General features: G+C 60.0%; 54 protein-coding genes (2 of these 54 running past the window's edge). 26 read left to right on the plus strand and 28 right to left on the minus strand.

The features are described 5' to 3' along the window. Positions 1-831: the 3' portion of an oxygen-dependent coproporphyrinogen oxidase gene (gene hemF, locus AB4N44_RS17510; RefSeq protein WP_127925289.1), read on the plus strand. Its footprint begins 84 nt before the window's first position; only the last 831 of its 915 coding nucleotides appear in the window; its start codon lies beyond the left edge, outside the window; its stop codon occupies positions 829-831. 9 nt (positions 832-840) lie between these two features. Then, positions 841-1,662, plus strand: a complete 822-nt coding sequence (gene aroE, locus AB4N44_RS17515; protein WP_455805985.1) for a shikimate dehydrogenase — start codon at positions 841-843, stop codon at positions 1,660-1,662. A gap of 90 nt (positions 1,663-1,752) precedes the next feature. On the opposite strand, the gene AB4N44_RS17520 is transcribed toward aroE, so the two are convergent. From AB4N44_RS17520 to betC, 3 genes are all read right to left on the minus strand, one after another. Beyond that, positions 1,753-3,321, minus strand: a complete 1,569-nt coding sequence (locus tag AB4N44_RS17520; protein ID WP_460108268.1) for a SulP family inorganic anion transporter — start codon at positions 3,319-3,321, stop codon at positions 1,753-1,755. A 256-nt stretch (positions 3,322-3,577) separates the two neighbouring features. Next, on the minus strand, positions 3,578-4,498 hold the full coding sequence (gene choX / locus AB4N44_RS17525; RefSeq protein WP_460108265.1) for a choline ABC transporter substrate-binding protein: 921 nt from the start codon (positions 4,496-4,498) through the stop codon (positions 3,578-3,580). Positions 4,499-4,514: 16 nt separating this feature from the next. Next, on the minus strand, positions 4,515-6,029 hold the full coding sequence (gene betC / locus AB4N44_RS17530; RefSeq protein WP_127925293.1) for a choline-sulfatase: 1,515 nt from the start codon (positions 6,027-6,029) through the stop codon (positions 4,515-4,517). A gap of 114 nt (positions 6,030-6,143) precedes the next feature. On the opposite strand from betC, the gene AB4N44_RS17535 reads away from it, so the two are divergent. Then, entirely contained in the window at positions 6,144-7,094 is a 951-nt protein-coding gene (locus AB4N44_RS17535; RefSeq protein ID WP_150749935.1) for a choline sulfate utilization transcriptional regulator, read from the plus strand. A gap of 4 nt (positions 7,095-7,098) precedes the next feature. On the opposite strand, the gene AB4N44_RS17540 is transcribed toward AB4N44_RS17535, so the two are convergent. Continuing rightward, the gene (locus AB4N44_RS17540; protein ID WP_127925294.1) at positions 7,099-7,761 is read right to left on the minus strand and encodes an NAD(P)-dependent oxidoreductase; all 663 of its coding nucleotides are present in this window, start codon (positions 7,759-7,761) and stop codon (positions 7,099-7,101) included. Positions 7,762-7,844: 83 nt separating this feature from the next. Here AB4N44_RS17540 and AB4N44_RS17545 point away from each other — a divergent pair, with 83 nt between their 5' ends. Then, positions 7,845-8,171 (plus strand): DOPA 4,5-dioxygenase family protein, encoded by a 327-nt coding sequence (locus tag AB4N44_RS17545; RefSeq protein ID WP_150749936.1) that lies wholly within the window; start codon positions 7,845-7,847, stop codon positions 8,169-8,171. Positions 8,172-8,186: 15 nt separating this feature from the next. Here AB4N44_RS17545 and AB4N44_RS17550 read toward each other — a convergent pair whose 3' ends face one another. Then, the gene (locus tag AB4N44_RS17550; RefSeq protein WP_127925296.1) at positions 8,187-8,588 is read right to left on the minus strand and encodes a GFA family protein; all 402 of its coding nucleotides are present in this window, start codon (positions 8,586-8,588) and stop codon (positions 8,187-8,189) included. A 323-nt stretch (positions 8,589-8,911) separates the two neighbouring features. On the opposite strand from AB4N44_RS17550, the gene AB4N44_RS17555 reads away from it, so the two are divergent. The 9 genes from AB4N44_RS17555 (at position 8,912) to AB4N44_RS17595 (ending at position 19,394) form a co-directional block, all read left to right on the plus strand. Continuing rightward, entirely contained in the window at positions 8,912-10,219 is a 1,308-nt protein-coding gene (locus tag AB4N44_RS17555; RefSeq protein ID WP_007911819.1) for a CitMHS family transporter, read from the plus strand. 85 nt (positions 10,220-10,304) lie between these two features. Then, the gene (locus AB4N44_RS17560) at positions 10,305-11,072 is read left to right on the plus strand and encodes a TerC family protein (protein WP_095119663.1); all 768 of its coding nucleotides are present in this window, start codon (positions 10,305-10,307) and stop codon (positions 11,070-11,072) included. 304 nt (positions 11,073-11,376) lie between these two features. After that, entirely contained in the window at positions 11,377-13,035 is a 1,659-nt protein-coding gene (locus AB4N44_RS17565) for a Na/Pi cotransporter family protein (RefSeq protein WP_150749937.1), read from the plus strand. Between the two features lie 181 nt (positions 13,036-13,216). Beyond that, entirely contained in the window at positions 13,217-14,608 is a 1,392-nt protein-coding gene (locus AB4N44_RS17570; protein WP_150776548.1) for a M16 family metallopeptidase, read from the plus strand. A 191-nt stretch (positions 14,609-14,799) separates the two neighbouring features. After that, on the plus strand, positions 14,800-15,828 hold the full coding sequence (locus tag AB4N44_RS17575; protein ID WP_127925300.1) for a DUF5924 family protein: 1,029 nt from the start codon (positions 14,800-14,802) through the stop codon (positions 15,826-15,828). A 54-nt stretch (positions 15,829-15,882) separates the two neighbouring features. After that, positions 15,883-17,031: an ABC transporter permease gene (locus AB4N44_RS17580; RefSeq protein ID WP_127925301.1), complete on the plus strand. Its 1,149-nt coding sequence runs from the start codon at positions 15,883-15,885 to the stop codon at positions 17,029-17,031. Beyond that, positions 17,028-17,831: an ABC transporter ATP-binding protein gene (locus AB4N44_RS17585; protein WP_460108259.1), complete on the plus strand. Its 804-nt coding sequence runs from the start codon at positions 17,028-17,030 to the stop codon at positions 17,829-17,831. Before AB4N44_RS17580 ends, AB4N44_RS17585 begins: the two co-directional genes overlap by 4 nt. A gap of 1 nt (position 17,832) precedes the next feature. Further along, positions 17,833-18,771, plus strand: a complete 939-nt coding sequence (locus tag AB4N44_RS17590; RefSeq protein ID WP_460108257.1) for an MlaD family protein — start codon at positions 17,833-17,835, stop codon at positions 18,769-18,771. Further along, a complete protein-coding gene (locus tag AB4N44_RS17595; RefSeq protein ID WP_460108255.1) occupies positions 18,768-19,394 on the plus strand; it encodes an ABC-type transport auxiliary lipoprotein family protein in 627 nt (208 codons plus the stop codon). The genes AB4N44_RS17590 and AB4N44_RS17595 overlap by 4 nt, the downstream gene beginning before the upstream one ends. Positions 19,395-19,511: 117 nt before the next feature. On the opposite strand, the gene AB4N44_RS17600 is transcribed toward AB4N44_RS17595, so the two are convergent. From AB4N44_RS17600 to AB4N44_RS17620, 5 genes are all read right to left on the minus strand, one after another. Continuing rightward, positions 19,512-20,741, minus strand: a complete 1,230-nt coding sequence (locus AB4N44_RS17600) for a nucleoside recognition domain-containing protein (protein WP_007911793.1) — start codon at positions 20,739-20,741, stop codon at positions 19,512-19,514. Between the two features lie 198 nt (positions 20,742-20,939). Then, entirely contained in the window at positions 20,940-22,271 is a 1,332-nt protein-coding gene (gltP, locus tag AB4N44_RS17605) for a glutamate/aspartate:proton symporter GltP (RefSeq protein WP_460108252.1), read from the minus strand. Between the two features lie 702 nt (positions 22,272-22,973). After that, positions 22,974-23,438: an inhibitor of vertebrate lysozyme family protein gene (locus AB4N44_RS17610; protein ID WP_150749941.1), complete on the minus strand. Its 465-nt coding sequence runs from the start codon at positions 23,436-23,438 to the stop codon at positions 22,974-22,976. 2 nt (positions 23,439-23,440) lie between these two features. Next, on the minus strand, positions 23,441-23,605 hold the full coding sequence (locus AB4N44_RS17615; protein ID WP_003177151.1) for a DUF1328 domain-containing protein: 165 nt from the start codon (positions 23,603-23,605) through the stop codon (positions 23,441-23,443). Positions 23,606-23,678: 73 nt separating this feature from the next. Then, the gene (locus tag AB4N44_RS17620) at positions 23,679-23,963 is read right to left on the minus strand and encodes a hypothetical protein (protein ID WP_127925304.1); all 285 of its coding nucleotides are present in this window, start codon (positions 23,961-23,963) and stop codon (positions 23,679-23,681) included. A 427-nt stretch (positions 23,964-24,390) separates the two neighbouring features. Here AB4N44_RS17620 and algB point away from each other — a divergent pair, with 427 nt between their 5' ends. After that, positions 24,391-25,737, plus strand: coding sequence for a sigma-54-dependent response regulator transcription factor AlgB (algB, locus tag AB4N44_RS17625; protein WP_025112294.1), 1,347 nt, complete (start codon positions 24,391-24,393; stop codon positions 25,735-25,737). Between the two features lie 10 nt (positions 25,738-25,747). Next, positions 25,748-27,538 carry an ATP-binding protein gene (locus AB4N44_RS17630; protein ID WP_137218428.1) on the plus strand — a complete coding sequence of 597 codons (1,791 nt, stop codon included), beginning with the start codon at positions 25,748-25,750 and terminating at the stop codon, positions 27,536-27,538. On the opposite strand, the gene AB4N44_RS17635 is transcribed toward AB4N44_RS17630, so the two are convergent. The 7 genes from AB4N44_RS17635 to AB4N44_RS17665 all read right to left on the minus strand — a co-directional run bounded on the left by AB4N44_RS17635 (position 27,535) and on the right by AB4N44_RS17665 (position 34,860). Next, positions 27,535-29,148 carry an EAL domain-containing protein gene (locus tag AB4N44_RS17635; protein ID WP_174245092.1) on the minus strand — a complete coding sequence of 538 codons (1,614 nt, stop codon included), beginning with the start codon at positions 29,146-29,148 and terminating at the stop codon, positions 27,535-27,537. The genes AB4N44_RS17630 and AB4N44_RS17635 overlap by 4 nt on opposite strands. A gap of 76 nt (positions 29,149-29,224) precedes the next feature. Continuing rightward, complete coding sequence (locus tag AB4N44_RS17640; RefSeq protein ID WP_127925307.1) at positions 29,225-30,007, minus strand: N-acetylmuramoyl-L-alanine amidase; 783 nt, start codon at positions 30,005-30,007, stop codon at positions 29,225-29,227. Positions 30,008-30,108: 101 nt separating this feature from the next. After that, on the minus strand, positions 30,109-32,181 hold the full coding sequence (locus tag AB4N44_RS17645) for a diguanylate cyclase (RefSeq protein WP_316917382.1): 2,073 nt from the start codon (positions 32,179-32,181) through the stop codon (positions 30,109-30,111). Continuing rightward, positions 32,178-33,056, minus strand: coding sequence for an endonuclease/exonuclease/phosphatase family protein (locus AB4N44_RS17650; RefSeq protein ID WP_007911779.1), 879 nt, complete (start codon positions 33,054-33,056; stop codon positions 32,178-32,180). The genes AB4N44_RS17645 and AB4N44_RS17650 overlap by 4 nt, the downstream gene beginning before the upstream one ends. A 14-nt stretch (positions 33,057-33,070) precedes the next feature. Next, a complete protein-coding gene (locus AB4N44_RS17655) occupies positions 33,071-33,712 on the minus strand; it encodes a thiol:disulfide interchange protein DsbA/DsbL (protein ID WP_460108247.1) in 642 nt (213 codons plus the stop codon). Positions 33,713-33,912: 200 nt separating this feature from the next. Continuing rightward, positions 33,913-34,524, minus strand: coding sequence for a c-type cytochrome (locus tag AB4N44_RS17660; RefSeq protein ID WP_016986443.1), 612 nt, complete (start codon positions 34,522-34,524; stop codon positions 33,913-33,915). Between the two features lie 30 nt (positions 34,525-34,554). After that, the gene (locus AB4N44_RS17665) at positions 34,555-34,860 is read right to left on the minus strand and encodes a c-type cytochrome (protein WP_045123119.1); all 306 of its coding nucleotides are present in this window, start codon (positions 34,858-34,860) and stop codon (positions 34,555-34,557) included. Positions 34,861-35,051: 191 nt separating this feature from the next. Here AB4N44_RS17665 and yihA point away from each other — a divergent pair, with 191 nt between their 5' ends. Next, positions 35,052-35,693, plus strand: a complete 642-nt coding sequence (gene yihA, locus AB4N44_RS17670) for a ribosome biogenesis GTP-binding protein YihA/YsxC (protein ID WP_007911767.1) — start codon at positions 35,052-35,054, stop codon at positions 35,691-35,693. A 410-nt stretch (positions 35,694-36,103) separates the two neighbouring features. On the opposite strand, the gene polA is transcribed toward yihA, so the two are convergent. Next, the gene (gene polA, locus AB4N44_RS17675; protein ID WP_460108244.1) at positions 36,104-38,908 is read right to left on the minus strand and encodes a DNA polymerase I; all 2,805 of its coding nucleotides are present in this window, start codon (positions 38,906-38,908) and stop codon (positions 36,104-36,106) included. A gap of 74 nt (positions 38,909-38,982) precedes the next feature. Here polA and AB4N44_RS17680 point away from each other — a divergent pair, with 74 nt between their 5' ends. Both AB4N44_RS17680 and AB4N44_RS17685 read left to right on the plus strand, forming a co-directional pair. After that, positions 38,983-39,273 (plus strand): DUF2782 domain-containing protein, encoded by a 291-nt coding sequence (locus tag AB4N44_RS17680; RefSeq protein ID WP_127925310.1) that lies wholly within the window; start codon positions 38,983-38,985, stop codon positions 39,271-39,273. Positions 39,274-39,327: 54 nt separating this feature from the next. Next, positions 39,328-40,281, plus strand: coding sequence for a homoserine kinase (locus AB4N44_RS17685; protein WP_129387093.1), 954 nt, complete (start codon positions 39,328-39,330; stop codon positions 40,279-40,281). 91 nt (positions 40,282-40,372) lie between these two features. On the opposite strand, the gene AB4N44_RS17690 is transcribed toward AB4N44_RS17685, so the two are convergent. Beyond that, complete coding sequence (locus tag AB4N44_RS17690) at positions 40,373-41,293, minus strand: zinc ABC transporter substrate-binding protein (protein ID WP_127925312.1); 921 nt, start codon at positions 41,291-41,293, stop codon at positions 40,373-40,375. Positions 41,294-41,359: 66 nt separating this feature from the next. Here AB4N44_RS17690 and AB4N44_RS17695 point away from each other — a divergent pair, with 66 nt between their 5' ends. From AB4N44_RS17695 to AB4N44_RS17710, 4 genes are read left to right on the plus strand one after another with little or no spacing between them, the layout of a single operon-like run. Next, positions 41,360-41,842: a Fur family transcriptional regulator gene (locus tag AB4N44_RS17695; RefSeq protein WP_007911760.1), complete on the plus strand. Its 483-nt coding sequence runs from the start codon at positions 41,360-41,362 to the stop codon at positions 41,840-41,842. Further along, the gene (znuC, locus tag AB4N44_RS17700; protein WP_460108240.1) at positions 41,842-42,627 is read left to right on the plus strand and encodes a zinc ABC transporter ATP-binding protein ZnuC; all 786 of its coding nucleotides are present in this window, start codon (positions 41,842-41,844) and stop codon (positions 42,625-42,627) included. Before AB4N44_RS17695 ends, znuC begins: the two co-directional genes overlap by 1 nt. Further along, positions 42,620-43,408 (plus strand): zinc ABC transporter permease subunit ZnuB, encoded by a 789-nt coding sequence (gene znuB / locus AB4N44_RS17705; protein ID WP_007911758.1) that lies wholly within the window; start codon positions 42,620-42,622, stop codon positions 43,406-43,408. The genes znuC and znuB overlap by 8 nt, the downstream gene beginning before the upstream one ends. Positions 43,409-43,445: 37 nt before the next feature. Then, positions 43,446-44,159, plus strand: a complete 714-nt coding sequence (locus AB4N44_RS17710; RefSeq protein ID WP_127925314.1) for a PA5502 family lipoprotein — start codon at positions 43,446-43,448, stop codon at positions 44,157-44,159. 122 nt (positions 44,160-44,281) lie between these two features. On the opposite strand, the gene katE is transcribed toward AB4N44_RS17710, so the two are convergent. Continuing rightward, complete coding sequence (gene katE, locus AB4N44_RS17715; RefSeq protein WP_460111699.1) at positions 44,282-46,423, minus strand: catalase HPII; 2,142 nt, start codon at positions 46,421-46,423, stop codon at positions 44,282-44,284. A gap of 260 nt (positions 46,424-46,683) precedes the next feature. Here katE and AB4N44_RS17720 point away from each other — a divergent pair, with 260 nt between their 5' ends. From AB4N44_RS17720 to AB4N44_RS17730, 3 genes are all read left to right on the plus strand, one after another. Then, positions 46,684-47,691 (plus strand): methionine ABC transporter ATP-binding protein, encoded by a 1,008-nt coding sequence (locus tag AB4N44_RS17720; RefSeq protein ID WP_150649201.1) that lies wholly within the window; start codon positions 46,684-46,686, stop codon positions 47,689-47,691. After that, positions 47,691-48,365, plus strand: a complete 675-nt coding sequence (locus tag AB4N44_RS17725) for a methionine ABC transporter permease (protein ID WP_127925316.1) — start codon at positions 47,691-47,693, stop codon at positions 48,363-48,365. Before AB4N44_RS17720 ends, AB4N44_RS17725 begins: the two co-directional genes overlap by 1 nt. Positions 48,366-48,441: 76 nt before the next feature. Continuing rightward, on the plus strand, positions 48,442-49,212 hold the full coding sequence (locus tag AB4N44_RS17730) for a MetQ/NlpA family ABC transporter substrate-binding protein (RefSeq protein ID WP_150776244.1): 771 nt from the start codon (positions 48,442-48,444) through the stop codon (positions 49,210-49,212). A gap of 322 nt (positions 49,213-49,534) precedes the next feature. On the opposite strand, the gene AB4N44_RS17735 is transcribed toward AB4N44_RS17730, so the two are convergent. From AB4N44_RS17735 to AB4N44_RS17755, 5 genes are read right to left on the minus strand one after another with little or no spacing between them, the layout of a single operon-like run. Beyond that, positions 49,535-50,170 carry an SCO family protein gene (locus tag AB4N44_RS17735; RefSeq protein WP_007911741.1) on the minus strand — a complete coding sequence of 212 codons (636 nt, stop codon included), beginning with the start codon at positions 50,168-50,170 and terminating at the stop codon, positions 49,535-49,537. Then, positions 50,167-51,066, minus strand: coding sequence for a heme o synthase (cyoE, locus tag AB4N44_RS17740; protein WP_160037665.1), 900 nt, complete (start codon positions 51,064-51,066; stop codon positions 50,167-50,169). The genes AB4N44_RS17735 and cyoE overlap by 4 nt, the downstream gene beginning before the upstream one ends. Then, positions 51,054-52,133, minus strand: coding sequence for a COX15/CtaA family protein (locus tag AB4N44_RS17745; protein WP_460108235.1), 1,080 nt, complete (start codon positions 52,131-52,133; stop codon positions 51,054-51,056). The genes cyoE and AB4N44_RS17745 overlap by 13 nt, the downstream gene beginning before the upstream one ends. A gap of 10 nt (positions 52,134-52,143) precedes the next feature. Beyond that, on the minus strand, positions 52,144-52,737 hold the full coding sequence (locus tag AB4N44_RS17750) for a hypothetical protein (protein ID WP_460108232.1): 594 nt from the start codon (positions 52,735-52,737) through the stop codon (positions 52,144-52,146). After that, positions 52,703-53,443 carry an SURF1 family protein gene (locus AB4N44_RS17755; protein ID WP_150776522.1) on the minus strand — a complete coding sequence of 247 codons (741 nt, stop codon included), beginning with the start codon at positions 53,441-53,443 and terminating at the stop codon, positions 52,703-52,705. The genes AB4N44_RS17750 and AB4N44_RS17755 overlap by 35 nt, the downstream gene beginning before the upstream one ends. A 71-nt stretch (positions 53,444-53,514) precedes the next feature. On the opposite strand from AB4N44_RS17755, the gene AB4N44_RS17760 reads away from it, so the two are divergent. Continuing rightward, the gene (locus AB4N44_RS17760; RefSeq protein ID WP_127925322.1) at positions 53,515-53,718 is read left to right on the plus strand and encodes a twin transmembrane helix small protein; all 204 of its coding nucleotides are present in this window, start codon (positions 53,515-53,517) and stop codon (positions 53,716-53,718) included. A 9-nt stretch (positions 53,719-53,727) separates the two neighbouring features. Here AB4N44_RS17760 and AB4N44_RS17765 read toward each other — a convergent pair whose 3' ends face one another. The 3 genes from AB4N44_RS17765 to ctaD all read right to left on the minus strand — a co-directional run. Continuing rightward, positions 53,728-54,615 carry a cytochrome c oxidase subunit 3 gene (locus AB4N44_RS17765; protein ID WP_460108228.1) on the minus strand — a complete coding sequence of 296 codons (888 nt, stop codon included), beginning with the start codon at positions 54,613-54,615 and terminating at the stop codon, positions 53,728-53,730. Positions 54,616-54,640: 25 nt separating this feature from the next. Continuing rightward, entirely contained in the window at positions 54,641-55,192 is a 552-nt protein-coding gene (locus AB4N44_RS17770) for a cytochrome c oxidase assembly protein (RefSeq protein ID WP_102902574.1), read from the minus strand. 116 nt (positions 55,193-55,308) lie between these two features. Further along, on the minus strand, positions 55,309-55,765 hold the end of the coding sequence (ctaD, locus tag AB4N44_RS17775) for a cytochrome c oxidase subunit I (protein ID WP_095119635.1). Its footprint extends 1,130 nt past the window's final position; only the last 457 of its 1,587 coding nucleotides appear in the window; the start codon falls outside the window, past its right edge; it ends in the stop codon at positions 55,309-55,311.

Raw genomic sequence — 55,765 nt, forward strand, 5'->3', positions numbered from 1 at the left:
GGCACGCGCTTCGTCGAAGACGCCTGGACCCGGCCCGCTGGCGGCGGCGGTCGCACCCGCGTGATCGAGAACGGCACGCTGATCGAAAAGGGCGGCGTCAACTTTTCCCACGTCTTTGGCAGCGGTCTGCCGCCGTCAGCCAGCGCCCACCGTCCTGAACTGGCCGGTCGCGGTTTTGAAGCCCTCGGCGTGTCGCTGGTGATTCACCCACACAACCCGCATGTGCCGACTTCCCATGCCAATGTGCGCTTTTTCATCGCCGAGAAAGAAGGTGAAGAGCCGGTCTGGTGGTTTGGTGGCGGCTTCGACCTGACCCCGTATTACGGCAACGAAGAGGACTGCATTCATTGGCACCGCGTTGCCGAGCAGGCTTGCGCGCCGTTCGGCCCGGACGTCTACCCGCGTTACAAGGCCTGGTGCGACACCTACTTCCATATCAAGCATCGTCACGAGCCGCGCGGCATTGGCGGTTTGTTCTTCGACGACCTGAACGAGTGGGACTTCGATACCAGCTTCGCCTTCATGCGCGCCATCGGCGATGCCTACATTGATGCGTATCTGCCAATCGTGCAGCGCCGCAAAAACGATGCGTTCACCGCTCAACAGCGTGAGTTCCAGGAATTCCGCCGTGGCCGCTACGTCGAGTTCAACCTGGTTTATGACCGTGGCACGCTGTTCGGCCTGCAATCGGGGGGGCGTACCGAGTCGATCCTGATGTCGCTGCCACCGCAAGTGCGCTGGGGTTACGACTGGAAGGCCGAGCCTGGCAGCGAAGAAGCGCGCCTGACCGAGTACTTCCTGCAAGATCGCGACTGGCTGGCCCAGGACTGAGGATTTCTGATGGATCGTTACGTCGTTTTCGGTAACCCGATCGGTCACAGCAAATCGCCGATGATTCACAAGCTGTTTGCCGAACAGACCGGCCAGCACCTCGACTACAGCACCCTGCTGGCGCCGCTTGATGATTTCGCTGGCTGCGCCACGGCGTTTTTCCAGGAAGGTCGCGGCGCCAACGTTACTGTGCCGTTCAAGGAAGACGCTTACCGTTTGGCCAACAGCTTGACGGCGCGGGCGCAACGGGCCGGCGCGGTGAACACCTTGAGCAAACTGGCCGATGGCTCGCTACTCGGTGACAACACCGACGGCGCCGGGCTGGTGCGTGATCTGACGGTGAATGCCGGCTTCAGCCTGAGCGGCAAACGCATCCTGTTGCTGGGGGCTGGCGGTGCAGTGCGTGGGGCGCTCGAACCGTTGCTGGCCGAAAAACCCGCATCGGTGATCATCGCCAATCGCACGGTGGACAAGGCTGAGTTGCTGGCGGAGTTGTTCTGCGACCTGGGGCCGGTGTCGGCCAGTGGTTTCGACTGGCTGCGCGAGCCGGTGGACGTGATCATCAATGCCACGTCGGCGAGCCTGACCGGCGATGTACCGCCGATTGCGCCGAGCCTGATCGAGCCGGGTAAAACCCTGTGCTACGACATGATGTACGGCAAGGAACCGACGGCGTTCTGCCGCTGGGCCACTGAACAGGGCGCAGCGGTGGCGATGGATGGCTTGGGAATGCTCGCCGAGCAGGCCGCCGAGGCGTTCTTTTTGTGGCGCGGTGTGCGCCCAGACACGGCGCCCGTGCTCACAGAGCTGCGTCGACAACTGGCCCTTTAAAAGCTTCGCGAGCAAGCTCGCTCCCACAGTGGAATGCGATCAAATGTGGGAGCGAGCTTGCTCGCGAATGGCCGCACCGCCGGTCTTTGATCAATCCTCAAACCGGATCGGGCATTTCTCCGGCCCCTCAAGCTTCCTCAACTCCTCCACCACCTGCGGCCGCGCCCGGCGCAAGGTCAGGCTGCGATCCTGGCTCAGCAAGCGCCGCGCCTCCTGATGCAGCATCTCCACCCCTGAATAGTCGATGAAGTTGATCTGCTGCGCCTCGATCACCACCCGCGCGCCGTGCATGCGTTGCAATCTCACCTGCAGATAATGGCTGGCGCCGAAAAAGATCGAGCCGCCGACGCGTAAAACATCGTCCTCACCGTCACGCCAATGTTGCACGCGTGGTTGCGAGGTGCGTTTAAGGTAGAAGAATAGCGACGCCAGCACGCCGGCATAAATCGCCGTCTGCAACTCCAGCAGCAACGTAGCAAGGCAGGTCAGGGCCATGACCACGAACTCGGCGCGACTGACCCGCAGCAATGCGCGGATGCCGCGATGATCGACCAGACCCCAGGCGATCAACAGAATGCTGCCGGCCATTGCCGGGATGGGAATGTGTGAAATCAGCCCGGCGCCGAAAATCGCAAACAACGCCACCCAAATCGCTGAAAACACCCCGGCCAGCGGCGAGCATGCGCCCGCCTCGTAACTGAGGCCCGAGCGGGTAAACGAGCCTGCCGACAATGATCCGGAAAAGAACGCCCCGACAATATTCGATAAACCCTGCGCGCGGACTTCCTGATTGGCATCGAGAAACTGTTGCGACCGCGCCGAAATCGAGCGCGCAATCGACAGGCTGGTGACCAACCCGAGCATGCCCACCGCCACGGCACTTGGCAGCAGGCGCAGAATCAGATCCAGGTCCAGCGGCAACGCACTGAACGGCGGCAAACGCCCGACGAATGCGCTGACCAGATGCACATGGCCGAACATCGCCGGCCACAGCCATACCAGCAGACTGGCCAATGCGAGGGTTATCAACAGCGTCGGCCAGCGCGGTAGCAATTGTTTCAACACCACACCGACGACCACCGTTGCCACACCGAGCACCAGCGAAGGTTTATCCACAGCCCGGAAGTGTTGCAGCAGATCCACCAGACTCGCCAGCGCCGTCGCCTTGGCCGGCAGGTCCAGCCCCAGCAGATTCGGCAATTGCCCAATGGCAATCACCACCGCCGCGCCGAGGGTGAACCCCAGCACCACCGAGTGCGAGACGAAATTCACCAAAGCGCCGAAGCGCAGCAAACCGAGCAGCCACTGGAAAATCCCGGCGAGGAAGGTCAGCAGCAGGATCAGCGTGATGTAGTCCTGCGATGCTGGTACGGCCAAAGGGCTGACACTGGCGTACAGCACGATCGAAATGGCTGCCGTAGGGCCGCAGATCAGATGCCACGATGAGCCCCACAGGCAGGCGATCAATACCGGGATAATTGCGGCATAGAGGCCGTATTCAGGTGGGAGCCCGGCGATCAGCGCGTAGGCAATCGACTGGGGTAACGCGAGAATCGCACCGCTGAGGCCGACGATCAGGTCCCGTCCGACGCTGGCGCGGGTTTGCCGCGGCAGCCAGGTGAGGAAGGGCAAGAGAGAGTGGCGGCTGGGGAAGGCCATGGGTCCTCGCGGTTGGGGTTTTGTTCAAGGTTATCAGGGTGCCAGGGGAAAGGCCCCTCACCCTAGCCCTCTCCCGGAGGGAGAGGGGACTGACCGTGGTGTTTGTCAAAGATTCATCAACCTGCGATTTCACCGTTGAACGCAAGTTTTGAATCCAACAAATATCGGCTCCCTTTCCCCCTCGCCCCCTTGGGGGAGAGGGCTGGGGTGAGGGGGCAAAAATCTCAAGCCGAGCAAAATTCAAAAAAACCCACAATCAAAGCTTCGCTTTCACCGCCGCCAACGCATCCTTCCCGTCAGCCGTCTTCACCCCCGCCAGCCACTTATCCAGCACCGCCGGATTCGCCTTGATCCAGGCCTTCGCCGCCTCGGCATTAGTGACCTTCTTGTTCACCACCTCAGCCATGATGCTGTTCTCCATCTCCTGAGTGAACGACAGATTGCTCAGCAACTTACCCACATTCGGACACGCCTCGGCATACCCTTTACGCGTCAACGTAAACACGCTGCCGGTGTCGCCAAAGTACTTCTCGCCACCCTTCAGGTAATGCATCTTCAACTGCACGTTCATCGGGTGCGGGGTCCAGCCGAGGAAGGTGACGAATTTCTGCTTCTTCACCGCTCGCGATACTTCCGCCAGCATCGCCTGTTCACTGGATTCGATGAGCTTCCACTGACCCATGTCGAAGTCATTCTTCTTGATGATTTCCTGCAACGAGATATTCGCCGGCGCGCCCGAACCGATGCCGTAAATTTTGCGATCGAACTTGTCCGCGTATTTGTTCAGGTCGGCAAAGTTATGCACACCCGCGTCCCACACGTAGTCCGGCACAGCGAGGGTGAACTCGGTGCCGTCGAGGTTCTTCGCCAGTTGCGTGACGTCACCGGTAGCGACGAACTTGTCATAGAAGCCCTGCTGCGCCGGCATCCAGTTGCCGAGAAACACATCCACCTGGCCGTCTTTCAAACCGCCAAAGGTGATCGGCACCGCGAGGGTGTCGACCTTGGCCTTGTAGCCCATGCCGTCCAGCAGAAACCCGGTGATGGCGTTGGTCGCGGCGATGTCGCTCCAGCCCGGGTCGGCCATTTTCACCGTGGCGCAACTCTGCTCGGCGAACGCCGAAGCGCTGCTCAACGCGATCAGGCCGACCGTCACTACTGTGGATAACTTACGCATGGACTTCCCCTTAACATTATTGGTTTTGGCAGGGTTGTGGATAACGTGCTTTGCGTTCCAGATCATCGAGGTCGATGTGGTTGCGCATGTACTGCTGACTGGCATCCACCAGCGGCTGGTGATCCCAGCTCTTCAGCTTGCCGATGGTTAACGCGTCGGCAACAAAACGCCGACGGCGCTGGCTGGCAAGGACTTCCCGGTGAATCGCCGGAATGTCCCACTTGGCCCGGGCTTCGGCGATAAAATCGTCGAACAGCTGGCGATGTTGCGGCGATTGACTGAGTTCTTCCAGTTCGCGCGGATCGTTGCTCACATCGAAGAGTAGGCAGGGGTCGCTTTCACTGTAGATAAATTTGTAGGCACCGCGACGGATCATCATCAGTGGGCTGACGGTGCCTTCGGCCATGTATTCGCCGAACACTTCGTCATGACCGCCCTGCCCTTGCAGATGCGCGACCAGTGAGCGGCCATCCAGCGGCAAGCCGGGCTCCAGCGTGCCGCCGGCCAGTTCAACGAAGGTTGGTAACAGGTCAGCGGTCGATACCGCAGCGCTGACACGCCCGGCAGCGAATTGGCCCGGAGCACTTATCAACAGGGGGACTCGGGCCGCCATTTCATACCAGTGCATTTTGTACCAGAGGCCTTTGTCGCCAAGCATGTCGCCGTGGTCACCGGAAAACACGATGATGGTGTCATCGATCAGACCCGTTTCTGCCAGCGTTTGCAGAAGTTTGCCGACGTTGGCGTCGATATAGCTGCACGCACCGAAGTACGCCCGGCGCGCATCGCGAATCTTATCCACAGGCAACGGTTTATCCCACAGGTCATAAACCTTAAGCAGACGCTGCGAGTGTGGATCGAGTTCGTGTTGATCCGGGGGTGTAGGCAACGGGATATCTGCATCGTCGTACAAATCCCAGAACGCCTTGGGAATTGTGTACGGATCGTGTGGGTGAGTCATCGATACAGTCAGGCAGAACGGCTGATCGCCGTCCTCGCGAATATGATCGAACAGATATTGTTGCGCCTTGAACACCACCTCTTCGTCGAAATCGAGTTGGTTGGTGCGCACACACGGACCGGCCTGCAGCACCGACGACATATTGTGATACCAGCTCGGCCGTACATCCGGCTCATCCCAGTTCACCGCCCAGCCATAGTCGGCCGGGTAGATATCGCTGGTGAGGCGCTCTTCGTAGCCGTGCAACTGATCAGGGCCACAGAAATGCATCTTGCCCGACAGCGCCGTGCGGTAGCCGAGGCGGCGCAAGTAATGGGCATAGGTCGGCACATCGGCAGGGAAATCGGCGGCGTTGTCATAGGCGCCGATCTTGCTCGGCAATTGGCCGCTGACCAGGGTGAAACGCGAGGGCGCGCACAACGGGCTGTTGCAGTAAGCGGCATCGAACACCACGCCATGTTCGGCGAGGCGGGAAAGATTCGGCAGTTTGATCGGCGAAGGGCCGTAGAACGGCAACATTGGCGCGGCCATCTGATCGGCCATGATGAAAAGAATATTCTTGCGCTTCATGTGATCGCGGCATTCCATAGTGAATATTTATGCGACATTGCTGCGATCGAGCATGGAGTCCATGCTGTAGTCGGTAAAGCCCGCGCCGGACAATGACTAGGATAAGCACAGCTTATGTATGATGCCTTGGGAAATCTGTCGCTCGACCTGTTGCGCGCCTTCGAAGCGGCAGCCCGCCACCGCAGCTTTACCGCAGCGGCGGTAGAGCTTGGCACCACGCAACCAGCGATCAGTCAGCAGATCAAACGGCTGGAAGAACAACTCGGCACGCGGCTGTTTGATCGCATTTACCGAGGGATTGAGCTGACCGAAGTCGGTGCGATCCTGTTCGAGCAAGTTACCCTCGGTTTGCAGAATATCGACGCCGGATTGAGCGCGATCAGCGCACAGCAGCAACATGAGGTGCTGCAGGTCGCTACCGATTTTGCCTTCGCCGCTTATTGGTTGATGCCCCGTCTGCATCGTTTTCACGAAGCCAATCCGCAGGTCGACGTCAGCCTGGTGACCAGCGAACGCAACCACAACATGCTGCGCACCGACATCGACGTGGCGATCCTGTTTGGCGACGGGCGTTTCAAACAGGGCGAGAGTCACTGGTTGTTCAGCGAAGAAGTGTTCCCGGTGTGCAGTCCGCAATTGCTCAAGGACCGCGCCCTGCCCCTGCCTGCTCAGGCGTTACTGGACTTTCCATTGCTGCACCTGCGCGGGGAAAACAGCAGCAACTGGTTTGACTGGAGTGGTCTGTTTCGCCAGCTCGGCATCACCACGCCGCCCGCCCCGGGGCAATTGCGCTTCGACAATTACACGCTGTTGATTCAAGCGGCGATTGGCGGCCAGGGCGTGGCGATTGGTTGGCGGCACCTTGTGGATAACTTGCTGAGTCAGGGTTTGCTGTGCCGACCCATTGCCGAAACCACCCTGTCGCGCCTCGGTTATTACGTAGTGCTGCCGCAACGCAAACGTCGGGGTGCGTTGATTCAGCAGTTTGTTGATTGGCTGATGGCGGAACAGGCGAGCAGCGCAAAATCCCTCAATGGACTCGCGTTGCCTTCCATCGCCGTATAGCGGCCTATTCGCTGGCCGCCACGAAATTCACATGCTGCCCCACATGCAAATTCAGCCGCAGTTCATCAGCAATCCCTACCGCCACGCGATTCAAACGCTCCAGCGGTTCGGCCAGACCCGGTTCCAGATTGCCGCCGACCTGACTGAAATGCTCAATCGTCAGCCCGGCCACGCCATGGGGCGCATTGACCAGCGTCCAGTGAAGCGGACTGCTTTGCACGGCTTCACGTATTTCCTCGGCGGCGTGACGTTGCAGGCGATCATCGACATCCGGCTCATCCAGCACGGCAAAGTCGCCCACCAGAAACAGCCGCGACACATTGGCCGCTTGCAGCCCATCGACCAGCGCATCGACGGCCAGCACCTGTTCGACCGGGCCGAGCACGACAGCCCGTTCCACCTGATCGCTACTGAACGGCAACCCCGGCGCATCCAATAAACAGATGACCGCCGAACTACCGGCCACGCTCTGATTGATCCGCTCCGAGTCGAACAAATCGCCGGTTTTGGTGCGCAAACCCGGACGCGGTGCGAGTGCGGTCAAATCGTCGAGGATGGCAATGACTTCGTGCTGACGCCGCAGCAACTCAGCCATCAACGCGCTGCCCAGGCTACTCATGGCACCATAGAGCACCACTTTTACCGCCGGGGTTTCGGCATTTTTGATGGCTGATCCCTTTTCTTATCCCTTGTATGGCGTGTGACATACGGGCAACGCCGAGGGTTCGAACCGATTTGCGAGGGCTTCAGATGCAAGCGATCAAGGGCTACCACGCCCACGTCTATTTCGACGCCAGCACCATTGAACAGGCACGGGCCTTGTGCGAGCAGGCCGCGCAATTGTTTGCGCTGAAAATGGGCCGCGTCCACGAACGTCCGGTCGGGCCGCATCCGGACTGGAGTTGCCAATTGGCCTTCGGCCCTGAGTTGATCGGCGAGGTGCTGCCGTGGCTGGCGCTCAATCGCCAAGGTCTGGTGGTGTTTATGCACCCGGACACTGGGGATGATTTGCTCGACCACACCGAACACGCGATCTGGATGGGTGCGGTCCGGCCGCTGAATCTGTCGGTTTTTTAATCAGGCTCTATAAACCTACAGCGTTTCTTCAGCTTCGCCCGGAAGCTGCTCGTCCAGATGCAGCCAGGGCAATTGGCTGTCCGTCCAGATATGTCGCTCGGCTGGTGCCAGTTGCGGCTGATCCAGCGTGGCGATGGTCACGTCGATGCTCTCGGGGCTGAGCGACGTCACCAACGCCAGTTGCGCACCGCAGTTCGGGCAGAAGAAGCGCGCGCAACTGGCCGACGAGTCGTACCGCGATGGCGCCCCGGCCAGCCACTGGAAATTTGCCGCCGGCACGGTAATCCAGGTCGTGACGATTCCACCGCTGACTCGGCGACAAATCGAACAATGGCAATGGGCGATATCCTGCAACGCCCCGCTGAACTGATAACGAATGTGTCCGCAATGGCAGCCGCCGCTGTGCAATTCGCTCATGGCCAAGGTCCTCCTTCCTGTGTTCATTGACTCTGGTTCGCATCCGACGGCCGGTTGACCGTTCATTCAAAGCTTTCTGCAGCGAAAGGTAGCTGAAAGCTTCCGCGATTAGCATCGCCTCCACTTCCGGCAACAGACCGGTTGGCCAACGCGTGTGATACCTCGCACGAACGGCCCAATTAACAACAACAATGGTGATTCTGATGTCCTCTGTAGCCCGCCTTTTCGCTGTCACTCCGCCCGTACGTCTCGTGCTTCCCGTTCTGCGCTGATCCCGTCCGATCTGCTCATTTAACTAGCCGCGCTACGCCTGGAGTATTCCCATGCTGACTTTCCTTGGCTTCGCCATGGTCATCACGTTCATGTTCCTGATCATGACCAAGCGCCTGTCCGCGCTGATCGCTCTGATCATCATCCCGATCGTCTTCGCCCTGTTCGGCGGTTTTGCACCGAAGATCGGCCCGATGATGCTCGAAGGCATCACCAAGCTCGCGCCGACTGGCGTGATGCTGATGTTCGCGATTCTATATTTCGCCCTGATGATTGACTCCGGCCTGTTTGACCCGGCCGTGCGCAAGATTCTCAAACTGGTCAAGGGTGACCCGCTGAAGGTTTCGGTCGGCACCGCCGTACTGGCGCTCGTCGTTTCCCTCGATGGTGACGGCGCGACCACTTATATGATCTGCGTGGCCGCCATGCTGCCGCTGTACAGCCGCATCGGCATGAGCCCGCGGATCATGGCCGGTCTGATCATCCTCGCCGGTGGCGTGATGAACATGACCCCGTGGGGCGGCCCGACTGCACGTGCGGCGAGTGCGCTGCATGTCGATCCGTCGGACATTTTCGTGCCGATGATTCCGGCCATGGCCGCTGGTGTAGTGGCGATTCTGGTTATCGCTTATTTCTACGGTAAACGTGAACGTGCGCGTCTGGGTGAGCTGCATCTGGTTGGCGATGATATCGATCACAGCGAAATCAGCGTGTCGCAGTTCCCGGATGCCCGCCGTCCGAAACTGATCTGGTTCAACGGCGCCTTGACCTTCGGCCTGATGTGCACCCTGATCGCCGGCCTGCTGCCATTGCCGGTGTTGTTCATGGTCGCGTTCAGTATTGCCATGATCGTCAACTACCCTTGCCTGCAGATGCAGAAGGATCGCGTCGCGGCTCACGCCGGTAGCGTGCTGGCAGTGGTCGGGCTGATCTTTGCGGCGGGTATCTTCACCGGTATCCTGTCCGGCACCGGCATGGTCGATGCGATGTCGAAGAGCCTGTTGGCAGTGATTCCGGACTTTCTCGGCCCGTACCTGGCCGTGATCACGGCGCTGGTGAGCATGCCGTTCACCTTCTTCATGTCCAACGATGCGTTCTACTATGGCGTGTTGCCGGTGTTGGCCGAAGCCGCCAGCCACTATGGGATCACCGCAGTGGAAATGGCCCGTGCCTCGATCGTCGGTCAGCCCGTCCACTTGCTGAGCCCGTTGGTGCCATCGACGTATCTGTTGGTAGCCCTGGCCGGCATTGATTTCGGTGACCACCAGCGTTTCACCCTGAAATGGGCGATCCTGGTTTGTATCTGCATCCTGATTGCTGCACTGCTGTTGGGGACTTTCCCGGTGTTCAGCACTCTATAAGCCCAAGACTCACCGTTTCGGGTCCTGGCTTCGCGGTTTGAAGCCCGGACCTTTTTCGGTTTAACAATCGCTCAAAGGAATACACATGGAATGGCTGACCAACCCCGAAATCTGGGTTGCCTTCTTCACCCTGACCGCCCTGGAAATCGTCCTCGGCATCGATAACATCATCATGATTTCGATCCTGGTCAGCCGCATGCCGAAACACATGCAGCAGCGCACCCGGATCTTCGGTCTTGGCCTGGCCATGATCACGCGCATCCTGTTGCTGCTGTCGATCACCTGGGTCATGCGCCTCACCGCCGACCTGTTCGAAGTGTTCGGTCAGGGCATTTCCGGCCGTGACCTGATTCTGTTCTTCGGTGGTCTGTTCCTGCTGTGGAAGAGCTCGCAAGAGATGTACCACGCGCTGGAAGGCGAAGACGAAAGCGACGACACGCCTGGCGGCAAGGGCGGCAACTTCCTCTACACCATCATCCAGATCGCGATCATCGACATCGTCTTCTCGCTGGATTCGGTGATCACTGCCGTGGGTATGGTGTCCCACGTGCCGGTGATGGTCGCGGCGATTGTCGTGGCCGTGCTGGTGATGATGCTGGCGTCGGGCAAGATCAGCGAGTTCATCGACAAGCACCCGTCGTTGAAGATGCTGGCGCTGTCGTTCCTGCTGGTGGTCGGTACCGTGCTGATTGCCGAGTCGTTCGACGTGCATGTGCCGAAAGGCTACGTCTACTTCGCCATGGCGTTCTCGCTGGCGGTGGAAGCGATCAACATCAAGCTGCGCGGCGCAATGGCCAAGAAGAGACAGCAGCAAGACCCGGTGAAACTGCGCAAGGACATCCCGGGCCAGTAACCCGGTAGTCCAGACGCCACACCCCTTGTAGGAGTGAGCCTGCTCGCGATAGCGGTCTGTCAGTCAACATCAATGTTGAGGCTGATGGCCCTATCGCGAGCAGGCTCACTCCTACATTTTTTTGTGTTGGATTCGGGGTACGCGTGAATCCATTTTCATGACACTTTTGTTTCAATCGACACTTTAGCTGTGCAATGCTGGCGCCCAGACCGTTAGCCAACTACAGCTTAAGTATCAAAAACGTAGAAACCGCGCGGTACCGTCAACTTGCCTCTCTGAGGCACTGCTAATACAGGGGGTCTGCATGCTCACCCTGCTCAATCTGCTTTCCGCCGTCGCCCTGCTGATCTGGGGCACGCACATCGTCCGAACCGGCATCCTGCGGGTGTACGGCACCAACCTGCGCCATGTGATTGGCCAGAACATGTCCAAGCGCTGGCTGGCCTTTGTCGCCGGCATCGTCGTCACCGCCATGGTGCAGAGCAGCAACGCCACCGCCATGCTCGTCACCTCCTTCGTCGGCCAGGGCCTGATGGCGCTGACCCCGGCGCTGGCGACCATGCTCGGCGCCGACGTCGGTACCGCGCTGATGGCGCGGGTGCTGACGTTTGATCTGTCATGGCTGTCGCCGCTGCTGATCTTTCTCGGGGTGATTTTCTTTCTGTCGCGCAAACAGACGCGGCTCGGACAGATGGGCCGGGTGTCCATCGGTCTGGGGCTGATCATTCTCGCGCTGCAATTGATCGTCGAGGCCGCCGCGCCGATCACCCATGCCCAAGGTGTGAAGGTGATTTTCGCCTCGTTGACTGGCGACATCCTGCTCGACGCCTTGGTCGGCGCGCTGTTCGCGATGATTTCCTATTCCAGCCTCGCGGCCGTGCTGCTCACCGCGACGCTGGCCGGTGCTGCGGTCATCAGTCTGCCGGTGGCGATCGGTCTGGTGATCGGCGCCAACATCGGCAGCGGCGTGCTGGCGTTCATGAGTACCAGCATGCAGAACGCCGCCGGCCGGCAAGTGGCGTTGGGCAGTCTGTTGTACAAACTCATTGGCCTGCTGCTGATCATCCCGGTGCTCGACCCGCTGGTGCACTGGATCGACAGTCTTGATTTCAGCCCGCAGGAAATGGTCATTGGCTTCCACTTGCTCTACAACACCGTGCGCTGCCTGATTCTGCTGCCAAGCGTCGGGCCAATGGCGCGCCTGTGTGCGTGGTTGCTGCCGGAGCGGCCGGAGGTCAACGGCACCGCCAAACCCCGTCATCTCGACGCCACCGCACTGGTCACGCCGAGTCTGGCGCTGGCCAACGCCGCGCGGGAAACCCTGCGCATGGGTGATCTGCTGGAGAACATGCTCGACGCCACCCTTGATGTACTGCGCGGCAAGCAGACCGCTGTCACCCAGGAAATACGTCGGCTGACCGATGACATCGAATCCTTGTACAGCGCGATCAAGCTCTACCTGGCGCAGATGCCCCGCGAAGACCTCGGCGAGCAGGACAGTCGACGCTGGGCCGAGATCATCGAACTGTCGATCAACCTGAAACTGGCCAGCGACCTGATCGAACGCATGCTGCGCAAGATCCAGCAGCAGAAGACTTCGCAGCGCCGTTCGTTTTCTGAAGAAGGTCTGGAGGATCTTGCTGGGTTGCAGCAGCAATTGATTGCTAACCTGCGTCTGGGTCTCTCGGTATTCCTCAGCGGTGACCGCGAAAGTGCCCGCCAGCTACTGCGCGAGAAACGCCGCTTTCGCGCACAGGAGCGCCGTCTGGCCCATGCGCATGTCAGCCGTTTGCAACGCAAGATCGTCCAGAGTCTGGAAACCAGTTCGTTGCACCTGGAGTTGATTGCCGACATGAAGCGCTTGAATTCACTGTTTTGCGGCAGTGCGTATGTGGTGCTGGAAACGGCCGACACCGGAGCGCTGGCGGCGGATGATATTGCCGACATTACGCATTCGCCTTGAACGACTGGGGCTGGGTTTAGTCAGTTACATTGATTCAGCCTTAAGACCTTCGCGAGCAGGCTCGCTCCCACAGGGGAATGCGTTTCGAATGTGGGAGCGACGGTGCGACGATTCGACCTGCTCGCGAATGGCGGCCTGAATAGCGACACGGATCTCCAAATCAGCCGTATGGAAGCCTGTTATGCGTTGCCTGTTGTTCGCCTGTCTGTTGCTCGGTTCCCTGCCCGCCTTTGCCCTGGATCGTTTTCAGGTCGAAGGCTATGCGCTGCCCAACGGTTTGCAGTTGCTGCTCAAGCCCGGCACCGAGCGCGGGCATGTGGCGATCCGGCTGGTGGTCGGCGTCGGCCTCGATGATTTCGATTGCGATGACAAGGAGCTGCCGCACCTGCTTGAGCACTTGTTGTTCAGCGGCATCGACGCCACCGGCGAAGGCGGTTTAGAGGAGCGCATGCAGGCACTGGGCGGTGACTGGAACGCCTTCACCAGCAACGCCGACACCACGTTTGTCATCGAGGCCCCGGCGAAAAACCAGCGCAAAGTGCTCGACCTGCTGCTGGCTCTGCTTACGCAAACGCGCATCGACGACAACGCGATCAACGCCGCCAAACGGGTGGTCGAGCGCGAGGACGGTGGCCATTACACCCGGCTACAACGTTTTCTCGATCGTCAGGATCTCGGCCACACCGCGGCCAATCAACTCGCCGTCGAACTGGGCCTGAAATGCCCGCAGCGTGCCGAAGTCGGTCACCTGACTCAGGAGCAGTTGGAAAAGGTGCGCAAGGCCTGGTACGCGCCGAACAACATGACCCTGATCGTCGTCGGCGAACTCGACAAACTGCTGCCGGCTTACCTGGAACGCACCTGGGGGGCACTCGAAGCGGTTGAGCCTAGCGAACACCGTGCACTGCCAGACATCAGCACCAGCGCCGCCCATGAGCGCACCCTCACCCGTGGCTTTATCGGCGACAGCGCCAAGCTGCACTGGCTGGTGCCGGAGCCGGTGATCGATGATCAGTACGACCAGACCTTCGACATTCTCAAGGATTATCTGGACTGGGCGCTGTACCGGCAGATCCGCCTCAATCACGGTTTGTCCTATGGACCTTGGGCCGAGCGCGAAGTGTTTGGCGGTGTCGGCTTCATGAGCCTGAATGCCGATCTGGATCGCGATGATGTCGACGAAGCCATCCAGGTGCTGGAAGACCTCAAGGCCGATCTGCTGAAAAACGGCCTCGACCCGGACACCTTCGCGCGGATCAAACAGGCTTCCATCGCCCATCAAGCCTGGGCGGTGCAAGGCAACAGCGCGATGGCGGATTACTACTGGAGTGCGCTGAGTGATTACGAGGATGGCCGTTTCGCCAACCCGGCGCGCGAGCTGCAAGGGGTGACGCTGGAAGCGGCGAACAAGGCTATGCGTGAGTTGCTGCTGCAACCGGGGTATCTGCGGATCGAGAAGCCATTGATCAGTGATGATCAGGTGTTGTGGTTGAGTGCGGGTGGCTTGGGTCTGGTGTTGTTGATCCTGATCGGTTGGCGTTTGCATCACCGCCGAAAATCCGCCGAACACTAACCCCTGTGGGAGCGAGCCTGCTCGCGAAAGCGGTGGGTCATACAACAAATGTGGTGACTGACCCACCGCATTCGCGAGCAGGCTCGCTCCCACAGGGTGAGTGGTGAATTTACTGACCGGCAGCCTCGCCACAGCGCCCGGCGGGCGCTACTCTGTCGAGGTTTTTTCCTATCCAGTCGTGAACCGCCCAAATGCCAAAAATACAGCTCCTGATCCAGCGCCTTCTCGAACTGATGAAGCGCTATCCCGGGGTCATTGCGCTTGGCGGTTTCATCTCCGGAGTCGGCAGTTTCATCATGGTCGATCGTCAGCAAGGGCTGGCGAGCTGGATCACCGTGATCATGCTGCTCAGCTGGATCTGGCTGATGCTGGAAAACACCCTGACCGGCCTCTTCACCCGCATCTTCAAACGCGAGATTCCCCAGCCGCTGCTGCGTTACGCAACGCAGATGATCCATCAGGAAAGCCTGTTTTTCGTCCTGCCATTCTTCTTCATCACCACGACATGGAACAGCGGCCAGTTGTTCTTCACCGGTCTGCTCAGCGTTGCCGCACTGATCTCCATCGTCGATCCGCTCTACTACAAATGGCTGGCGCCCCGGCGCTGGGCGTTTCTCGCGCTGCACACGCTGACCCTGTTCGCCGCCCTGCTCACTGCGTTGCCGGTGATCATGCACCTGACCACCGCGCAGAGCTTCAAATGGGCGCTGGGCATTGCCGTGCTGTTGTCGTTCCCGAGTCTGGCGTCGATCTTCCCGATCCGTACACTGCGCAACGCGCTGGCGATCCTGTGCATCACCGTCGGTATCGGCGGCGTCGGTTGGGCGCTGCGTTCGTGGGTGCCGCCGGCGACGCTGTGGATGACCGACGTGGCGATCAGCACGCAAATGCAGGATCGCACCCCCGGCGCCAGCCTCGACACGGTCAGCGCCGAACAGATTCGTGGTGATGGCCTCTACGCCTACACCGCGATCAATGCGCCGCGCGGGCTCGATGAGCGGATTTATCACGTCTGGCAATTCAACGGCAAAGAGGTCGACCGTATTGCCCTCGACATCCATGGCGGGCGCAAGGAAGGCTACCGGGCGTGGACGCACAAGCAGAACTTCCCCGGCAATCCGGCGGGCAAGTGGCAGGTGCGGGTGCTGACCGAGGATGGCCAGGTGATCGGCGTGCTGCGTTTCGAAGTCACGGACAGCACAGCGATCAAAGAAAAGTAACCGCGTTCGTGCTATTACGTTAGTTCGCCTAATAGCCGAACAAGCACGGAGCTTATGACCAGCAGCTCGATCAGCGGCAATGCCCAACTGGACACGTCGATCAGCCCTGCCCGCCTGCGGGTCACGGGGGACTGGACGCTTGTCCATTACGCCGAGCTCAAGCACCTGAGCGAAAAGCTCCACGGCCAGTACGACGCCAACACGCCGATTGATCTGAATAGCCTCGGCGCCCTCGACACGGCTGGCGCTTCGTTGCTGGTCGAGCTGCTCGGCTCCGAGCGTCTCGGCAAATCCGCCGAACACCCCGATTGCACGCTCTCCTCCGCCGACCGCGCGCTGCTGCAAACCGTGTATCAATCGATGACTGATTTTTGCGTGCCGATCAAGGAGGCGGAAGTCAGCGTCAGCGTGCAACTGCTGACCCGGATCGGTCGCGCCGTGGAAACGGTCTGGCAAGACACCCTGCAAGTGCTGGGTTTCATCGGCCTGATCCTGGAAACCATCGCCCGTGGCCTGTTCCGGCCCAAACGCTGGCGCATCACGCCGATGATCGCGCACATCGAACAGACCGGCCTCGACGCCGCGCCGATCGTGGCGTTGCTGACCTTTCTGGTGGGTGCGGTGGTGGCGTTTCTCGGGGCTACGGTGCTGGCCAGTTTTGGCGCGACGATTTTTACCGTGGACCTGGTGGGCTTCTCGTTTTTGCGTGAATTCGGCGTGCTGCTCACGGCGATCCTGATGGCCGGGCGCACCGCCAGTGCCTTCACCGCGCAGATCGGCTCGATGAAGGCCAATGAAGAAATCGACGCGATCCGCACCCTCGGCCTCGACCCGATGGAGCTGCTGGTGGTGCCGCGTGTGCTGGCGATGCTGGTGGCGCTGCCGATGCTGACGTTTCTTGCGATGCTCTGCGGGATTATTGGCGGCGGCGTGGTCTGCGCGGTGTCGCTGGATATTTCGCCGGCGATGTTCCTGACACTGTTGCAATCGGACATCGGCATCCAGCATTTTCTGGTGGGGTTGGTGAAAGCGCCGATCTTCGCTTTCCTGATCGCCGCGATTGGCTGCCTGGAAGGCTTCAAGGTCAGCGGCAGTGCCGAGTCGGTCGGCGCACACACCACGTCTGCCGTGGTGCAATCGATTTTCGTGGTGATCGTGCTCGACGCGGTGGCCGCGCTGTTCTTCATGGAGATGGGCTGGTGAGTCGTCTACCCCGCGCGCCCTCGGAGGCGGTGATCGAAGTCCGTGGCCTGTGCAATCGTTTCGGCAGCCAGAGCGTGCACGAGAATCTCGATCTGGATTTGTACAAAGGCGAGATTCTCGCCGTGGTTGGCGGCTCCGGCAGCGGCAAATCGGTGTTGCTGCGCAGCATCGTCGGTTTGCGCCGGCCCAGCGAAGGCATGGTCAAAGTGTTTGGCAAGAACCTGCCGAGCCTGTCCGAGCATGAGCGTTCGCTGGTCGAGCGACGCTTCGGCGTGCTGTTTCAGAAAGGCGCGCTGTTCTCCTCGCTGACGGTCACCGAGAACGTCGCCCTGCCCCTTATCGAACATGCGGGCCTCAGCCGCAACGATGCCGAGCACCTGGCGGCAGTGAAACTGGCGTTGGCCGGATTACCGCTGTCGGCGGCGGACAAATACCCGGCGTCGCTGTCCGGCGGCATGATCAAGCGTGCTGCGCTGGCGCGGGCCTTGGCGCTGGATCCGGATATTCTGTTTCTCGACGAGCCGACTGCCGGCCTTGATCCGATAGGCGCTGCGCAGTTCGATCAACTGATTCTGACCCTGCGCGATGCACTCGGCCTCAGCGTGTTTCTGGTGACTCACGACCTCGACACGCTCTACACCATTACCGACCGCGTGGCGGTGCTGGCGCAGAAAAAGGTCTTGGTCGCGGGGCCGATCGATGTCGTTTCGGAAACCGATGACGCATGGATTCACGAATACTTCCACGGCCCGCGCGGCCGCTCGGCGCTGGGCGCCGCCAAATTGCTCAACGAGGTCTGACATGGAAACCCGAGCCCATCATGTGTTGATCGGCCTGTTCACCGTGATCGTGGTGGCAGGCGCCCTGCTCTTCGGTCTGTTCTTGGCCAAGTCCAGCGTCGACACCGAGTTCAAGGATTACGAGATTGTCTTCAGCGAGGCGGTCAGCGGCCTGTCCAAGGGCAGCCCGGTGCAGTACAGCGGGATCAAGGTCGGCGATGTGATCAATCTGCGCCTTGATCCAAAGGATCCGCGGCGGGTGCTGGCGCGGATTCGTCTGGCCGGTGATACGCCGGTCAAGGAAGACACCCAGGCCAAACTGGCGCTGGCCGGGATCACCGGCACTTCGATCATCCAGCTCAGCGGCGGCACGCCCGAGAGCCCGAAACTGCGTGGGCATGACGGTAATCTGCCGACCATCGTTGCATCGCCCTCGCCTATTTCGCGCTTGCTCAATGACTCCAACGATTTGATGACCGGCATCACCGCGCTGCTGCAGAACGCCAACCAGATGTTTTCCCCGGAGAACGTCGAGCGAGTCAGCAAGACCCTCGCCCATCTGGAGCAGACCACCGGGACGATCAACGATCAGCGCGGTGACATCAAGCAAGCCATGCAGCAACTGGCGACGGTCGGCAAACAGGCCGGCAGCATGCTCGAACAGACCTCGCTGCTGATGCGCAACGCCAACGGCTTGATCAACGATCAGGGCAAGCAGGCACTAGGCAGCGCTGAGCAAGCGATGAAGTCGCTGGAACAAAGCACGACCACCATCAGCACTTTGCTGAGCAAAAACGAAAACTCCCTCGACAACGGCATGCAGGGCCTCAATGGCCTGGCCCCGGCGATCCGCGAACTGCGTGAGACGCTGACCTCGCTGCGCGCCATCTCGCAACGCCTTGAGGCCAATCCCAGCGGCTACCTGCTGGGCCGCGACAAGAACAAGGAATTCACGCCATGAAGCTGACTCGACTCGCCCTCTTCGCTGCCGGTCTTTCCTTGATCAGCGCCTGTTCGATTCTGCCCAAGTCCGAGCCGGCGGATGTCTATCGCCTGCCAACCGCACAGACGCCCGCCTCGGCCAGTTCGGCGTCGGCTCAATCGTGGTCGCTGCGGCTGAACAAGTTGCAGGCCAGTGAGGCTTTGAACCGGCCGACAATTGCGGTGATTCCTCAGGGCGATGTGATCAGCAGCTACAAGGGCTCGCGCTGGAGTGATCCGGCGCCGGTGCTGGTGCGTAATCGCTTGCTCGACGGGTTTGCGCGTGATGGTCGGGTGACGTTGCTGAGTACCGATGACAGCAACTTTGCCGCGGATCTGGAATTGGGCGGGAGCTTGCAGGCGTTTCAGACCGAATACCAAGGCTCACAGGCCAGCGTTGTGGTGCGCGTCGATGCGTTGCTGGTGCGCGGTTATGACCAGCGCATCCTGGCCAGTCGCCGCTTTGAAGAGCGCCAGCCGTTGAGCGATGTGCAGGTGCCAGCGGTGGTCGCCGGGTTTGGTCAGGCCAGTGATCGCCTGACCACCAAGGTCGTCGCGTGGGCCGTCGACCAAGGCCAAAAGCTCGCCCCTCAAAGACCTTAAGCCCCAACACCAATCCCTGTGGGAGCGAGCCTGCTCGCGAAGGCGTCGTGTCAGACACATCAACGTGAATGACAAACCGCTTTCGCGAGCAGGCTCGCTCCCACATTGGATATTTGTTCAGCCGAAGAACCAGTAGCAGACGAAAATAGCCCCGACCACACCGGCAAACTCTGCCAACAGTGCACACCCCACCGCATGCCGCGCCCGCTGAATGCCCACCGCACCGAAATACACCGCGAGCACATAGAACGTCGTCTCGGTACTGCCCTGAATCGTCGCTGCGACCAGCGCCGGGAAGCTGTCGACGCCCGAAGTCTTCATCGTCTCGATCAACATCGCCCGCGCTGCACTGCCGGAGAACGGTTTGACCATCGCTGTCGGCAGCGCATCGACAAACCGCGTGTCCCAGCCGGCCCACTCGACCAGATGACGAATACCGTCCAGCCCGAAGTCCAGCGCCCCGGATGCACGCAGTACGCCAACCGCACAAAGCATTGCCACTAGATACGGCAGCAGATTCTTCGCCACGTCGAAGCCTTCTTTGGCGCCTTCGACAAACGCCTCGTAAACCTTCACCTTCTTCAAAGCGCCGATCAGCAAAAACAGCATGATCAACCCGAACAGCGTGAGATTGCCGAGGATCGACGACAATCCCGCCAAAGCCGTCGCCGAAAGCGTGCCGAGCAGCGCCATGAAGCCACCGAGAATCAGCGCGCCGGGAATCAGATAAGCCAACACCACCGGATCCCAGATCCGCAGCCGCTGCATGAACGCCACCGAGAGGAAGCCGACAATCGTCGAGCAACTGGTCGCCAGCAGGATCGGCAGGAACACCAGCGTCGGATCCGGCGCGCCTTGCTGGGCGCGGTACATGAAGATCGTTACCGGCAGCAGGGTCAGGGAAGAGGCGTTGAGCACCAGGAAGAGGATTTGTGCGTTACTGGCGATGGTGGCACTGGGATTGAGCTCCTGCAGCGCCTTCATGGCTTTCAGGCCGATGGGCGTGGCCGCGTTGTCGAGGCCCAGACCGTTGGCGGCGAAGTTCAACGTGATCAGGCCGAGGGCAGGGTGACCGGCCGGGACTTCCGGCATCAGCCGCAGAAACAGAGGGCCGAGCACCTTGGCCAGCCATTCGACGATCCCGGCCTTTTCGGCAATGCGCAGGAAGCCCAGCCACAAGGTGAGGGTGCCGAACAGCAGCACCATGACCTCGACCGAGAGCTTGGCCATGGCGAAAATGCTTTCCACCATCGCCGCAAAGATCCCGGCGTTGCCGCCGATCAGCCACTGCGCCAGCGCCGACACGGCTGCCACGATGAAGAAGCCAAGCCACAGGCCATTAAGCATCAGTCAAATCCCCCGAAGAATGCGGCGAATGATAGCGGGGTCGCCAGAAACGACAAACCCCGGATTTCTCCGGGGTTCGTATGGCTGACTCGGTCCACTGTAGGAGTGAGCCTGCTCGCGATGGCGGTGTATCAGACAACAGAGATGTTGAACGTACAGCCCTCATCGCGAGCAGGCTCACTCCTACAGGGGTTTGTGTCAGTTCTTGGAAATTTCGCCAGCTGGCAGTTTTTCCTTGCTGCGCCAGTGCGGCAGGGAGTTCCAGTAGCGCTGGCCCTTGGCATCGTCGTACATGCCTTCCCAGCGTGCGATAACCAGTACCGCCAAGGCATTACCAATCACGTTCAGTGCAGTTCGCGCCATGTCCATGATGCGGTCGACACCCGCGATGAACGCCAGGCCTTCCAGCGGGATACCGACGCTGCCCAGGGTCGCCAGCAGCACCACGAAGGACACGCCCGGTACACCGGCGATGCCTTTGGAGGTAACCATCAGGGTCAGGACCAGCAGCAGCTGCTGGCTGATCGACAGGTCGATGCCGTACAGCTGAGCGATGAAGATCGCGGCGATGGACTGGTACAGGGTCGAACCGTCGAGGTTGAACGAGTAACCGGTCGGCACGACGAAGCTGCAGATGGCTTTCGGTGCGCCGTAGGCTTCCATCTTCTCGATCACGCGTGGCAGCACGGTTTCCGACGAGGCGGTGGAGTAGGCCAGTACCAGCTCATCCTTGAAGATGCGCATCAGCTTGAACACCGAGAAACCGAACATCTTGGCGATCAGGCCCAGCACCACAAAGGCGAAGAAGGCGATGGCGAAGTAAACCAGGATGACCAGTTTGGCCAGCGGCACCAGCGAGGCGAAGCCGAAGTTGGCCACGGTCACCGCGATCAGGGCGAACACGCCGATAGGCGCGTAGTTCATGATCATGTGGGTGACTTTGAACATGCTTTCCGAGACGCCCTGGAACATCTTCACCAGCGGCTCGCGCAGGTCCGACTGCAGGCTCGACAGACCGAGACCGAACAGCACGGAGAAGAAGATGATCGGCAGCATTTCGCCGCGGGCCATGGCCGCGAAGATGTTCGACGGGATCAGGTTGAGGATGGTCTCGATGAACGCGTGTTCATGCTGTACTTCGGCGGCGGTCGCCTGGTACTTGGAGATATCCACTGTGCCCAGGGTGCTCATGTCGATGCCGGCACCCGGATGGAACACGTTTGCCAATACCAGGCCAACGAGGATGGCGATGGTGGTGACGATTTCGAAATAGATAATCGTCTTCAGGCCGATACGCCCGAGCTTCTTGGCGTCACCCACGCCGGCAATGCCGACGATCAGGGAGGAGATGACGATCGGGATCACGATCATCTTGATCAGACGGATAAAGATATCGCCTGCTGGTTGCAGGACGTTGCTGATCCACCAGGCTTTCTCGGCACTGAAGTGGTTGAGCAACGCACCAATTGCAATACCCAATACCAGACCGATGAGGATCTGCCAGGCGAGGCTAAGTTTTGCCTTCTTCATTATCTTTACCCTTACTTGCGTTTGACTCAGGCACATGCAGGAACTGGAACGCTCTTTAGCGGAAAAGTCTGTGCATCTGCCTCCGTATAAGGTGCCCCGAAGCGCGTGATTACGGCTCTTCGGCAGGCGAAAAAAGGCGCAACTATTCCGATGCAAGGTTGCGCCGTCTAATGCCGTAAACGCCTACCCTATGCCGAATCGGCATGAGCTTTTTTAAATGAAACTGGCGTCCCAACCGGTTCGATTGTGACATTTCGGCCGGCATAAGTGCCGTGAACCGGCCATCACAGAGCAGGTTGATTATTTTTTGAACGAGAAAAATCGACAAAAATCTTGGGAAAAAGCCTACGTGGCAAGACTAGAAGTCCTACTGTTCAAGCGGTTTTTTTGTCGATATACGGTCGCCAGGAAACACCGCGTAATGTTTTCGCGCGCAGTGTCAGCGATAAAAACAACGAGCTGGACGCTCTGGATCAATGTTTTGTCTGATTGAAAGCTCAGCGCAAGTCCGTCGAACCGCTGTGGGTCGGCGAACCTGCGGCGCAGCTTTTACCCTGACCCGGCCCTTGCGCAGGCACTCCCTGTACCCGTAGGTCACTCCGACCCTGCAACAGTCAGAACGTCCCGGCCCCCTGGTCATGCGCCAGCCTTCCTCAGGTCGGCACAATGGAAAGCAGCAGGGCTGCTGCCTTCATGTTCAGATCAGTACCACTTCGGATCTTTCTTCAGGGTTTCCATCAAAAGAGCCTGCATGCCCTGGTCGGGTTTGCCGAGGAAGCGGTAGGTGGCATGTCGCGTTGGCGACTTGTCCGCGGGCAGTCCCTCGGGCACATCAACGAGCATGGCGTAAGCATCTTTCTTGTCGAAACTGAACGCGACGATCAAGCGGTGGTTCAGGCACTTGTCTGCGGATTCGCAGAGCGGGCCGACCAGATACTGGTCGCCATCTTCAGTCACGGCATTCATCTGTTGGTCAGGCGTGCCGGACAGGTTCATCACCCATTCCGGCAGGCGCTCTTCCTTCTTCACCACGCCTTCCCAGGTTTCCCGGTATTGCGGGTCGGAACTCAACAGTTCGTTGACCCGCGTCTGGCCATCATTGGCCGCCATCGCCATGGCACTACCGCCCAGAAGCAGGGCGGCTGCCAGTGTCTTCAAAGCACTCATCGTTAACCTCGGCCGCGACGGCCAAAGAAGAAGGAAGCGATGAACATCACCAGGAACACGACAAAGAGAATCTTGGCGATACCCGTGGCGGTGCCCGCGATACCACCGAAGCCCAGTACTGCAGCGATGATGGCAATGATCAAGAATGTAATTGCCCAGCTCAACATGGTGATTCTCCTTACTTCTCTATTTAGGGGTGTTGCGTGTCCCGGCGCTGCGCGCCCGAATTCATTCAATCAGTCAGAAAACCCAACGCTCTTCACGTGGCAGTTGATCGAGCGGCTGCGCCTGATCGACATCCATCATGCGCATCGAGGCGCTTTCGGCTTGGCTGCTGCTTACGGCGCTGAAGTGCGTTTGTGTGCTGTGCTGGATCGAGATCAGCGGCTCAACCTGCTGGCTGTTTTCCCAGCGCAGGTATTGCTGGCAGGCGATCAGGGTGATCAACAGCGCAAGTACGCCAAACAGACCTTGCTGGATATGCAGTGGCGAGATACGCACTTGGGCGGCACGTTGGCGAGTCATCCTGGGTTCCTCACTCTTATTCGGTGGGGGCAGTTCGTATCTGCCCGGGCTGAATGAGGTATTGCAGCCTGCATGCCAGTTTTTTAATTGAAAAACATTCAATAAAATCAACATGTTACAAGCTTAGCGAAAAGCGTTAGCGACGCATCCTGCACGATGGGTCATCTGGGATCGTGCGCAATGCACGATTTTTTCGTAGGAGATTTCATTCTTATGGAATTGAGAGCAGGGCGCAGATGTCAGAAAAGTACGCAGGGAATGCCCTGCAAATCGGAATTTGTTTAAAAAACCAAAAAAATCAACGTATTGGCCGTAAAGGCAGGAGAGGGCTACCCTCCTATGGCTGGCATCGTTCAGAATCAACCATGCAACTTGCCCGATTTTTCCGGGACTAACCCAAGACCAATCACTATGGAGCGTAGGAAAAATGGAATCTGCCACTGAGCATCAAGGCCGCATTCTGCTGGTGGACGACGAATCCGCCATCCTGCGTACCTTCCGTTATTGCCTCGAAGACGAGGGCTATACGGTTGCCACCGCCAACAGCGCGGCTCAGGCCGACGCCTTGCTGCAACGACAGGTTTTCGACCTGTGCTTCCTTGATCTGCGTCTGGGCGAAGACAACGGTCTCGACGTGCTGGCGCAGATGCGTATTCAGGCGCCTTGGATGCGTGTGGTGATTGTGACCGCGCATTCGGCCGTCGATACTGCCGTGGATGCGATCCAGGCCGGCGCTGCTGATTATCTGGTCAAGCCATGCAGCCCGGATCAACTGCGTCTGGCCACCGCCAAGCAATTGGAAGTGCGCCAACTGTCGGCGCGCCTCGAGGCGCTGGAAGGAGAGATCCGCAAGCCGAAAGACGGTCTCGATTCCCACAGCCCGGCGATGAAAGTGGTACTGGAAACGGCCCGCCAGGTCGCCAGCACTGACGCCAACATTCTTATTCTTGGCGAGTCCGGCACCGGTAAAGGTGAGCTGGCCCGAGCGATTCATGGCTGGAGCAAACGCGAGAAGAAATCCTGCGTAACCATCAACTGCCCGTCGTTGACCGCCGAACTGATGGAAAGCGAGCTGTTCGGTCACAGCCGTGGCGCCTTTACCGGGGCCAGCGAAAGCACTTTGGGTCGGGTCAATCAAGCGGACGGCGGTACGCTGTTTCTCGACGAGATCGGCGACTTTCCCCTGACATTGCAACCAAAGTTGCTGCGTTTCATTCAAGACAAGGAATATGAGCGGGTAGGGGATCCGGTCACCCGTCGCGCTGACGTGCGCATTTTGGCGGCGACCAACCTCAACCTTGAAGACATGGTTCGCGACGGACGATTCCGTGAGGATCTGCTCTATCGCCTGAACGTCATCACTCTGCACCTGCCACCACTGCGTGAACGTGCCGAGGACATCCTGACTCTGGCCGACCGTTTCCTCGCGCGCTTCGTCAAAGAGTACGCGCGTCCGGCACGAGGCTTCAGCGACGAGGCTCGTGAAGCACTGCTCGGCTACCGCTGGCCGGGCAACATTCGCGAGTTGCGCAACGTGGTCGAGCGGGCGAGCATCATCTGCCCGCAGGAACGCGTGGAAATCAGCCACCTCGGCATGGCCGAACAACCGGCCAACAATGCGCCAAGAGTCGGTGCGGCATTGAGCCTCGACGAATTGGAGAAAGCCCACATCGGCGCGGTTCTCGCCACCGCCGGTACGCTGGATCAGGCGGCGAAAACCCTCGGCATCGATGCTTCGACCCTGTACCGCAAGCGCAAGCAGTACAACCTGTGAGCGATCGACGATGAAACTGGCGATGAAGTTGCGGACCCGCTTGTTCCTGAGCATTTCCGCGCTGATCACTGTGGCCTTGCTCGGGCTGCTGCTCGGGCTGGTCAGCGTGATGCAGATGGCCGGTACTCAAGAGGCCTTGGTGCGCAGCAACTTCGTCACTCTGGATCTGGGGCTCAAGTTGCGGCAGACGCTGGGTGATCAACTGATCATCATGCTCGCGGAAAAGCCTGATCCCGTGGCGTTCGAAGCGTCGAAGCAGCATTACTTCGAGTTGCTGGACCAAGGCATCGCCCAAGAACAAAAGGGCGATGGCCGGTTATACGGCTTCAGTCGGGCAAAAGCGGATTATCTGAGCTTCCTGGAAGCTTTCGATTTGTCCCGAGACCCGGCCAGCTCGATGAGCAGCAGCGCCGACTTTCGAGAGCGTTTCAACACGCTGCGTAACGGGCTGATCACCGAACACAAGCATGCGCTGGACAACATCAACGCGGTACAGCGTGAGGCGCGTGACCGTGCCTTGTTGATTGCGGGTCTGCTGGGATTTGTCGGATTGGCGGTGCTGATCATCGGTTTCATTACGGCCCACGGCATTGCCAGGCGTTTCGGCGCGCCGATCGAGGCGCTGGCGAAAGCGGCGGACAATATCGGCCAAGGCAATTTTGAAGTAACCCTGCCGATTTCCTCGGCGATGGAGATGAATCTGCTGACCAAACGCTTCGGCCTGATGGCTGAAGCGCTGCGTGAGCATCAGGCGACCAACGTCGATGAATTGCTCGCGGGCCAGCAACGCTTGCAGGCGGTGCTCGACAGCATCGATGATGGCTTGCTGATGATCGACCGTCAGGGGAATCTGGAGCACCTCAATCCCGTCGCCCAGCGGCAGTTGGGTTGGGATGATGATCGTCTCGGCCAGGGACTGGGTACGGCGCTTGGGCGGCCCGAGCTGGATGCGCAACTGCAACTGGTCTTGCGCGGCGGCACTCTGGAGCGGGCGCCGGAAGATTTGAGCATCGAGGTCGATGGCGAATCACGGTTGTTGACCTACAGCCTGACGCCCGTCAGCCACACGCAAGGTCATATCCTCGGCGCTGTGATGGTCTTGCACGATGTCACCGAGCAGCGCGCCTTTGAGCGGGTGCGCAGTGAATTCGTCTTGCGCGCCTCCCATGAGCTGCGCACGCCGGTCACCGGTATGCACATGGCGTTCGGTTTGTTCCGTGAGCGGGCGAAGTTTCCAGCGGAATCCCGCGAGGCAGATCTGCTCGACACGGTGAACGAGGAAATGCAGCGTCTGATGCAGTTGATCAACGACTTGCTTAATTTTTCGCGTTATCAGAACGGTCTGCAGAAACTCACGCTGGCGCCGTGCTCCATCGAGGATTTGCTGGAGCAGGCGCAATTGCGTTTTGCCGATTCGGCGGCGGCCAAGGGCATCGCCCTGAATGTCGAAGTACAGGCGCCGCTGCCACGTTTGCAAGCCGATCAGGCGCAGCTCGATCGCGTACTCGACAACCTCATCGACAACGCCCTGCGCCATACCGCCCGTGACGGTCAGATCCGCTTGCAGGCGCGTCGACATGGTGAGCGGGTGATCATCAGTGTTGAAGACAATGGCGAAGGTATTGCTTACGGCCAGCAGGGGCGGATCTTCGAGCCGTTCGTGCAGGTCGGGCGCAAGAAGGGCGGCGCCGGACTGGGTCTGGCGCTGTGCAAGGAAATCGTCCAGCTGCATGGCGGGCGGATGGGCGTCTATTCGAGGCCGGGGCAGGGCACGCAGTTCTATATGGCGCTCGCCGTCTAGGCTTCATCATCCATACGGCGCCCGGCAAGGCGTCGCCCGCGCGTAATCAGCTCAATGAACTGCACTGCGCTCAGGGCATGGGCGAACAACCAGCCCTGGCCGAACTTGACGCCTTCGCTGCTGAGCAATTCGGCCTGTGATTCCAGTTCGATGCCTTCGGCAATCACCTTCAGATCCAGAGCCTGGGCCATGTGAATGATGTGCGGGGCGACGCCGCTGCTCGCCGCGTCATGGCCGAGGGCGTCGATAAAGGCTTTGTCGATTTTCAGGCAGTCGACCGGCAGGGTTTGCAGGTAGGCGAGGCTGCAATAGCCGGTGCCAAAATCGTCGATCAACACTTGATGGCCAACATCGCGCAGCGCTTGCAGGTTTTCCCGCGCCACTACCACATCAATCAAGCCACGCTCGGTGACTTCGAAGGCAATCTGCCGTGCGGCCACCCGGTGCAGTGTAAGCAGTCGCGCCATGACCTGGCCGATGCGCGGCACCATCACGTCGCAGGCGGCGAGGTTGACCGAGATATACAGTTGCGGATTGGCCCGCAGCACCGGACCCAGTTGCTCCAGCAAACGCTGGAGGACAAAGTCTGTCATCTGGCGGATCTGCCCGGTATTTTCCGCCATGGGGATAAACAGATCGGGGCTGGTCAGCGTGCCATCCGGGCGGCGCCAGCGCAGCAATGCTTCGGCGCCGACGCAATTGCGACTGTCGAGATCGAAGATCGGCTGATAGAGCACCTGCAACTCGCCTCGACGAATCGCGCCGTGCAGTTCCGCGTCCAGCGACTGGCGCTGGCGCACCAGCAGGAAAACGAAAAACCCCAGAAATGCGCCGAGCAGCACACACGCCGGGATCATCCACCACCAGATAGCGGGAATATGTATTCCGGTCCTGGGTGTGATCAGCACCAGCTGATATTCCGGGTTGTTGGTGGGCATGCGGTAGATCAGCCGGGTTTGCGTGACTTGCAAGGCATCGCGGCTTTTCGGTGGCCAGTGTTCCGTGGGCGGCCAGGCTTGCGCCATGCCGAGCACCGGGATGGCCCGGGTGCCGTGATCGAGTACCACCAACAGGCTGCTGCCGGGAGACAGATCGACCATGTCGGTCAGGTGCCCGCGCGAGGTGGCCACGCGGAAGTTGCCGCGACCCAGCATCAGGGCTGCGCGGTTTTCATCCGGTTCAGTGGTGGTGTTCAGCCAATAGCTGTAAGTCGGGCCTTTGATGTCCGGCGCGCGGACAACCGACAGGCCTTCCTGACGCGGGCGGTTGGAGCAGATCCGCGAGGCGTCCATGTAAGCCGCTTCGTAGACGAAGCGATAGTTGAAGGTGACTTGCTGCAAGGTGGCGATCATTTCATCGTCACAACTGCGCAGCGGCTGGGCTTCGAGATCGTCGAGACTTTCGCGTAACTGGCCGAACAATTGTTCGAGGCGGGCGAGGAAACGTTCGCCTTGCGCGTTCATTTCCTGACTTTCGCTTTGCTCGACCTGACGCATTGCCACGAACATTCCACCTGCGATCAGCAGGCAGGCACTGAGGACAGCCGCGATCATCGCCAAAAACCACGGGCGATAAAACCAGCTACGCAGTGTCTCTCGGGTAGCAACCATCATGGAATATCCGAAGAATTACCAATGAGTTATAGCTGCTGATTGCGATTTCGCCCTGACCGTCGGGCGGGCGTCATTATTTTGTCTGATTGAGCACAAGCAAGAGTGCTGCCGTTTGCGCATCCGGCGTGCCGTCGAAGCGCGAAGGCCGGAAGTGCATCTGGAAGGCTGCGAGGACGTGGCGCGTCGCAACGTCCAGTTCGCCGGTTTGCGGCGTGTCATAACCCAAGTGCGCCAGTTGTGCCTGGAACCAGCTGATGCTCGGCAGTTCGCTGCTGTTGAACAGCGCTTGCTGGCGCGCCACGGCTTGTTCATTTGGCCACAGGCCCAAACCCTCGGCGGCGAGGCGTTTCCACGGGAACAACGGTCCTGGATCAAGCTTGCGCAGCGGCGCGATGTCGCTATGGCCAATGATGTGTCGCGGGCTGATGCCGTTGCGCTTGCTGATGTCCTTGAGCAGGACGATCAATGATTGAATCTGCGCCTCGCTGTACGGATACCACAGGCGTCCGGTCGGCGTGTCCTTGAAGCCCGGGTTGACGATTTCGATGCCGATCGAACTGGAGTTGAGCCAGGTGCGGCCCTGCCATTGGCTTTCGCCGGCGTGCCAGGCGCGCTGGTTTTCATCCATCAGCTTGTAGACAGTGCCGCTCTTGTCGTCGCCGATCAGGTAATGGCTGCTGACTTCGCCGTGGGTCAGCAATTGCAGCGAGCGCTCCAGCGAGGCCGACGTGTAATGCACGACCACAAACTGAATGCGGCTGTCGTAATTGGCCGAAGGATGGCTGGTGTTGTAGCGCGGGCCGCTGGCACAACCGGCCAGAACGAGCAGCGAAGCGAGGAGGGTAAAGAATTTCATGGCAGAAGGCAGTACACGCAAGACAGTAATGCAACAGTGTAACGTACTGCCTTGCGTCTCGACGGTCAGCGGGCGGATTTAAACAAAATGGAACAATTTGCTCAGCCCAGCTCGACCCGGTTGCGTCCTGCATTTTTAGCGCGGTAAAGCGCCTGATCGGCTCTTTTCAGCACCAGATCGCTGTGTTCTCCAGCGCGGAATGTTGCCAGTCCCATGGAGATGGTGATCGTCACTCGCTCACCCTTGAAGTGAAACGGGCAGGCTTCGATTGCCGCTCGCAACGTTTCCAGCAATTTCGCACCGATTGCAGGCGGAGTGGCCGGTAGCAGCAGTACGAATTCCTCACCACCAAAACGCGCAATGAAGTCGGAGCCGCGCAGGCGTTTGCGCAGCACGGTGGCAATGATTTTCAGCACCTTGTCGCCGGCCAGATGGCCGTAGTTGTCATTGATGCGTTTGAAGTGATCCAGATCGAGCATCGCCAGGCTCAGGGTGTTGCCGTGCTGCTGCCACTGCTTGATTTCATGTTCGAGGCGTTCGCTCCACGCAGCGCGATTGGGCAGGCCGGTGAGCGGATCGATCAGGGCTTTCTGTCTTTGTACTTCAAGATGTTCGCGGAAACCCTGGGCTTCCTGCTCCATATGCGCCACGCGCTCGGACAGGCTTTTCAGCCGCGTTGCGACTTCCTGTTCGCGAGCGTCGCGCTGCTTCTGGTGCTGGTCCATGGTGCCTAGCAGGCCCTCGAGATGGTTCTCCAGCACATGCTTGAGGTCTTCCAGATCCGCCGCTTCCTGCACGCTGGTCTGCAAACCGTCGACTTGCTCGCGGATCTGCGTGTCCATTGCCCGCGCCGCCGAGCTATTGTCGGCATGCCCTTCGCTGGCGGCTTGCAGATTGCTCTGGAACGCTTCGAGGCGCTCGTTGAGCTGTTGCAGGTAGGCTTCGAATTCGTGCTGGCCGCTGTCGGTGATCGCCAGCATCAACGTCGCCAGATCGTCGAGGATCGGGATCAGTTCGTACCAGTTCAAGCCATGTTTCAGTCTTTCACGCATGGCTTCGGCTTGCGGACGGTGGCGCTCCGGCAGGGTCAGGTCGTCGAGGAGGCCGATCAGGGTGTCTTCGATGTGTTTGGCCACGGAGCTGTAAGACGGCTCCGGGGTATCCGGCAAGGCGAACAGGATGTCGTGCTCGGGCTGTTCCGGGTCGATGGCTGCCAGCGCCTGGGCAATCGGTTCGGGCAGCGGCAGGCTGTCGAGGATCAGCGGTGCCGGGTCGCCGGGGTGGATCAGCTCATCAGGATTGATGGCGGCGGGCGCGATGGGCGTCTGAGCTGGAGCTGCGGCGAAAACAGGCTCGGGCTCGATGTGCTCAGCCTGCGGTTCGACCGCAGGGCTACTGACTTTGCTGACGACCGTGGGTGGTACAAAGTTAACCACCTCTGCCGGTTCCGGTTCCAAATGAGCCTGGGCGGCTGGCGTCGTTGTTTCGACGGACACCACAGCTTCGATGGCAGGCGCTGCCGTCATGGCTTCGATCACGGCGACAGGGGCGGGCTGTGCGGCTTCTGGTTCGGGCGCCGGTGGGGCAGGCGGTTGCGGCGGCGTGGCTTGCAGCGGCGCGGGTGATTCTGTCGCTGGCGCTTCTTCGCTGTCACGACTACCGAACAGACGCTGCAACAATCCCGGGCGACCCGGCTCTGCCGGGGTGTCCAACTGACTTAACGCTTTGCCCTGCAAACCACTGAGCTCACTTAACAGCAATGGCATTTCCCGCGCCGAACCGACGCGGCCATCCAGTTGTTTGGCGAATTTCTTCAGCGGCTGGGCGACCTCACGCGGCAGCGGCAAAGCCTGCAACTGGGTGACCAGCGACGTCAGCGCGGTACTGACCTGATCGATGCGGGTTTCGCGGCGCTGCTCGGAATCGAGCACGGCTTTTTCCAGGCGCGGCAGGAGGGCGGCGAGGCCGGCGTCCATGTCATCGGTGCGCACCACGTCGCGCATCTCTTTCATGCACTGATCAACGACTTTATCGGTGCCTTCGGCCGCCAGCGTGCTGCGCACCAGGCCGCGGCGCAGCAAATCGAGCCTGGCGGCCCAGCGGCGTTCAAGTTTGTCCTGTTGTTCGATGCTTTTGAGGTACTTCTCTTTCCAGCGCTGGGCGTCGTCGCTCATTCAGGGGTTCCGCGAGGGGCAGGACTCAACGCGGGCAATGCATCGGCCGTGAGCGAACCCGGCAGACGAATCTCTACCGCGACCGGCAGGTGATCGGAAATCGGTTGTGCCAGCACTTCGACCTTTTCCAGGGTTAGGGTCGGGCTGAGCAAAATATGATCAAGACAGCGCTGAGGGCGCCAGCTGGGGAATGTCGCTTCCACCTGCGGGGCCAGCAGGCCGAGATCGCGTAACGGTGAATGTTGTAGCAGATCGCTGGCATGGGTGTTCATGTCGCCCATCAACACTTGGTGTTTGTAACCGCCAATCAGCTCACGAATATAGGCCAGTTGCAGGCTGCGGGTTCGCGCGCCAAGGGCCAGGTGCATCATCACCACCACCAGCGCTTCCGGGCCTTCGCCGAAACGCAGCAGAATCGCCCCGCGACCTTTCGGCCCGGGCAGCGGGTGATCTTCGATCGCCGACGGTTTCAGGCGACTGAGCACGCCATTGCTGTGCTGAGCGAGTCGGCCGAGGTTGCGATTGAGTTGTTGATACCAGTAGGGAAAGGCGCCGAGCTGCGCCAGATGTTCCACCTGATTGACGTAGCCCGAACGCAGGCTGCCGCCATCGGCTTCCTGCAGGGCGACCAGATCGAAGTCGCCCAGCAAGTCACCGATCTTTTGCAGATTGCCTGAGCGGCCGTTGTGCGGCAGCAGGTGCTGCCAGCTGCGGGTCAGGTAATGCCGATAGCGCTCGGTGCTGATGCCGACCTGGATATTGAAACTGAGCAAGCGCAGACGCTGGTCTGCGGGCAGGCCCGTGGACTCCAGGTGATGCTCGTTGACCTGCGGATCATGCAGGCCAACGATGCGTTCAGACTTCCAGCGGCGCATGGTGGTAGCCGCGCTTAGTTGGCTGCAGCCTTGGTTGCCGCTCGCTCTTTGGCGACCAGTTGGTCAGCCAGTTTCAACGCTTGCTCGGCGCCGCCGGCAGAGCCGATGTCGAAACGGTACTTGCCGTTGACGATCATGGTGGGTACGCCAGTGATCTCATACTTCTTGGCCAGTTCGCGAGCTTTTACGATCTGACCTTTGATGGCGAAAGAGTCGAAGGTGGCGAGGAACTTGTCCTTGTCCACGCCCTGGGTGGCGAGGAAGTCAGCCATGTCGTTCTTGTCGGTCAGCTTTTTGTGTTGTTTCTGGATTGCTTCGAAAACCGTCGCGTGAACCTTGTGCTCGACACCCATGGCTTCGAGGGTCAGGAACATCTGGCCGTGAGCGTCCCATGGGCCGCCGAACATCGCCGGAATACGCACGAAGTTGACGTCGGATGGCAGTTTTTCAACCCACGGGTTGATCACCGGTTCAAAGGCGTAGCAGTGCGGGCAGCCGTACCAGAACAGCTCGACCACTTCGATCTTGCCAGGCTCTGCAACCGGTACCGGGTTGGCCAGTTCCACGTAAGGGGCGGCTGGGGCTTCGGCGGCTTGAGCGGTCACGCCGAACAGGCTGGCAGCGACGAGAGCGGCGCTGATGATCAGATTACGCATGCTTTACTCCTGGACAATTTGGGTCGCCTCGCGCGACCTGTTTTCAGACAGATCCTGGCGGGCATGAGTTCTGTAGTGTAACGGCAGCGGCCACAAAAAAGGGCGGCCAAAGCCACCCTTTTTATACTTGCTGCGACGGATTAATCGAGCGTTAACGTTGCAGGAGATGTCCATCGCCTGCAGCGCTCGATCCGTAGGCCTTAGTGCAGACCTTGAATGTAGCTGGAGACCGCAGCGATATCTTCGTCGCTCAGGCGTTTGGCGATGGTTTGCATGGTCATGGTGTCACCGTCGTTGTTGCGGCCGCCTTCTTCCTTGCGGAAATCAGTCAGCTGCTTGGCGATGTATTGAGCGTGTTGGCCACCCAGGTGCGGGAAGCCGGCAGCTGCGTTGCCGGCGCCGTTCGGCGAGTGGCAACCGGTGCAGGCGGGCAGGCCCTTGGCCAGGTTGCCGCCACGGAACAGCGCTTCACCGCGAGCGACGATCTTCGGATCGGCGGCGCCGACGCTGCCTTTCTGGCTGGCGAAGTAGGCGGCGATGTCGGCCAGGTCCTGATCGCTCAGGTTAGTCAGCAAGCCAGTCATTTCCAGAACGGTGCGCTTGCCCGACTTGATGTCGTGCAGTTGCTTGGTCAGGTAGCGTTCACCTTGACCGGCCAGTTTCGGAAAGTTTGGCGCCATGCTGTTCCCGTCCGGGCCATGGCAGGCTCCACATACGGCGGCTTTTGCCTGGCCTGCTGCGGCATCACCGGCAGCATGGGCGAAGCCTGAGATTCCCACGGTCAACAGCAGACTCACGATCAATTTGTTCATCAGCTAATCCAACTACGGCTAAGGGTTAAGTTATGGACCGGGCTTACTCGCGCTCATCCACAGGATGATGGCTTGGTAATCCTCGGCACTGCAGTCCATGCACAAACCACGCGGCGGCATCGCCTTGAAACCCTGGGTCACGTGTTGCACCAGCGTCCCCATACCTTTCGCCAACCTCGGCGTCCAAGCTTCCTGATCGCCTCTTTCGGGCGCCATGGGTAGTTGGCCGGAATGACAGGCACCACAAACACGGTTGTACACAGCTTCCGGATCCTGTGTAGCCTGTGCGCTGTAAAGCGGCATCAAGACTCCGGCAGCCAGCAGCCATTTCGTCATAAAACGACCTTTTCAGGGTTGAGAGCGTTCTGCGTTCTAATGCGCAATCAAGGTCTGTCGCTCTCGTGAACTTCATCCTACGCTGGGACAAAGCACACACAAAATCTGCGGCATTATATACTGGCGTCACTGAAACGGAAGCGACACCGCGTTCCGCGCCCAATCCCGGCGCCGCCCACATCGGAAATCCCATGCAACTCAAGAATCCCATCCTCGGCCTGTGCCAACAGTCCACGTTCATGCTCAGTGCCGCCAAAGTCGATCAATGCCCTGACGACGAAGGCTTCGAAGTGGCGTTCGCCGGTCGTTCCAACGCCGGCAAATCCAGCGCACTGAACACCCTGACTCACGCCAGCCTGGCGCGCACCTCGAAAACTCCGGGTCGCACACAGCTGTTGAACTTCTTCAAGCTAGACGAAGATCGCCGTCTGGTCGACCTGCCGGGCTACGGTTACGCAAAAGTACCGATCCCGCTGAAGATGCACTGGCAGCGTCACCTTGAGGCGTACCTCGGTGGCCGCGAGAGTTTGAAAGGTTTGATTCTAATGATGGACATCCGTCATCCAATGACCGACTTCGACCTGCTGATGCTCGACTGGGCCGTTGCCGCTGGCATGCCGATGCATATCCTGCTGACCAAGGCCGACAAGCTCACCTACGGCGCCGCCAAGAACACCCTGCTCAAAGTGCAGTCGGAAATTCGCAAGGGCTGGGGCGACCTCGTCACCATCCAGCTGTTCTCCGCGCCAAAACGCATGGGCCTGGAAGAGGCCTACACTGTACTGGCCGGCTGGATGGAACTCGCAGATAAAGGCGCCGAGGCGGCCGAGTAAACAGGGATTAGAAAATTTGCTGTGGTGCGCTCAGGCAAGGCGAAAGCACAGCTAAAAAGCGGAGTTTAGGGTACCTAAATGAGCATTTTTAGCTGTGCTTTCAACGCAGTCTGAGCGTGCCACAGCCAATTTTCGGGCAAAAAAAGCCCCGGATTTCATTGGGGAGGGAGAAATTCCGGGGTTTAAGTTCCGAACCGCTAGGGCGGGGTTCAGATATCTGCCAACACTTAACACAACATAGGAGCATCGAAGGGCTTCACCAGCCATTCAGTATCTCTGAGTGGTGTCCTTCCAGATTAGTTCAGATTTTTTTCAAAAAGCTTTGGAATAATCTCAAGCGCCTTTCGAAATAAGCAGATTTTCCGCGGCTGCCGCGACGTCATGTCGCGGCAAAATCGTCTTCAAATGGCTCAATGAGCCTCATCCCAATTGTTGCCCACACCCACTTCGACCAGCAGCGGCACATCCAGCTTCGCCGCTTCGCTCATGTGTACTCGAATCTCGGTACTGATCTGTTCCACCAGATCCTCACGAACTTCCAGCACCAGTTCATCGTGTACCTGCAGGATGACTTTGGCGTCCAGCCCGGACGTCGCCAGCCAGTTATCCACCGCCACCATGGCTTTCTTGATGATGTCGGCCGCCGTGCCCTGCATCGGCGCGTTGATCGCCGTGCGCTCGGCGGCGGCGCGTTCCTGCGGCTTGTTCGAGTTGATCTCCGGCAAGTACAGACGGCGACCGAAGAAGGTCTCGACATAACCTTGATCCGCTGCCTGCGCGCGGGTGCGATCCATGTATTCGCGAACGCCTGGATAACGGGCGAAGTAGGTGTCGATGTAAGCCTTGGCGGTCTTGGTGTCGACGCCAATGTCCTTGCCGAGCTTCTGCGCACCCATGCCGTAGATCAGGCCAAAGTTGATCGCCTTGGCGCCACGGCGCTGGTCGGAAGTCACTTCGTTGAGCTCGACCTTGAACACTTCGGCAGCAGTCGCGGTGTGCACGTCGAGATTGTTGCGGAAGGCGTTCATCAGGCCTTCGTCCTTGGACAGATGCGCCATGATTCGCAGCTCGATCTGCGAATAGTCCGCCGCCAGCAGTTTGTAGCCTTTCGGCGCGACGAACGCCTGACGAATGCGTCGACCTTCAGCCGTGCGCACCGGAATGTTCTGCAGGTTCGGATCGCTGGAGGACAAACGCCCGGTCGACGCCACAGCCTGATGATACGAGGTGTGGATACGCCCGGTGCGCGGATTGATCTGCTCCGGCAAGCGATCGGTGTAGGTGCTTTTCAGCTTGCTCATCGAACGGTGCTCCATCAGCACCTTCGGCAAACGGTGATCGTCTTCGGCGAGTTTCGCCAACACTTCTTCAGCAGTGGACGGCTGGCCCTTGGCGGTTTTCTTCAGCACCGGCAGACCGAGTTTCTCGTAGAGAATCACGCCCAATTGCTTCGGCGAGCCAAGGTTGAATTCTTCCCCGGCGATTTCGAACGCTTCGCGCTCCAGCGCAACCATTTTGTTGCCCAGCTCGATGCTCTGGATGCCGAGCAGCTCTGCGTCGACGAACGCGCCTTGGCGTTCGATGCGGGCGAGGACGGGCACCAGCGGAATCTCGATATCGGTCAGCACGCTGGCCAGGCTCGGGATGGCGCTGAGTTTTTCGAACAAGGTCTGGTGCAGACGCAGGGTGATGTCGGCGTCCTCGGCGGCGTACGGCCCGGCCTGTTCCAGCGCGATCTGGTCGAAGGTCAGCTGCTTGGCGCCTTTGCCGGCGATGTCCTGGAAGCTCACGGTGGTGTGATCCAGATACTTCTGCGCGAGGCTGTCCATGTCGTGGCGGGTGGCGGTGGAGTTGAGCACGTAGGACTCAAGCATCGTGTCGAAGGCGATGCCGCGCACGTTGATGCCTTGGCTCTGATCGCCGCCGATGGCGCAGTTGGCCAAAATGTTCATGTCGAACTTGGCGTGCTGGCCGACCTTGAGCTTGCTCGGGTCTTCCAGAATCGGCTTGAGTGCGCGCAGCACGGTGTCGCGATCCAGCTGCTCCGGCACGCCGATGTAGGAGTGGGTCAGCGGAATGTACGCGGCTTCGTTGGCCTGCACGGCGAACGACAGACCGACCAGTTGCGCCTGCTGCGCGTCGATGCCGGTGGTTTCGGTGTCGAAGGCGAACAGCTTGGCGTTGTTCAACTTTTCCAGCCAGACATCAAAACGCGCTTGATCGAGGATCGTCTCGTACGCGGCTTCGGTCGGAGCAGCGGGAGTTTCGATATCTGGCGCGCTGAACAGATCGCCAGCCGGCGCAGGCTCGCTCGCCGCGCTCAGTTCCAGACGTTTGGCATCGCGATCCAGATCGTTGATCCAGCTTTTGAATTCGAGCAGCGAGTACAGCTCGTAGAGCTTGGCCGGGTCTTCCGCGCCCATCTGCAGATCGTCGAGTTCGACGTCCAGCGGCACGTCGACCTTGATGGTCGCCAGTTGATAGGAGAGGAACGCCATCTCCTTGTGCTCTTCGAGCTTGGCCGGCAGGGTTTTCGCGCCGCGAATCGGCAGGGTCGGGACGATGTCGAGATTCGCGTACAGCTCGGTAAGGCCGCCATTGACGCCGACCAACAGGCCGGACGCAGTCTTCGGGCCGATGCCCGGAACGCCGGGAATGTTGTCGGACGAATCGCCCATCAGCGCCAGATAATCGATGATCTGCTCCGGTGCGACGCCGAATTTCTCCTTCACGCCTTCCACGTCCATCGAACTACCGGACATAGTGTTGACCAAGGTAATGTGGCCATCGACCAGTTGCGCCATGTCCTTGTCGCCGGTGGAGATCACCACCGGGCGATCCGCCGCGGCGCTGCTGCGGGCGAGGGTGCCGATCACGTCGTCGGCCTCGACGCCTTCCACGCACAGCAGCGGGAAACCAAGAGCGATCACGCTCTGGTGCAGCGGCTCGATCTGCACGCGCATGTCGTCGGGCATGCTTGGGCGGTTGGCTTTGTATTCGGCGTACATTTCATCGCGAAATGTCCCGCCCTTGGCGTCGAACACCACGGCGAACGGGCTGTCCGGGTACTGCTTGCGCAGACTCTTGAGCATGTTCAGCACGCCCTTGACCGCACCGGTCGGCAGGCCTTTGGAGGTGGTCAGTGGTGGCAGTGCGTGAAAGGCGCGGTACAGGTAAGACGAACCGTCCACCAGGACGAGGGGGGCTTGGCTCATGAGCAGGATCAACCTTTTCGGCGGGTCCGGCGCTAGAATAGCGGGACCGTTGACGACAAAGGGACAAGGTTATCATGCGTACGTTAAATCGCTTGCTGCTGGTCGGTCTGATTGCTGTCTCACCGTTGGCCGCGATGGCGGCGGATGATGCGCCGTCAGGGGATCCTGAAGTCACCATTCGCACGGAAGGCGACAAGACGATTCAGGAGTACCGTCAAAACGGGTTCCTGTACGCGATCAAAGTCACGCCAAAGGGCGCGCCGCCTTACTTTCTGGTGCGTGCAGACGGGACGGATGCAAACTTCATCCGCTCGGATCAGCCGGATATGCTGATTCCGTCGTGGAAGATTTTCGAATGGAAGTAGATTTTTAATTCACCCGGCGCCGCCATTGGCGGCGCCCGTACTGGCAGTTAAAACATGTCTGTGTTCACTCCCCTGGCTCGGCCCGAGCTGGAAACCTTTCTCGCCCCTTACGGGCTTGGCCGTCTGCTTGATTTCCAGGGGATCGCCGCCGGCAGCGAAAACACCAACTTCTTTATCAGCCTGGAGCAGGGCGAGTTCGTTCTGACCCTGGTCGAGCGTGGCCCGGTGCAGGAGATGCCGTTCTTCATCGACCTGCTCGATGTGCTCCACGAAGCCGACTTGCCGGTGCCGTATGCACTGCGCACCACTGACGGTGTGGCGCTGCGTGAGCTGAAGGGCAAACCGGCACTGCTGCAACCGCGCCTCTCTGGCAAGCACATCAAAGTTGCCAATGCCCAGCATTGCGCGCAGGTCGGCGAGTTGCAGGCGCACCTGCACCTGGCGACCCAGGGCGAGCGCATGATCAAGCGCAAGACCGATCGCGGCCTGGACTGGATGCTGGAAGAGGGCACGGAGTTTCTTTCGCACCTGAGCGATGAGCCGCGTGCGCTGCTGCAAAAGGCGTTGGACGAGATCACCGAGCGCAAAGAGAAGATCCTCGCGCTGCCCCGGGCGAACATCCACGCCGACCTGTTTCGCGATAACGCGATGTTCGAAGGCACGCACCTGACCGGGCTGATCGACTTCTACAACGCCTGCTCGGGGCCGATGCTCTATGACGTGGCGATTGCCTTGAATGACTGGTGCTCGGACGAGGACGGTTTGATTGATGGCCCGCGTGCTCGCGCATTCCTTGGCGCTTATGCGGCGCTGCGCCCGTTTACGGCGGCGGAAGCTGAGTTGTGGCCGACCATGCTGCGTGTGGCCTGTGTGCGATTCTGGCTGTCGCGGTTGATCGCGGCGGAGCAGTTCGCCGGGCAGGACGTGTTGATTCACGATCCGCGGGAGTTTGAGCAGCGCTTGGCGCAGCGGCAGCAGGTCAGTACACCGTTGCCTTTCGCCCTTTAAAAGCTTCGCGAGCAGGCTCGCTCCCACAGGATTTCGGTGATCCTGTGGGAGCGAGCCTGCTCGCGAATGGGGGCAACACCGATGCCGGGGGTTACAGAGATTCCAGGCACCCGGCCAAATCGTTACCCAGCTTCTCCAATACCTGCTCATAGCCCTGAGCCGTCGCCGGGGTGTACCCGCCCAACGCATCCAGTTCAGCCAGTTTCACCGGCAAACCCGCCACCAGGGTTTCGGCCAGACGCGGACGCAATGGCGGCTCACTGAACACACAAGTCTTGCCCACTTCCTGCAATCGCTTGCGCATCGCCGCAACATGCTGCGCACCGGGCTGCACTTCGGCGGCCACGCTGAACACACCGGCATGCTTCAGGCCATAAGCCTCTTCAAAGTAATCAAACGCTTCGTGGAAAACGAAGTAGGGCTTGCCTTCAACACTGGCCAGACGCTTCTTCAAACGCTGATCCAGTGCGTCCAGACGTTCGTCAAACGCCTTGGCGTTCTTCTGATAGCGCTCGGCATTAGCCGGATCTGCGGTGCTCAAGTCAGCGGCCATCTTGTCGGCAATCACCCGCGCATTCACCGGCGATAGCCACAAATGCGCATCCAGCGTGCCCGGACGATGATCGTGATCATGCTCGTCGGCGTCTTCGGCGTGGGAATGGCTGTCCTCAGCAAAACGCCGCAATTTCATCCCCGGCAAATCCTGCACCGCGACGCTCGGCAGCGTCCGACCATTCAGCACGCGTGGCAGAAAGCCTTCCATGTCCGGGCCGATCCAGTACAGCAGATCGACCGACTGCACCTTCCGTACGTCGGATGGGCGCAACGCGTAATTGTGCGGCGAGGCACCCGGCGGCAGCAGCACTTCGGGAATCGCCACGCCGTCCTGCACCGCCGCTGCAATCAGCTGCAACGGTTTGATGCTGGTGAGGACTTTGACCTCGGCCTGAGCCGAACCGATCAGCAGAAAACTGGCGACAAAAGCCACAAAAACAGAAAAAAGTCGGGACACGATGACCACTCAAGGAGACGAGAACGGGTAACATAATAACGTCTCTATCAAAACTCGTCGCCGCCCATGCCTATTACACCGATTGCCAGCCGTCCCCACGACCACTCTCATTGCGTGCACAGCGCTTTGTCCGAGGCCGATACCTTGTGCGCCCAGAAAGGCTTGCGCCTGACCGCGTTGCGCCGCCGGGTGCTGGAATTGGTATGGCAAAGCCACAAACCGTTGGGCGCCTACGACATTCTTGCCGTGCTGAGCGAGCAGGACGGTCGCCGCGCTGCGCCGCCAACCGTGTACCGCGCGCTGGATTTCCTTCTCGAAAACGGCTTGGTGCACCGCATCTCTTCGCTGAACGCCTTCGTCGGCTGCGTCCATCCGGAGCACGCGCATCAGGGCCAGTTCCTGATCTGCCGCGATTGCCACGCTGCCATCGAGCTTGAGCAAAAAGTGATCAGCGACGCGATCATCAACAGCGCCAAAGACGTCGGTTTCATCGTCGAAGCGCAGACCGTCGAAGTCGTCGGCCTGTGCTCCGGTTGCCAGGGGGCTTGATGAGCAACGCGCTGATCCGTCTGGAGCAGGTCGCCGTCACATTTGCCGGGCAGGCTGTGCTGGACAATATCGAGCTGAGCGTCGAACCGGGGCAGATCGTCACCCTGATCGGCCCCAATGGCGCCGGCAAGACCACGCTGGTGCGCGCCGTGCTGGGCCTGTTGAAACCGGACAGCGGCAGCGTCTGGCGCAAACCGAAACTGCGCGTCGGTTACATGCCGCAAAAACTCCACGTCGATCCGACTCTTCCGCTGTCGGTGCTGCGTTTTCTGCGGCTGGTGCCGGGCGTTGATCGTCCGCGTGCGCTGGCCGCGCTGAAAGAGGTCGGCGCTGAACACGTTATCGACAGCCCTGTGCAAAGCGTTTCCGGCGGTGAAATGCAGCGTGTGCTGCTGGCGCGGGCACTGCTGCGCGAACCGGAATTGCTGGTGCTCGACGAGCCGGTGCAAGGCGTCGACGTCGCCGGGCAGGCCGAGCTGTACAGCCTGATCACCCGTCTACGCGACCGCCATAGTTGCGGCGTGTTGATGGTGTCCCACGATTTGCATCTGGTGATGAGCACCACCGACCAAGTGGTCTGCCTCAACCGTCACGTCTGCTGCTCCGGGCATCCCGAGCAGGTCAGCGGCGATCCGGCGTTTGTCGAGCTGTTCGGCAAGAACGCGCAGAGCCTGGCGGTCTATCACCACCATCACGACCACGCCCACGACCTGCACGGTTCGGTGGTCAAAGGGCCGGTTATTGGCCAACCTCACGTTCACGGAGACAACTGCAAGCATGGCTGATTTTCTGTTGTATGCCCTGCTTGCAGGTCTGGCGTTGGCGATCGTTGCAGGTCCGTTGGGTTCGTTCGTGGTCTGGCGGCGCATGGCCTATTTCGGCGATACCTTGTCCCACGCCGCATTGCTCGGCGTGGCGCTGGGCTTTTTGCTGGATGTCAGCCCGACCGTTGCAGTCACCGTAGGCTGCTTGCTGCTGGCGGTGCTTTTGGTGACCTTGCAACAGCGCCAACCGCTGGCGTCTGACACGCTGTTGGGAATTCTCGCACCGAGCACGCTCTCTCTCGGCCTGGTGGTACTAAGCTTCATGCATGAAGTGCGGATCGACCTGATGGCCTATCTGTTCGGCGACCTGCTGGCGATCAGCCCGACCGATCTGGCGTGGATCCTCGGCGGCAGCGCGGCGGTGCTGGTGTTGCTGGTGACGCTTTGGCGGCCATTGCTGGCGATTACCGTGCACGAAGAGCTGGCCAAGGTCGAAGGCCTGCCGGTCGCAGGTCTGCGCATGGCGCTGATGTTGTTGATTGCGGTAGTCATCGCGGTGGCGATGAAAATCGTCGGTGTGTTGCTGATTACCTCGCTGTTGATCATCCCGGCGGCTGCGGCACAGCGTCACGCCCGCTCGCCGGAGCAGATGGCCCTGGGCGCGAGCCTGCTGGGCATGCTCGCCGTGTGTGGCGGGCTGGCGCTGTCGTGGTTCAAGGACACCCCGGCGGGGCCGTCAATCGTTGTGACGGCGGCCGCACTGTTTCTGTTGAGTTTTGTTCTGCCCCGTCGTGGGGTGTAGACTTGGCCGCTTTTTGCGCAAATAGAGAGTCGCAGGAATGAAGCCGTTCGCCTCCCGTTATCTGCTCCTTGTCGCATTTTCAGTGCTACTGGGCGCCTGCCAAAGCACGCCGCCGGTGGCCGAAGTCCCCGATGCGCGGGCTACGGCCATCGCACAGCTGGAGCAAAGCCTGGCCAGCAGCGAACTGGCCACTGCCGAAGACCAATTGGCGGCTTTGCAGAAAGACACCCCCAACGATCAATCCCTTGAGCAATACCAGCGGCAATTGGCCGAGGCGTATCTGCGTCGCAGCCAGATCGTGCTGCAGAAGGGTGATGTGAATGCCGCCGCCACAGCGCTGAGCCGTGCTCGCGCGTTGATGCCGAAAGCGCCGGCGCTGACCGGTGGCGTGAATGGCGCCATCACCGAAGCGCGCAAGGCTGAGCTGGAAAAAGCTGAAGCGGCGCTGTTGGCAGCCGAAGCCAAGCCGAAAGCCAAGGTGATCGATCCGACTGCCGAGAGCACCACGGTGGCGCTGAATATCACCGATAGCCGCAAACTTCGCCGGCAACTGGATGCGATCGCCGCTGATGTGGTGAATTACGAGTGTGGGGTGACCATTCAGGCACCACGCACCAATGACTATCCTTGGTTGGCGACGTTGCTGACCAAGCGGGTCAAGAAATTGAATCCGGATTTTGATCTGAAGATTGTGAAGCAGACCGTGCGCACCGTGCCTGCGCAGATGGTTCTCAGTCCGCGTAAACCTTAAAAAGCTTCGCGAGCAGGCTCGCTCCCACAGGGATCTCCAGTGAACACAAAATTCGTGTTTATAGGAGAACCCTTGTGGGAGCGAGCCTGCTCGCGAAAGCGTCCTTTCAGCCAACGAAGATTTTAAGCTGGAATGGCCTTCGCCTTAGGCTCACGATCCCAAACCCGATGCTGCCCGATCGCAGCAAAGAATGGCTTCGTCAGCGCGCCAACATCCTTGCCTTGTAACAACCCGGCATCCGCTTCCAGTTTCAGCAGATCCTGCAATTGCTTGGCATCGCCGTGCAACGCAATCGCCTTCAAATGCTTGTACGCCTCCAGCAGGTAATGCAACGCCACGCCGTCGCCGCTCAGCGCCTTCACCGACGCCGCGCCACCCGGCACGAACACCGCGTCAAAAATCACCGACGGCATGCCTTCCATCGAAGCATCCACTGGCAACATTTTGCCGTCTGCGGTCTTCACCGGCGCTGAAGTCGGGCCGAGCAACTTGGCATGCGCACCCTCAGCGGCCAATGCCTTCTTCATTGCATCAATCGCCGCACCATCGACGCCGTTGGCAGCAAGAATCGCCACTTTTCGGGTTTTGATGTTTTCTGGCAGCAAATTGGCCTGACTCAATGACGGCGAGTGATCGAAAGACACCTTGCGCGCATCCACCGTGCCTTTGCTTGGTGCCGGCAGACCCAGATTAGCCGCCACCCGCTTGGCCAGTTCGAGGTCGATGTTGGCCAGAATCTCGTTCACTTCCCGCGCACGGATGAACTCGCGCTCAACCTTGCCCAGCTCGAAGCTGTAAGCGGCAATGATGTGCTCCTTCTCGTGATCGCTCATGCTGTTGAAGAACAACGTCGCCTGAGAGAAGTGGTCGCTGAACGACTCGCTGCGCTGGCGGATCTTGTTGGCATCGATGCGCTCTGGATAACTTTCGAAACCACCGTCCTGCGCGGCCGGCGGCGTTTCTTTCGGCCAGCCGCCATCAATCGAGTTCGGCTCGTAAGACGCGCGGCCCTTGTCGATCACCGTGCGGTGTTGCGCATCACGCTGACCATTGTGGAACGGCGCCACCGGGCGGTTGATTGGCAGCTCATGAAAGTTCGGCCCACCGAGTCGGCTGATTTGCGTATCGGTGTAGGAAAACAGTCGGCCCTGCAGCAGCGGGTCATTGGAGAAGTCGATGCCCGGCACGATGTGGCCAGGGCAGAACGCGACTTGCTCGGTCTCGGCGAAGAAGTTGTCCGGGTTGCGGTTCAGCGTCATCTTGCCCAGCGGCGTGATCGGCACGATCTCTTCGGGGATCAGCTTGGTCGGGTCGAGGATGTCGAAATCGAAGTCGTGCTCGTTTTCCTCCTCGATGATCTGCACGCCGAGTTCCCATTCCGGGTAATCGCCCATCTCGATCGCTTCCCAGAGGTCGCGACGGTGGTAGTCGGTGTCTTTACCGGCGAGCTTCTGCGCCTCGTCCCAGACCAGCGAGCACGTGCCGGCGGTAGGGCGCCAGTGGAATTTGACGAAGCGCGATTTGCCTTCGGCGTTGATCAGCCGGAAGGTGTGCACACCGAAGCCCTGCATGCTGCGCAGGCTTTTCGGAATCGCCCGGTCAGACATCGCCCAGATGACCATGTGCGCCGATTCCGGCACCAGCGAGACGAAATCCCAGAAGGTATCGTGGGCTGAGCCACCGGTGGGGATTTCATTGTGCGGCTCGGGCTTCACCGCGTGGACGAAGTCGGGAAACTTGATCGCGTCCTGAATGAAAAACACCGGCATGTTGTTGCCGACCAGGTCGAAGTTGCCTTCATCAGTGAAGAACTTCACCGCGAAACCGCGCACGTCACGCACGGTGTCGCCAGAGCCACGCGGGCCCTGCACGGTGGAAAAGCGCACGAATACCGGGGTCTTTTTCCCCGGATCCTGTAGGAAACCGGCCTTGGTCAGCGTCGAATGGTTCTCGTACGCCTGAAAGAAGCCATGCGCGCCAGTGCCGCGCGCGTGAACGATGCGTTCCGGGATCCGCTCATGGTCAAAATGCGTGATTTTTTCCCGCATGATGAAGTCTTCAAGCAGCGACGGCCCGCGCGGGCCGGCCTTGAGCGTGTTTTGGTTGTCGGCGATCTTCACGCCCTGGTTGGTGCGCAGGGCCTGGCCGGTGGCGTCGGAGCGAAACTTTTCCAGGCTGTCGAGTTTGGCGTTGGTGTTGGCGCGATCCGGGGTATCGGTTCCGGCCATCTGGCTTTTATCGGTCGTAGGCTTCTTGCTCATCAGTCGTAAACTCCTCGGTTGACCCCGATGCTGGCCGGGGACTCTTGAGTGGTTCCCGGGCACGGCACCCAGGGTTTTCAAGTCGCTTACTTAGTGACTGATGAGGCGTTGGGGGCGTTCCTTTTTTATGACCTTTGATCTTGTTATTGCCAAATCGAAGGTTAATTGCGAAATAAATGCTAAGAACCTCTATACGGACAGGCTAAAATGCGCGCCCGGCTAACCGCTGATCCTTTTCTAACGCGCCCCACAAGGTTCGCTACGTGATCGAGTTTCAAAACGTCCACAAGACTTACCGCGTCGCCGGTAAGGACATTCCCGCGCTGCACCCGACCAGTCTCGCCATCGAGAACGGGCAGGTGTTCGGCCTCATTGGCCATTCCGGCGCGGGCAAAAGTACCCTGCTGCGGCTGATCAATCGCCTGGAGAACTCCAGCGGCGGCAAGATCATCGTCGACGGCGAAGAAGTCACCGCGCTGGACGCCAACGGCCTGCGCCGTTTCCGTCAGCAAGTCGGGATGATCTTCCAGCACTTCAACCTGCTCGCCTCCAAGACCGTGGCCGACAACGTTGCGTTGCCGCTGACCCTGGCCGGCGAACTGTCGGGCAGCGAGATCGACAAGCGTGTCGCCGAGTTGCTGGCGCGGGTCGGTCTGTCCGACCACGCCAAGAAGTACCCGGCGCAATTGTCCGGCGGCCAGAAGCAGCGCGTCGGCATCGCCCGCGCCCTGGCGACCAAGCCGAAGATTCTGCTGTGCGACGAGGCCACCAGTGCCCTCGACCCGCAGACCACCGCGTCGGTCCTGCAACTGCTGGCCGAGATCAACCGCGAGCTGAAACTGACCATCGTCCTGATCACCCACGAGATGGATGTCATCCGTCGCGTCTGCGATCAAGTGGCGGTGATGGATGCCGGCGTAATCGTCGAGCAAGGTTCGGTGGCCGATGTGTTCCTGCATCCAAAGCACCCGACTACCAAGCGTTTTGTTCAGGAAAGCGAGCAGATCGACGAAAGCGAGCAGCGTGATGACTTCGCGCACGTGCCGGGGCGCATCGTGCGTCTGACCTTCCAGGGCGAAGCGACCTACGCGCCGCTGCTCGGTACCGTCGCCCGGGAAACCGGCGTCGACTACAGCATCCTCGCCGGTCGTATCGACCGCATCAAAGACATTCCGTACGGGCAATTGACCCTCGCCGTCACCGGTGGCGACATGGAAGCGGCCTTCGCCCGCTTCACCGCCGCTGACGTTCACATGGAGGTATTGCGCTAATGGAAGACCTGATCAGTTTCTTCACCAACATCGATTGGTACGAAATCTGGCTGGCCACCGGCGACACCATGCTGATGCTTGGCGGTTCGCTGCTGTTCACCGTGTTGCTCGGCCTGCCGCTGGGCGTGTTGCTGTTCCTCTGCAGCCCGCGTCAGTTGCTGGAAAACCGTGGTCTGTACGCGGTCCTTTCGCTGGCGGTGAACATCCTGCGTTCGCTGCCGTTCATTATTCTGTTGATCGTGATGATCCCGTTCACCGTGCTGATCACCGGCACGTCGCTGGGCGTGGCCGGTGCGATTCCGCCGTTGGTAGTCGGTGCCACACCGTTCTTCGCGCGTCTGGTGGAAACTGCGCTGCGTGAGGTTGATCGCGGCATTATCGAAGCGACCCAGTCGATGGGCGCGACCACGCGGCAGATCATCATGAACGCCTTGCTGCCGGAAGCACGTCCGGGCATCTTCGCGGCGATTACGGTGACGGCGATTACACTGGTGTCCTACACGGCGATGGCCGGTGTGGTCGGTGCCGGTGGACTGGGTGACCTGGCGATCCGTTTCGGTTACCAGCGTTTCCAGACAGACGTGATGATCGTCACCGTGGTGTTGCTGCTGATTCTGGTGCAAGTGCTGCAGATGGTCGGTGATCGACTGGTCGTGCATTTCTCGCGCAAATAAGCAGTTTTGTATTGAACAGATGAGCCGGCCATTCGCTGGCAGGCGCCAGACGGGCGCCTCATAAGGAGTTAGCTGAATGAAAAAACTGATCGCTGCTTTTGCTGCCGTTGCAGCATTCTCGGCCCACGCCGAAACCCTGACCGTTGCCGCCACCCCGGTGCCGCACGCGGAAATCCTCGAGTTCGTGAAGCCGGCGCTGGCCAAAGAAGGCGTGGAGCTGAAGGTCAAGGTCTTCACCGACTACATTCAGCCGAACGTACAGGTCGCGGAAAAGCGTCTGGACGCCAACTTCTTCCAGCACCAGCCGTACCTCGATGAGTTCAACAAGGCCAAGGGCACCAGTCTGGTTGCCGTGACCGGTGTGCACCTGGAGCCATTGGGCGCCTACTCGAGCAAGCTCAAGGATCTGAAGGATCTGCCAAGCGGTGCCAACGTGGTGATCCCGAACGACGCTACCAACGGTGGCCGTGCGTTGTTGCTGCTGGCCAAGGCTGGCGTGATCACGCTGAAGGATCCGACCAACATCCTGTCGACCGTCAAAGACATCGCGCAGAACCCGAAAGACCTGAAAATCCGTGAACTGGAAGCCGCGACCATCCCGCGCGTGCTGACCCAGGTCGATCTGGCGCTGATCAACACCAACTACGCGCTGGAAGCCAAGCTCGATCCGTCCAAGGATGCGCTGGTGATTGAAGGCAATGATTCGCCGTACGTGAACATCCTCGTGTCCCGCGCGGACAACAAGGACAGCGACGCGATGAAGAAACTCGCTGCTGCGCTGCACAGCCCGGAAGTGAAGAAATTCATTACCGAGAAGTACAAAGGCGCGGTATTGCCGGCGTTCTGATTTAGATTGCTGCAACGAAAAGGGGACGCCATGAGCGTCCCCTTTTTTGTGTCTGGTGTTCGGCTTGCGACCTGCTGTGAAGCTTCCCCTCACCCCAGCCCTCTCCCGAGGGAGAGGGGGCCGACCGAGGTGTCTTGCGTTCTACATCGACCTGAAAGATCCAGTCGATTATGGATTCGGCACAGCACATCGACCTATACGATCTTGACGATTATGGATTCAGCACAGCGATTACAGGTCGGCGTATTTCGTCAGCATCCCCCGATCAGTCCCCTCTCCCTCTGGGAGAGGGCTAGGGTGAGGGGCTTTTGCCTTTAGGCGATTACTTGCGGTTAAGCATCACCGGCAACTGCGCGACCAGTTTGGCGTTGTTCAGCGGCGCCCGAATAAACCCACGCTGCGTACCATCCGGCCCGATCACCGCGAGATTGCCGCTATGGTCGACGGTGTAATTCGGCTTGCTGGTGTCCGCCGGAATAAACGGAATACTCACCGCATTCGCCACCTTCTGCAGTTCTTCAATCGAAGTCGGTGTCAGGCCAACAAACTGCGGATCAAAGTAACCCAGATACTGCTTCAACTGCTTGGGGTTATCGCGGTTCGGGTCAACGCTGACCAGCACGATCTGCAACTTGTCCACAGCGTCCTTGGGCAGTTCGCTTTTGATCTGGCGCAGCTGTGCGAGGGTGGTCGGGCAGATGTCCGGGCAGAAGGTGTAGCCGAAGAACAACAGACTCCACTTACCTTTGAGCTCATTGATCGCCACCGGTTTGCCGTCCTGATCAGTCATCGTCACGTCCGGCAGATTGCGGCTCTGCGGCAGCAGAATAATGCCGGCGTCGATCAGCGCAGTCGGGTCGCCCTGGCCCTTGCCGCTCAGCACTTTGTTGACGGTCAGGCCGAGGATCAGCGCGATCACGGCGACGAGGATGAAGACGGTTTTCTGGGTTCGAGTCATAGGTTCAACAGTAAGTAGTGGTCTACGAGCAGGGCGATGAACAGCAGAAACAAGTACCAAATAGAGTACTTGAAGGTGTTGATCGCCGCGTGCGGCCGAGTGCCACGGTACAGCACCACGGCCCATTGCAGAAACCTTGCGCCGAGCGCGAGCGCGCAAATCAGGTAGAGCGCGCCGCTCATGTGGATCACGTACGGCAGCAGGCTCACCGCCAGCAGCGCGAAGGTGTACAGCAGAATATGCACTTTGGTGTAGTGCTCGCCGTGGGTGACCGGCAGCATCGGGATGTCAGCCTTGGCGTATTCCTCTTTGCGATGGATCGCCAGCGCCCAGAAGTGCGGCGGCGTCCAGGCGAAGATGATCAGCACCAGTAACAACGGTTCGGCGCTGACGTGGCCGGTGGCGGCGGTCCAGCCAAGCAGCGGTGGCGCGGCGCCGGCGAGGCCACCGATGACAATGTTCTGCGGCGTCGCCCGTTTAAGGAAACCGGTGTAGATCACCGCATAACCGAGCAGCGAAGCCAGGGTCAGCCACGCCGTCAGCGGATTGGTGAACGTCAGCAACAAGGCCTGACCGAGCAGCGCCAGCACCAGAGCAAAGGTCAGCGCTGCCGCCGGTGAAACCCGGCCTTCTGCTAACGGCCGTTTATGCGTGCGCGCCATCACCGCATCGATGCGCCGATCGACCACATGATTGACCGCCGCCGCGCCACCAGCACACAGGGCAATCCCCAGATTGCCGAACACCAGCACCGTCCACGGCACCCCGGCGCGAGTCGCGAGGAACATGCCGACCAGCGAGGTGATCAGCATCAGCACCACGACTTTCGGTTTGGTCAGTTCCAGATAATCACGCCAGATCGCCTGATGCGGGCGTTCGCCAATCAGAATCGCCACGGTGTTTCTCCTTTTATGGTGATGGGCGCGGCCGCGTGTTTATGCGGGCTCAGACGCCAGCGTGCGAGCACCGGTTGTTTGACCCGAACCAGACTGGTGCGCGCGTGGTAATTGACCAGCACCATGGTCAGCAACAGCGCCGCACCGCCGGCGTTATGCGCGACCGCCACCGGCAGCGGCAGATGGAACAACACGTTGCTGATACCGAGGGTGATTTGCGCGGCGAGGGCAATCAGCACCAGGCCGGCCAGCCGCGTCATACCGACCACTTTCAATTGCCAGGCCAGACCGAGCAAAACCAATGTCACCAGCAGCGCACCAATGCGATGAGTCAGGTGAATCGCCGTGCGCGCATCGCTGTCGAGTTGCCCGCCGAGATAATTCGGGCCGATGTGTTGAGTCAGATGAAAACCGTTGGCGAAATCCGCTGGCGGTAGCCATTGCCCGTGGCAGGTCGGGAAGTCGATACAGGCCACCGCCGCGTAGTTGGAACTGACCCAGCCGCCCAGCGCGATCTGGCCAATCACCAGTAACAATCCTGCCGTCGCCCAATACTGCAAACGCTTGGGTACGGTCAGCGCCGGCAGCACGCCGGACAATCGCAACGTCAGCAAAAACAACAGGCTCAGGGTCGCAAAGCCGCCGAGCAAATGCCCGGTGACCACCTGCGGCCAGAGCTTGAGCGTCACCGTCCACATGCCGAACGCGGCTTGCGCAAACACCACCGCCAGCAGAAACAGCGGTAGCTTCAACGGCTGTCCCGGATGACGTCGATTGACCCACGCCCGCCCGGCGAGAATCGAAATGAGCAGGCCAAGGGTGCCAGCGAAATAGCGGTGAATCATCTCGTTCCAGCCCTTGTGCGCCTCCACCGGCGAGTCGGGGTAATGCAGTTCGGCATGGGCCAGTTGCGCTTCGCTTTTCGGCACGCTGATAAAGCCGTAGCAGCCCGGCCAGTCCGGACAGCCGAGGCCGGCGTGGGTCAGGCGCGTGTAAGCGCCGAGCAGCACCACAATCAGTGCCAGCAGGGTGGCAAACAGCGCGAGGCGAAATCCAGGTTTGGCCATGACGATGCCCTTATCCGATGTTCGACAGTTTCAGCAGGTGCCGCAGGTCGTTGAGCAGATCCTTGCCTTTCACATTCGGCTCGTAACGCAGCACGAGGTTGCCGTGCGGGTCGATGATCCACAGTTGTGGCGTGGCTTTGTCGCCAGTGGTTTTGCTGAACACACCAGCGTCCAGCGGATAGCGTTGCAGTTGTGGATATTCACGGGTCAGCTTGGCCTCGTAATCGGCGCTCACTGGTTGCGCGACGGCGAGGGCATGACTGGCGCGGCCGGCCTCGCGACCGAGGCCGATCTGGATCTGCCGCGCCAGATACACCAGTTGCTGGCAGTCCACCGCGCAATCCTTCGGCGCGGTGACCAGGATCTGCCAGCGCTCCTCGTCGGCCTGCACGCCGAGGTCGGCGCGGGTCTGGCCGTTGCCGATCAGCTCACCGTGATAGCTGCGACCTTCCGGCACCCAGAACTGCAATTTGTACATGCCGGTGGCGAGCAGCATCGGGCCGACCACGCCGAGCACAATCAGCAATAACTGAATGCGCCCGCGACGGCGGCTGGCGGCAGGTTTCGCCTCAGACATGCTGGGTGGATTCATGGCCGTTCCCATGGTGTTTCTCCTTTGCGTTGTGCAAGCCCAAATAGACGTAGAGGCCGAGCAGGGCGGTGGCCATGGCGAACCACTGCACGGCGTAACCGAGGTGTTTTTCCGGGCCCATGGCGACCACCGGCCAATCGGCCTCGTAGCTGGCCGGGCCGGGTTCGACGCGTAATTCGTAGGCGAAGCCGTCGCGCTCGAGGGTTTGCCACAGCTTGGTGGGCTCGACGGCAGTGATGGTTTGCGGCCAGGTGTTGCTGACCGGATCGGCGTGCAACTGGAAAGTAGCGCCGGGGGCGACGTAGACCCAGGCGTCGATATTCAGCGCATCGGCAGGTGTGGAAAATTGTGGCGGCACGCGGCGATCCGGCCACGGCAACCAGCCGCGATTGACCAGCAGCCACAAACCGCTGCGTTGATCCTGAAACGGTTGCAGTAACTCGACGCCGACCTTGCCGTCGCGCTGGCGGTTGTCGAGCAACAGACTGTGCGCGGCATCGAACTGGCCGTGCAGATGCACACGGCGATAGGCCGGATCGGCGCTGCTCAGTAACTCGCTGCTGGCCATCGGTTCGGCGGCGCGGCGTTCGGCGTAACTGGCGAGCAGGGCGGTTTTCTCGGCGCCACGGCTCAATTGCCAGAAACCCAACGACACCAGCAGCGGCAGCAAAAGCGCCACCACCACGGTCGGTATCACGCCCGGGCGAAAACGCTTCATGGCTGCGCCACAAAGTCAGTCGTTGCGATCGCTATACTCAACTGCATCGCCTGTCCCCCGGAGTTCTTCCCATGCTCAAAACAGCGATCGTCCTGATGCTGATTGCCACGGTGATCAGCCTGTTCAGCGGCCTGTTTTTCCTGGTCAAGGACGACAGCAGCTCGAATCGCCTGGTCATCGCCTTGAGTGTTCGGGTGGCATTGGCCGCAGTCACCGTCGGCTTGATCGCCTGGGGCTTTTACAGCGGCCAACTGGTGTCGCATGCGCCTTGGTAACTCTGGTCCTCAGAGCACGTAAACGAAGATAAAAAGGCCGATCCACACCACGTCGACGAAGTGCCAATACCAGCTCGCCGCTTCGAAACCGAACTGATGTTCGTTGTCGAAATGGCCCTTCATGACCCGCATCAGCATCACAAACAGAATGATCGTGCCGATGGTCACGTGGGCGCCGTGGAATCCGGTGAGCATGAAGAACGTCGCGCCATAAATGCCCGAACCGAGGGTCAGGCCCAGCTCGTGATAGGCGTGAATGTATTCCTCAGCCTGGAAACCGAGAAACGCGCAACCCAGCAGCACGGTGATCGCCAGCCAGATTTTCAGCGCGCCGCGATGGCCCTTCTTCAAGGCGTGGTGGGCGATGGTGATGGTCACACTGGAGCTGACCAGCAGGATCGTGTTGATCAGCGGCAGGCCCCACGGGCTGATGATGTCCTTGGGCGGCGGGAACAGTTTCGGGTCTGGCGTGTGCAGCAGCGGCCAGGTGAACTGGAAGTTCGGCCAGAGCATGTGCGCGATGCCTTTCGGGCCTTCGCCGCCAAGCGCCGGGCCGGAAATGTGTCGTACGTAAAACAGCGCGCCGAAGAAGGCGATGAAGAACATCACCTCGGAGAAGATGAACCAACTCATGCCCCAGCGGAACGAGCGATCCAGCTGCGCGCTGTAGAGTCCTGCGCGGCTTTCCTTGATCACCGTGCCGAACCAGCCGAACAGCATGTACGCCACCAGCAGGCCGCCGATGAAAAAGATCAGCGGGCCGTGGGATTCCGGGCGCGCGGCCTTCAGATCGTTGAACCAGGTGGCCAGGCCGTACACGGTGACGAGCATCCCGACCGTGGCAATGATCGGCCATTTGCTCTGGGCCGGAACGAAATAATGCTCATGAGTTGCCATTTATTGTTCTCCTTATCGGGCACGCTCAACCGCCAGTGTTTGCAGCCACCGGCGGATGTCGGGCGGTGATATCGAACAGCGTGTAGGACAGCGTCAGGTGCTTCACATCCTTGGGCATGTCGCGGTCAACAATGAAGCGCACCGGCATCTCGATCTGCTGACCGGGCTGCAGCACCTGCTGGGTAAAACAAAAGCATTCGGTCTTGTGGAAATACGCCGCCGCGTTGCTCGGCGCGATACTCGGCACGGCTTGCGCACTCATCGGCTTGTCGGTGGGGTTGCGCGCGATGAAAATCATCTCGTTGACCGCGCCGGGGTTGGCGGTGAGTTCGTCGTGCTTGGGATAGAAATCCCATGGCATATCGGCGGTGTTGGTCGACAGAAACTGCACGCGCACCTGGCGCGAAGTGTCGACCACCTGTTCACCCTCGTACTGTCCGGCAGTCTTGCCGTTGATGCCGAAGGCCTTGCACATCACGTCGTAGATCGGCACCAGGGCAAAGCCGAAGACAAACATCGCCACCACCACCCCGAGCAGGCGAGTGACGAGTTTTTTCATCGAGATCGAGTCAGCCATGATTCATGCCTCCCCACTAAACCCTGTAGGAGTGAGCCTGCTCGCGATGGGTCCACCGCGGTGTGCCTGACACACCGCCATCGCGAGCAGGCTCGCTCCCACAGGGAGATCTGTGTTCATTTCACTTCCGGCGGTGTGGTGAAGGTGTGATACGGCGCCGGTGACGGCACGCTCCACTCCAGGCCTTCCGCGCCATCCCAAGGCTTGGCCGGTGCAGGCTCGCCACCCCGAATGGTCTTGATCACGATGAACAGGAAGAAGATCTGCGTGGCACCGAACATGAACGCGCCAATCGACGAAACCATGTTGAAGTCGGCGAACTGCAGGTTGTAGTCCGGGATCCGTCGCGGCATCCCCGCCAGTCCCACGAAGTGCATCGGGAAAAAGGTCAGGTTCATGCCGACGAACGACAGCCAGAAATGCAGCTTGCCGAGGGTTTCGTCGTACATGTGCCCGGTCCATTTCGGCAACCAGTAATAGGCCGAGGCGAAGATCCCGAAGATCGCCCCCGGCACCAGCACATAGTGGAAGTGCGCGACCACAAAGTAGGTGTCCTGATACTGGAAGTCCGCC

The organism is Pseudomonas sp. S3_C06, assembly GCF_054667675.1.

What these genes read in the sequence shown, in the direction of transcription:
- aroE (WP_455805985.1), top strand. Translation starts at nt 841, where the DNA reads ATGGATCGTTACGTCGTTTTCGGTAACCCGATCGGTCACAGCAAATCG.
- AB4N44_RS17520 (WP_460108268.1), bottom strand. Translation starts at nt 3,321, where the DNA reads ATGGCCTTCCCCAGCCGCCACTCTCTCTTGCCCTTCCTCACCTGGCTG.
- choX (WP_460108265.1), bottom strand. Translation starts at nt 4,498, where the DNA reads ATGCGTAAGTTATCCACAGTAGTGACGGTCGGCCTGATCGCGTTGAGC.
- betC (WP_127925293.1), bottom strand. Translation starts at nt 6,029, where the DNA reads ATGAAGCGCAAGAATATTCTTTTCATCATGGCCGATCAGATGGCCGCG.
- AB4N44_RS17535 (WP_150749935.1), top strand. Translation starts at nt 6,144, where the DNA reads ATGTATGATGCCTTGGGAAATCTGTCGCTCGACCTGTTGCGCGCCTTC.
- AB4N44_RS17545 (WP_150749936.1), top strand. Translation starts at nt 7,845, where the DNA reads ATGCAAGCGATCAAGGGCTACCACGCCCACGTCTATTTCGACGCCAGC.
- AB4N44_RS17550 (WP_127925296.1), bottom strand. Translation starts at nt 8,588, where the DNA reads ATGAGCGAATTGCACAGCGGCGGCTGCCATTGCGGACACATTCGTTAT.
- AB4N44_RS17555 (WP_007911819.1), top strand. Translation starts at nt 8,912, where the DNA reads ATGCTGACTTTCCTTGGCTTCGCCATGGTCATCACGTTCATGTTCCTG.
- AB4N44_RS17560 (WP_095119663.1), top strand. Translation starts at nt 10,305, where the DNA reads ATGGAATGGCTGACCAACCCCGAAATCTGGGTTGCCTTCTTCACCCTG.
- AB4N44_RS17565 (WP_150749937.1), top strand. Translation starts at nt 11,377, where the DNA reads ATGCTCACCCTGCTCAATCTGCTTTCCGCCGTCGCCCTGCTGATCTGG.
- AB4N44_RS17570 (WP_150776548.1), top strand. Translation starts at nt 13,217, where the DNA reads ATGCGTTGCCTGTTGTTCGCCTGTCTGTTGCTCGGTTCCCTGCCCGCC.
- AB4N44_RS17575 (WP_127925300.1), top strand. Translation starts at nt 14,800, where the DNA reads ATGCCAAAAATACAGCTCCTGATCCAGCGCCTTCTCGAACTGATGAAG.
- AB4N44_RS17580 (WP_127925301.1), top strand. Translation starts at nt 15,883, where the DNA reads ATGACCAGCAGCTCGATCAGCGGCAATGCCCAACTGGACACGTCGATC.
- AB4N44_RS17590 (WP_460108257.1), top strand. Translation starts at nt 17,833, where the DNA reads ATGGAAACCCGAGCCCATCATGTGTTGATCGGCCTGTTCACCGTGATC.
- AB4N44_RS17595 (WP_460108255.1), top strand. Translation starts at nt 18,768, where the DNA reads ATGAAGCTGACTCGACTCGCCCTCTTCGCTGCCGGTCTTTCCTTGATC.
- AB4N44_RS17600 (WP_007911793.1), bottom strand. Translation starts at nt 20,741, where the DNA reads ATGCTTAATGGCCTGTGGCTTGGCTTCTTCATCGTGGCAGCCGTGTCG.
- gltP (WP_460108252.1), bottom strand. Translation starts at nt 22,271, where the DNA reads ATGAAGAAGGCAAAACTTAGCCTCGCCTGGCAGATCCTCATCGGTCTG.
- AB4N44_RS17610 (WP_150749941.1), bottom strand. Translation starts at nt 23,438, where the DNA reads ATGAGTGCTTTGAAGACACTGGCAGCCGCCCTGCTTCTGGGCGGTAGT.
- AB4N44_RS17615 (WP_003177151.1), bottom strand. Translation starts at nt 23,605, where the DNA reads ATGTTGAGCTGGGCAATTACATTCTTGATCATTGCCATCATCGCTGCA.
- AB4N44_RS17620 (WP_127925304.1), bottom strand. Translation starts at nt 23,963, where the DNA reads ATGACTCGCCAACGTGCCGCCCAAGTGCGTATCTCGCCACTGCATATC.
- algB (WP_025112294.1), top strand. Translation starts at nt 24,391, where the DNA reads ATGGAATCTGCCACTGAGCATCAAGGCCGCATTCTGCTGGTGGACGAC.
- AB4N44_RS17630 (WP_137218428.1), top strand. Translation starts at nt 25,748, where the DNA reads ATGAAACTGGCGATGAAGTTGCGGACCCGCTTGTTCCTGAGCATTTCC.
- AB4N44_RS17635 (WP_174245092.1), bottom strand. Translation starts at nt 29,148, where the DNA reads ATGGTTGCTACCCGAGAGACACTGCGTAGCTGGTTTTATCGCCCGTGG.
- AB4N44_RS17640 (WP_127925307.1), bottom strand. Translation starts at nt 30,007, where the DNA reads ATGAAATTCTTTACCCTCCTCGCTTCGCTGCTCGTTCTGGCCGGTTGT.
- AB4N44_RS17645 (WP_316917382.1), bottom strand. Translation starts at nt 32,181, where the DNA reads ATGAGCGACGACGCCCAGCGCTGGAAAGAGAAGTACCTCAAAAGCATC.
- AB4N44_RS17650 (WP_007911779.1), bottom strand. Translation starts at nt 33,056, where the DNA reads ATGCGCCGCTGGAAGTCTGAACGCATCGTTGGCCTGCATGATCCGCAG.
- AB4N44_RS17655 (WP_460108247.1), bottom strand. Translation starts at nt 33,712, where the DNA reads ATGCGTAATCTGATCATCAGCGCCGCTCTCGTCGCTGCCAGCCTGTTC.
- AB4N44_RS17660 (WP_016986443.1), bottom strand. Translation starts at nt 34,524, where the DNA reads ATGAACAAATTGATCGTGAGTCTGCTGTTGACCGTGGGAATCTCAGGC.
- AB4N44_RS17665 (WP_045123119.1), bottom strand. Translation starts at nt 34,860, where the DNA reads ATGACGAAATGGCTGCTGGCTGCCGGAGTCTTGATGCCGCTTTACAGC.
- yihA (WP_007911767.1), top strand. Translation starts at nt 35,052, where the DNA reads ATGCAACTCAAGAATCCCATCCTCGGCCTGTGCCAACAGTCCACGTTC.
- polA (WP_460108244.1), bottom strand. Translation starts at nt 38,908, where the DNA reads ATGAGCCAAGCCCCCCTCGTCCTGGTGGACGGTTCGTCTTACCTGTAC.
- AB4N44_RS17680 (WP_127925310.1), top strand. Translation starts at nt 38,983, where the DNA reads ATGCGTACGTTAAATCGCTTGCTGCTGGTCGGTCTGATTGCTGTCTCA.
- AB4N44_RS17685 (WP_129387093.1), top strand. Translation starts at nt 39,328, where the DNA reads ATGTCTGTGTTCACTCCCCTGGCTCGGCCCGAGCTGGAAACCTTTCTC.
- AB4N44_RS17695 (WP_007911760.1), top strand. Translation starts at nt 41,360, where the DNA reads ATGCCTATTACACCGATTGCCAGCCGTCCCCACGACCACTCTCATTGC.
- znuC (WP_460108240.1), top strand. Translation starts at nt 41,842, where the DNA reads ATGAGCAACGCGCTGATCCGTCTGGAGCAGGTCGCCGTCACATTTGCC.
- znuB (WP_007911758.1), top strand. Translation starts at nt 42,620, where the DNA reads ATGGCTGATTTTCTGTTGTATGCCCTGCTTGCAGGTCTGGCGTTGGCG.
- AB4N44_RS17710 (WP_127925314.1), top strand. Translation starts at nt 43,446, where the DNA reads ATGAAGCCGTTCGCCTCCCGTTATCTGCTCCTTGTCGCATTTTCAGTG.
- AB4N44_RS17725 (WP_127925316.1), top strand. Translation starts at nt 47,691, where the DNA reads ATGGAAGACCTGATCAGTTTCTTCACCAACATCGATTGGTACGAAATC.
- AB4N44_RS17730 (WP_150776244.1), top strand. Translation starts at nt 48,442, where the DNA reads ATGAAAAAACTGATCGCTGCTTTTGCTGCCGTTGCAGCATTCTCGGCC.
- AB4N44_RS17735 (WP_007911741.1), bottom strand. Translation starts at nt 50,170, where the DNA reads ATGACTCGAACCCAGAAAACCGTCTTCATCCTCGTCGCCGTGATCGCG.
- AB4N44_RS17745 (WP_460108235.1), bottom strand. Translation starts at nt 52,133, where the DNA reads ATGGCCAAACCTGGATTTCGCCTCGCGCTGTTTGCCACCCTGCTGGCA.
- AB4N44_RS17750 (WP_460108232.1), bottom strand. Translation starts at nt 52,737, where the DNA reads ATGGGAACGGCCATGAATCCACCCAGCATGTCTGAGGCGAAACCTGCC.
- AB4N44_RS17755 (WP_150776522.1), bottom strand. Translation starts at nt 53,443, where the DNA reads ATGAAGCGTTTTCGCCCGGGCGTGATACCGACCGTGGTGGTGGCGCTT.
- AB4N44_RS17760 (WP_127925322.1), top strand. Translation starts at nt 53,515, where the DNA reads ATGCTCAAAACAGCGATCGTCCTGATGCTGATTGCCACGGTGATCAGC.
- AB4N44_RS17765 (WP_460108228.1), bottom strand. Translation starts at nt 54,615, where the DNA reads ATGGCAACTCATGAGCATTATTTCGTTCCGGCCCAGAGCAAATGGCCG.
- AB4N44_RS17770 (WP_102902574.1), bottom strand. Translation starts at nt 55,192, where the DNA reads ATGGCTGACTCGATCTCGATGAAAAAACTCGTCACTCGCCTGCTCGGG.